The sequence below is a fragment of the Erysipelothrix amsterdamensis genome, assembly GCF_940143175.1.
In the GTDB taxonomy this organism is placed as follows: domain Bacteria; phylum Bacillota_I; class Bacilli_A; order Erysipelotrichales; family Erysipelotrichaceae; genus Erysipelothrix; species Erysipelothrix amsterdamensis.
The window spans coordinates 1,844,578-1,902,248 of record NZ_OW659496.1; the positions used below are offsets into that span (position 1 = coordinate 1,844,578).

Consider the following 57,671-nt stretch of genomic DNA (forward strand, 5'->3'; position numbering starts at 1 on the left):
AATTGGATCAATAACTGCAGTCCACATCATTTTTCCAAGTGGTTTGAGCGATTCCGCAGTCAATTCATCTGGATGCAGAACTTCTTTTACATTCAAAGTGTCAAAATAATCACGGGCGATTTCTTTTTTACGACTCACTGCTGTAACTGGGTATCCAAGCCGATCCAAAATTGCACATGCAACAGATCCAACACCACCGCTTGCCCCTAAAACCAATACGGGATCACGTTTCATTGGATTTGTTTGTTGCATCATACGATAAACAGAAAGTGCAGCAGTATATCCGGCTGTCCCAATAATTGCGGCAGTTTTTAAACTGAGTGATTCCGGAAGTAATGTCACTTCTGAAGCAGGAACTGAAGCATATTCCGCAAAACCACCCGTTTGATATTTCAAGATATCATGACTGGTTACAATAACTTCATCACCAATATGAAATTTATCCACATTCGATTCAACGATCGTACCAGTGAAATCAATACCGACAACGGTAGGATATTCTCCCACAACGCGTGTCTTGGGTCTCATCGCAAGTCCGTCTTTATAGTTAACACTGGCGTAAGAGACCTTGATTAAAACGTCATGATTTAGGTCATCCGTATTGAGTATTTTTACTTCTGGTATGACTTTATCCTGATCGGTATTTAAAACGAGCGCTTTATATTCCATAAGACCTCCTAGAGTGTTGTTATTGATATAATAGCATAAATAGTAGGATTTTCGAATTAAGCACAAAAAAAAGATGGGTAAACCCATCTTTTTGCTATCCTTTGTTGCTACGACGACCTTGATCGCTTGAACGTTTTGCGCCATCACGACGTCCACCACCATCACGGCGACCTCCGTCACGACGACCACCACCATCACGGCGACGATCGTTTCCACCGCCACGACGTGAGTCACGTCCTCCGCGTCCGTTACGTCCACCACGTGGTGTTGGTTGTGCAAATTCATCAACCATAGTAACGGTCACATCTTTACTATTAATTTTTGTGTCTGATAATTTATTAATAATATCTTGTGCAAATTCACGAGGAACTTCCACGGTACTTTCATTGTCATCAATTTTGATACGTCCGATATCTTTTCCGCGAATTCCACTTGCAGTTGCAATTGCACTTACAAGGTGAGCTGCAGCGATACCATCACGGTCTCCAACTGATAGTCCAATACGTGATATTTCACCTTTATTCTTAACATCTTTTTGTTTTGAAACTTTGATTGCTTCTAAGTTTGATTCACTAATCATCTTATTAATGAAAGCAACAATAATTTCTTCCTGTGTAAAGTTCTCATTACGAAGACCTTCATACGCGATATTAAAGAGTTTACCTTGTTCATGATCATTCCATTTACGGATTTCACGAGCAAGTTGATCTACCATTAAGTCGTTTAATTGCTCCTTAGTTGGTAGTGGTGTTTCAACAATAGTTGAATTTGATAAACGTTCGATTTGCTTAATTGCATAACGTTGTCTACGTGATACTAAAGTGATCGCAAGACCTTCTTTACCAGCACGACCTGTACGTCCAATACGGTGTACATAATATTCTAATTCTTGAGGTATATCGTAGTTAATAACTACATCCATACTGTCAACATCGATTCCACGTGCTGCAACATCCGTTGCAATTAACACAGAAACCATACCTTTTTTAAAGCGGCTCATTACCATTGAACGCATTTCTTGTTTCATGTCTCCATGTAACCCTAAAGCAGGGAAACCCGCTTTATTTAATTGCGTTGTAAGTTCATCAACCATCTTTTTGGTATTACAGAATATCATTGTTCCACTTGTTTTATGCAATTGTAATAATTGAATTGTTAAATCAACTTTATCTCTTGATTCAACAGTGTAATAGATTTGTTTAATACGAGAAACAGTTAGATTGTTACGAGATAGTGTGATTCTTTCTGGTTCAACCAAAAATTTCTCGCTTAATTTAACGATTTCCTTAGGCATTGTTGCTGAGAAGAATGCGAATTGGCGTTCTTCAGGAAGGAATGAAAAAATTTCTTCAATATCCTCAATAAATCCCATATTTAGCATTTCATCAGCTTCATCCAAGACAATATGACGGCAATCATCTAAACGGATTGTCTTACGTCGAATATGATCCATTAAACGACCCGGTGTTGCGACTACAATGTCTGCACCACGTTTAAGGTCTCTAATTTGTTTATCAATAGGGCTACCACCGTATACACATGCGATATTAACGCCTTGTTTATACTTCGAGAAACTTCTCATTTCTTCAGCCACTTGCATACATAACTCACGTGTAGGACATAGGATTAACGAATTTGTTCGTTTCTTATCTCCAGGTTGAGTCAAACTTAGCATTGGTAACCCAAACGCCGCAGTTTTACCTGTACCTGTTTGAGATTGAGCTAATAAGTCATGATTACCAAGCAATATTGGAATTGCCTGTGATTGTATATCAGTTGGCTCTTCATAACCTTTCTCGGTTACTGCTCTTACGATTTCTTCTTCTAATTCTAGTTCTTTAAATGTCATTAATTTTCCTACTTCTTTCAACACACCGTGATAGTATACCATTATCATCGACAAAAGTCATGGATTTACACCGATATCGTTTAATCATTTTTAAGATACCGTTTACATTGTATACGTGATTGTGAGTATACAACGATTATCATTAACATTAAATTTTCACTCGATTCACAATTGCATAAAAAAACCTCTTGATGCGAAATCATCAAGAGGTAGTTCTTAGAAATTGAGTTTAATCATTACCGGACAATGGTCACTTCCAAAAACCTGATCGAGAATATCTGCCGCTTCAATGGCATTTCTTAATCGCTCTGAGACAACGAAGTAATCAATTCTCCATCCTGTATTTCGACTCCGTGCATTGGCACGGTAACTCCACCAGGAATAACGGTTGATTGCGTTTGGATGTAATTCACGGAACGAATCAATAAATCCAGCTTCTAAGAGATTGGTGAATTGTTCACGTTCTTGATCACTAAAGCCTGGGTTTTTACGATTGGCTGAAGGATTTTTCAAGTCAATCTCTTTATGAGCGACGTTTAAGTCCCCACACAAGACAACAGGTTTTGTTTCATCCAACATTTTAAGATATTCCCTGAAATCATCTTCCCATTGCATACGGTAATCGATACGTTTTAATTCTGGTTGTGAGTTGGGTGTATAAACACAAACGAGAAAGAAGTCTTCATACTCACATGTTATGACACGACCTTCCGTATTATGTTCGTCTTCCTGAATTCCGTAGGTAACATTAAGTGGTTTTATGCGTGTATAAACAGCAGTGCCAGAATATCCTTTTTTCTCTGCATAGTTATAATATGCATAATAGCCTTCTGGATCATAATCTAATTGACCCGCTTGCATTTTGGTTTCTTGAAGACAAAGAACATCTGTGTCCATTGCTTCAAAAATTCCTTCAAAATCTTTTTTCATAACGGCACGTAAACCATTAACATTCCACGAAATTAGTTTCATCATATCCTCCAAAGTTCACTAAATGGTATAAATTCTATTTTATTACAATGTTCTTTTGCTTTTTGGCGATGTAATTTGATATCGCCTTTGTTTATTTTAAGTAAGGTGTCCTTATCCATCATATATTGAACATACAGCATTTTTTTAAGTAAATACCATGATGCGATTGTTTGATGAATTCGATCTGCTCGACCTTGTGGGTCATCGCGAAGACTTTGGTTGATATACGTAATGTTTTCTTGGCCTTTTGCGATGGCTGTTTCAATAAGCATTTCTTTATCACGATAATGTCTTCGATCTTGTTCGCGTTGAAGTGATGCAATCGTTGGTCGATCACTTGGTAATATCTTCAACAACTCCAAGATAATCTCTGTTTCTTCAATTGGTAATACTAATACATTATGACGGTAAGCCCCTAAGATTCCACCTTGTTCGGTTAAGCAGTAGTAAATTCCTTTTGCTTCAAGATAGTTACGATCAACAAGGATTAATGCGAATTCTCGTTCTTGTCCTTCACTATACAAAATTAAGGGCGCTTTAATATAACCTTTCGGAATTTTATGGACATCTTTATAGCGTATAATTTTATTCGCTACTAAATCTTTATTTATATGGATGCGGACATTTTCCATAACACGTATGGAATCATCCATTTCTAATACATTTTCAAGTAATTCTTTATATTGAGCCGAATCAAAGTTTAAATAATCCTCGAGAAAACCATTAAATGTACATTCATGGCCCCCCTGGCGTTTATCTTTGATCTCACTCATAGCATAAACTAACCCCATAGTTTCCCCCTTTGTTTACTTCTATATCATGACATATTTAAGGAATTTTTAAAAGACCCATACACTTCCACTCATTATCCCTTATAATTGATATTAAAGGGGGATTTTTATGCGCAAAATCATCGTTAGTAATCGAATCTTCCATGAAGATTTAAAGCATGTATTATTATCTGAACAAAATTACTATCTCGGAGTAGCTGTTCGTGATTTTAAGCTTGCTTTTTTTGAATCGGATACACACCGTCGCTCTATGGAAATTTCGGTGTTTAATCAACTCCAAACCTGTAATTGCCCTCGTCTTCAAGAAGTCTTGAAATATCCCAAGACGATGCATGTACTTATAGACTTATTACAAGAACTGTATTTATATGGTTTGAGTTTGGATGCTTGTCCTCGTGAAACACCCTTGCAAGAAGAAATCTTTCAATGTTTATCTCTTATTGATCCATATCTTGAGAAACCAGTCGTGCGAGAAGATGTGGCGTATGAAGCGGTTGCTTACGGATTATCCCATGCGGAGTACACGTTTTTAACGCGTCATAACATTCCTTTTATTGAAGCACAATCTCAAAAACCTGAGTCAATCGCTTTTAAAGTTGCTTTGAATCCTCGAAGTGAACTCGAAGCCGTTGTGCAGGATATCATTCGTAATGGGTACAAATCAGCAACCATTGCAGTTGCGAACAAATCGATGATGGAACCACTTATCGAATCGATTTTCGAGCGTTATGGTTATCCACTAAAATTACAGGATCGTCGATTTGATCTCATGAAATCTCAATATCGTGCTTTACTTGATTTCGCATTTGACCCAAATATTGATCAATTAATTAAAGCAATCGAGTCAGGAGCATTTGGTTTAAAACGTCGTGAAGATATCGTTACTTATCTCACCCATTTTGAATTTGAACTTAACGATGTCTTTGGCGTTTATGATTTATGTGAGGAAACTGAATCTTACCCTGATTTATTTGCACTACAAAGTCGGATTCAAGAGGACGTTGTTCGTCTCAAAGAATATCTCGGCGCGATAATGAATTTAGATTTTAAAGAAACCCTGATTGCTTGTTATAACGTTATCAAAAGTCATACGCATGGTGACTTAACGCCGCTTTGTTCTTTACTTGAAAAACATTTAGGAGAATACAAAGAGGAAACCTATCTATTAATGTTGGAGCATCTTGATTCACTTCAAGCACATCAACAAATTGTTTCCCCACTCCGTATCGTTGATTATTGTTCACTCCCACTCATACCACAAGATCATTTATATGTCGTCAATTTATCCGCTAAAAATTTCCCGTCTATTCGATCACGGACTGGGATTATTGATGAGGCATACTTGAGTTGTATTGAGGGTTATCCACGATTAGATGAACGTACGCAATTCACACTTAAAATGCAAAATCACGTTTTTGATCATAATTCCAAGATGACTCTATCGTATAGCTCCGCAACGTATGAAGGAAAAGGCCAAGAGGTTTCTTATCCTGTTGAGCAATTTGCACGGGAAAACAGCGCAGCCCTTGAATCTTGGATTTTAACTCAAAACACATATCGGAAATCCATCAAACACCGCCTAAGTCCATCGCTTGCGAAAGAACTCTACTTAGAAGATGGAAAACTTATCGGTTCCATATCCGCATTTCAAATGTTTGTAAATGACCCCTATCAATTCTTTATGGAACGAGGTCTTAAAATTCGAGAACCTGAGATTCTTAAATTTGATCCACGCATTATTGGTACCGTTAATCATGCTGTAATGGAGTATTACCACGATAAGAAAAATATTGATCCATGGACTGATGTTCGTAAAGTATTTCCAATGACTCATCCGCGCTATCGTATGATCTACGATCGAAATCAAGATTTAATGAAACAAAATCTTGATTTTGTCGATGCTTCAATGGCCGATACATCATTCCAGGTTGTATCTAAAGAGCGGTGGTTCCGTGAAGAAACAATGTTTAACGGCATCGTGCTTCGCGGTATTATTGATCGTATTGATGAAAATGACCATTATGTACAAGTTATCGATTACAAAAGTTCTCAATTAGCAATGACCGCCGAAAACGTTAAAGCCGGTACACAGTTGCAATTACTTACGTATGCGATGATTGCGGAGAAAGCATTTCAAAAAAAATGTCTCGCTGTTTACTACTACGGATTTAAAAATCCAAACCTAACAACAACCGCTCTTGAGTATAAAGTCGCGAAAGGTGTTATTTCAAAAGACATCGATTTCGAGGCAGAATGGCTCAAAGCAAAACGCTATAAAGGTTGGTTGTTTGAACAGCCCTTAGACTCTTATGATAGTGCAACCTATTTTGGTGGTTTGCGCGAATCAAAAGATGGGGTAATTACCGCTTGGACAAAACCCTATGATATGAATAAAATAAAACCACTTCTTACCCAGATCTACCAAACCATCTATTCTGATGTTATGAATGGAGTTTTAGATCCCGAGGATTCAAGTATTGAAATTGACAAGGATTTAGATTTAAAGAAAGATGATGAGGAAATAAAACATGACGACATTTAATCCCCAGCAACAACAGGCCATTGAAGCGTTAAATCAGAATGTAATTGTATCCGCATCTGCTGGTGCGGGTAAAACTACAGTTTTAATTGCGCGTTTAATGAAACGAATTATTCAGGATAATGTCCGCATTGATGAAGTGTGTGCTATGACCTTTACCGAGGCGGCCGCATCCGAGATGAAAACACGTTTGCTTGCATCACTTAACGACGAATATCGAAAACATGAATCCGATTTTATCGCAGAACAAATATCCTTGGTTGAAACAGCACAAATTTCCACAATCCACTCGTTCTGTCTTACTATTATCAAAAACTACGGTTATATTATTGGGGTAAATCCTTCGCGTGCTGATAATATCCTTGATGATGCTCAAACAAAGTTACTCCAACGTCAAGCCATGCGAAAAACTCTTGATCAATGGTTACAAAACGATTATGAGAATCTTAAATATCTACTCGATGTTTTCTCAACAAATCCTCTTGATTACAAATCCTTAGAAAATGCAATTTATGATAATGCAAACTGGTTAATCAGTAAAAAAGATCCGGAAAGAGCGGTTCAATCTGTTAAAGCACTATATCGTGCTACCGATTTCAAAGACTTCCCACAAGAATTCAAGCAAATCTTTTTTGATTTCTATCTTCGTCAAGTACGTGAGATTATTAAAGATGTTCAAGGAATTATTGCGATCTCAGATGAATCGTATGACCCTAACGATAAAAAAGGTAAGAAGTATTTCGAGCAAAGTTCAATGTTGCTACAAGTTACGGAAGGACTACGCACACTGGAATCACTCATCCACCAACAAGATATCTCATTTTATGACCAAATACCGACGGTATGTAATTTCAAAGTAATTGCGGATACAAAAAACGATGTATATACCGAACAGCGAAAACGAATCGAGAAAACAGTCAATCGAATTTTTGAGAATTACATGCCATTGGATGAACACTTCCGATTACTCAACAATCAAATAGAAACTGTTTCGCTTTTAATTAAAATGACACAAGATTATATAGAAGCCTTTTCTTCGTTAAAAGAAGAAGAAAACTGTTTGGACTTCAATGATTTTGAATCCATGGCACTTCGTATCCTAAACGAAAATGACGGAGAAATTTCAGAACTTGTAAAACATAAATACAAAGAAATCATGGTTGATGAATTTCAAGATACCAATGAATATCAAGATGAAATTATTACTAAAATATCGACTGGAAACAATATTTTTCGAGTTGGTGACATTAAACAATCAATCTATCGATTCCGTGGCGCAAAACCCAATATGATGCAAAATTTAATGCTTGATGATACAACACAAAATTTATACTTAAGCTTTAACTATCGCTCGAAAAAAGATATTGTTGAGTACAATAACTACGTATTTGATAAACTGATGAACCTCACATTCGGGATTACCTATGATGAACATGATCATGTAAATGTTGGGATTCCTGCTCAAAGTGAAGATACACATCCTGTAGAAATTCATATTATTGAAAAACATGATAATCGATTTAAGAAAACATCTGATCAACTTCGTGCTCAACATATTGCTCAGGAGATTATTAATTATCATAGCCAAGGCTATCGCTTTAAAGATATGGTAATTTTAGTTCGATCACATGCAAGTAAAGGGTATCTCAAAGAGGCTTTTGAAGAATATAACATTCCTCATTATATTGACGATCAAAGCGGCTTTTACAAGTCCGAAATCATCGCATCCGTTGTCGCTTTACTTAACTACGCAACAACATTCCATGATTTTTATCTTGTACCAGTACTCACATCACCATTCTATAATTATTCTGACGATCAAATTGCAGCCCTCAAACTAATGGATGCTTCAAGTATTCGAAAAGCACTGGAAATTGAAAATCCAGAGCTCTATCAATCACTTGATGCCATGGTTTTATCGTGGCGTTCGAAAGATCTCATTTCAATTATTCAAGAAATTATTCAACTTAATGATGTCTACAATAACACGCTTTCGCTTCAAGATAAAACAAACTTAGACTTTCTGCTTGAAAAAGCTATCCAATACCAAGCAGCTTCAGTTCCAACCTTACAAGGGTTTGTACGATTTGTTGCGGAGTTTAAAGACGATACAAGCAGTGAAGCATCACCCTTAAATAAAGATGCTGATATCGTAACTGCCATGACCATCCATCAATCTAAAGGATTACAATTTCCAATTGTGTTCTTGTGGGGTATGGGACGGCATGGAGTGCGTGACCATAGTGATATTTTACTTAATGACGATACCTTTGGTATTGGTTTGAATCATGTTGAATTACCGATGCGCTTTGTTTCTCGAAATCTCATTCGAACGGTTATGGAAATTAAACAAGACAACGAAGAAATTGAAGAAAACCTTCGACTTCTCTACGTAGCGCTTACGCGACCACAAAAGCACCTTATTCTTGTTGATGTAGTAAAAGAATATCAACCAACATCTTTAGATTATCAATTACTTCGCAACCATAAGCGAAAAGTTGATTTACTTCTTGCTGCGAGCCCACATAATACCGTTTTACGAGTTATCGACGGTATGGAACTTACGGAGAACAGTCTCAAACCAATCGAACAAGAGGAGATATCCACAATTTTCACGGAGAAATTGCCTCTGACTTTAGATCAAGAAGTTCCAATCCTTACTAAAAATCGCGATTTAAATTTCGATAAGTCATTTGAATTTGCCACAGGTTTTGGTTCCACCTTACATGAGGCGGTAGAAAAGCTCCCTCATAGACATTGGAATGAAGCAGACCTTGAAAATTTTGAACCAAAATTTAAACGTAGACTTCAAGCCTATAACCAGCATTCTTTTACTCAAGAACTCTATCGTTATCCACATATCCAACAAGAAGTTCCTTATTTAATTGATGGCGATGCAGGGGTAATTGATTTTTACGTATACAACGAAACCGAACTGATACTTGTAGACTTTAAAAGTGATAATGCACCTCTAGAAATTATTGTGGAACGTTATGAAGATCAGATCAAAGCATATAAAAAAGCCCTCGGTATCATATACCCAGAGCTTTTAATTAAAACATATATCTATAGTTTCCACTTAAATCATTACATACCTTGTTTGGATTCATAAATTAAATCCATCATATGTTTGATATTACCTTGACCCGCAAAACGCGTGTCATCCGAGAAATCCTCTGTTATGGGCATCCATAATAGGGGATTTTTTTCTGGAACGAGAACGACTTCTTGGTTAAGGTAACCGTAAAATACTTGCAACTCGATACCGTCTTCAAAATATTGCGTAAAAAACAATGGTTTGATTTCAATATCATTTACGGTTATACCACTTTCCTCGAAAAGTTCTCGATAGGCACCCTCTATATCGGATTCTCCTGGATTCTTTTTGCCTCCGACAAAGTTGTAGAGTCCTTTATAAGGATTCTTTTGTCGATGACACATCAAAACGTTTTCGGCTTTTGTGTCGAAAACGATAATGAGATTAACTTTAAGAAATGTTTGACTAGTCATTGAATAAATCAAAGAGTGTACTTACAGGAGTATGTAATTGAATCGCTTCAATTGCTTTCGCAAGCATATATCCAACAGAAATCTCTTTAATTTTTGGCTCTTGACGTGCTTCTTCTTTTAGAGAAATTGTATTTGTAATCAATAACTCTTTGATATCTGAATTTGAAATACGTTCAATAGCAGGTCCTGAAAGAATACCATGTGTACATGCACAATAAACTTCTTTAGCACCTTTTTCATATAACATATTGATTCCACCCATGAGTGATCCAGCTGTATCAACCATATCATCAATAACAACTGCAATTTTCCCGTCAACATCACCAATTAAGTTCATTGCTTCCGCAACGTTTGGTTTTGTACGACGTTTATCGATAATTGCGATTGTTGAGTTTGGAATTGTGTCTGAAAGACGACGCGCACGAGTTGCTCCACCGTGGTCTGGTGATACAACTACAACTTCATCTTGGAAGTCTTTATTTCTATAGTATTGACCAATCATTGCAACTGCAGTGAGGTCATCTGTAGGAATATCAAAAAATCCTTGAATCTGTGGTGCGTGCAAGTCTATTGTCACAACGCGGTCTGCTCCGGCTGTTTGTAATAGATTTGCCATCAATTTTGAAGTAATTGGTTGACGTGCACGAGCCTTACGATCTTGGCGTGCATATCCATAATATGGCATTACAATTGTAATTTCTTCTGCAGATGCACGCTTACATGCGTCAATTGCAATAAGAACTTCCATATATGTTTCACTTACTGGTGAACTTGTAGATTGGATAATGTAAACATGTTTTCCACGTACAGAAACAAGTGGTTCAATCAAGATTTCTCCGTCTGCAAAATGACGTACATCAATCTTGCCGCGTTCTAAATCTAAATGCTCACAAATCTCATCTGCTAGTTCTACGTTCGACGATAACGCAAAAATAACTGTATTGTCTTTCATTTCTTCTCTCATAGTCTTTTATTTACCCTCTTTATTCTTGTATTTCGCACCATATCCAGGTTTGTTTTCCTGACGAGGCCGTGCAATAGCCATCTCCCCATCAGCAACATCGCCATTAACGGTCGATCCTGCCGCCACCACTGCATTTTCCCCTATAGTAATTGGCGCGATTAGGTTTGCATTGCTTCCGACAAATGCTCCATCGCGTACTTCAGTCTTATATTTCTTCTTGCCATCATAATTTACGGTTACGACGCCACAGCCAATATTAACTTTATTTCCAATTATTGCGTCACCTAAATATGTCAAGTGTGCACAGTTTGAATGTTCTCCGAATTGAGTGTTCTTGAACTCAACATAATTCCCAACTCGGGCGTGAGAACCTACAACTGTATTCATTCTAAGGTGTGATGACGGTCCCAATGTTACGAAATCTTTAACTTCACTGTTAATAATGCGAGAAGCATCAATCGTGGAATTTTCACCAACAATTGCATCTTCTAACCAACAGTTCGGTAAGAGCGTAGTTCCAGTACCAATAGTTGTATTACCATAAATATAATTATTAGGGTAAATCGTTACATCTTCCGCAATCTTAACATCCGTACCAATGTACGTTGATTGTGGATCCATAATCGTTACACCATTCGCAAGATGCTTCGCATTTACGCGTGATTGTAACCATTTATTTGAGACATTAAGCTGCATACGATCATTCACACCTAAAAACTCTTGGTGATCTGATACACGTAAAGATTGAATTGAATGACCATTCTTTTTCAAAATCTCTACAAGACGAATGAGATTAATTTCTTCTGTAACTTCCTCATCACGAATCTCTGGTAAATATTTAAAAAGTAACTCATTGTTTACACAATAAATACCAAGACTGATTTCTGTAATTGACACTTCGGATTCTGTCAAATTACGGTAATCGATAATCCGATCAATGTGTCCTTGGTTATCACGTACAATACGACGATAAGTCCCAGGGTTTTGTAATTGCGCAGAGATAACCGTTAAATCATGCCCCTCATGCTGTTCATAGATATGATTTAGCGTCTCTGGCTGAATTAATGCACAATCTCCAAATACTAAAAGTGTAGAACCTTCTTTTCCATGAAGTTGCTGTGCTTGCAATACAGCATCTCCAGTTCCAATTTGTTCACTTTGGAATGCATATTCAACACGATCACCCAAGTAAGATTCTACTTGCTCATTTTGGTGTCCTGTAACAACTACAATTTTATCGGTATTAACCGCTTCAAGATGATCAACTAAATGACCAATCATAGGCTTATGAAGTATTTCATGCATAACCTTGTTTCGATTTGATTTCATTCGGGTACCTTTACCCGCTGCTAAAACAATTGCATATTTCATTGTGACCGCCTCCGCAACCATTTTAACACATTTCAAACTGTTACATTCGGTAAAACCGTCATATTTCATAAAAGTAAATGTAAACTATGGGTGATATGTCCCTAATAGTGTGTTTTAAAATCAACTTTCAGAATTTATTCATAAAAAAAAGAGTTCTTTGTGAAAACAAGAACTCAGATTAATCATTAGATTTTAAAATCTTTCCATATTTAATAAACGGATAGTCTAAAACGAGCGCCTCATACGCTTCCATGACTTTTTCCTTTTGATTGGATAGACCATATATCGACGTACCGCTTCCACTCATACAAACGCCTTCAAGACCTTGTTTCTCAAGAATTCGCACTACCTTCTTAAGTCTTGTATTGCGTTTTATAACAGGGTGTTGGAAATCATTATGCGTATTTTCAACTAAAAGCTTGTAATCGTTTGTATGAATTGCCTCAAGACAACGATTAAACATCTTTAAATCTGTAAAGTCTTTAAATCGTTTTAAAAATGATTTCGTACTTACACCAAAACTTGGTTTGATAATAAGGTAATAAAGATCCATATCCAAATCTAAAGGTGTTAATACGTCACCAATCCCTTCCACAATCATCGGTTGGTTAAAAAGACAGTAAGGCGTATCCTCATCAATTTGACGTGCAATCTGAATCAATGCTTCATCCGTAAGATTTAACTGGTACATTTCATCGATCATTCGAATGACACAAGCTGCATCCGCACTCCCTCCACCAAGTCCAGCTTGAGCCGGGATGTTTTTCACGATACGAACTTTAAAATTATCTTCAAGATTGAATTGTCGTTTCATGATCATGAGTGCTTTAAAAACTGTATTTCTTTTATCATTCGGTAAATATGTTTTATCTGTTTCGATATGCATGGTGTCATGCTTCTCTAGATAAACCATATCAAAAAGATCAATAGGGACGATAATATTCTTAAAATGAAGCATATTATCAACCCTTTTTTCTGCGTGCAAATAGAGTGTTATCTTTGCATACGCTTTTTTACGCATATAAAGCTCCATATAGGCGGATATAATCATCAAAGGTTAAATAATCCGCACGAATGTTTGTTTCAAGCCCTAAAGACTCTAAAACAGTCGCATAGTCAACATCTTTATCGATTGTCTTCAAATTATTCACTAATGTCTTGCGTCTAAACTGGAAACACTTCTTAACAAATTCAAAAAATGTTTTCTCATCATAAGGCATTGTTTGGTGTTTCGGTGTCAGTTTAATAACAATACTCTCAACACCTGGTCTCGGATGAAACGATTCCTTCGAAACTTTTAGAACAGTCTTCACATCAAAATAATATTGCATTTGAATCGAAAGCGAACTGTAGTCCTTTGTTTGTGGATGCGCTCCAAGACGATCTGCAATCTCTTTTTGAACCATAATCGTCATCGCAACGATATCCAACTCCATCAGTCTAAAAAGAATTGGAGTCGTAATGTAATACGGTAAATTCGCACAAACCGTGATTGGTTCTGTATACATGCTTAAATCCGCTTTTAAAAAGTCTTGATGAATAACATTCACATTATCATATTCTTCAAGTGTTTCATTTAATATTTCAACCATATGAGGATCAATTTCATAGGCAATAACTTTATCGTACGTTTCCGCCAGCTGTTGCGTTAGAGCACCTAACCCTGGACCAATTTCCAAAACTGTTCCTCCTGCACCACTTTGTGATGCAATATTGCGGACAACCGAAGGATCAATAATAAAGTTTTGTCCAAAGTGTTTCTTTGCGCGTCGTTCATAGCGACGTAATAATTCCATACTCACGGAATAGTTAGCGATTGTTTTCATAATTACTCTCTTTCAAAACCATTAGGCAGTCTGCTTTTGTAATGTTAAGCATATTTAGATATTTCAGGCATGATTTCGCATTTGATTTAGGAAAACGGAACGCCTCCGATAACAAATCACGACGCAATGCACTATCACTTGCGCCACTGAGTCCCAAAGATTGGAATTCATGAAGCGTTAAGGATTCATTGTTTAAAGCAAAAGTAGAGCAGGTACTTAGAACCTCGACAATATCATCACAGTCTGCATGTTCAATACCTACTTTTTGTTTCTTTTTTGTTTGTAAGACATGAAGCGATGCATGTTTGCACGATCCGACCGTCTCAATAATACGACGTCGAATCATTTCACCGGGTCCATCAGGATCAGTAAAAACAATGATGCCACGTTCTTCATTCATTCTTTTACATAATGCTAAGAATTCTGCAGACATGTGGGTGCCACTGGACATAATAACATCGGCATCAACACATTTAAGGATTTTCTCCTTATCATGCTTTCCTTCTACGACAATTACTTCTTGTATCTTTAGTTTGTTCATGTGTCAATTATATCATGTTTTAAAAACAAAAAAAACCGAGTATACTCGGTCTTTGTTGATAGGACCTTTGGCTACTTAAGACCCTACCATCAGCTTTAACAGCCGTTACCCACGCTTATAATTTCAACATGAGCATTTTGCACTGAACCTTGGGTTACACCCATATTGGTTTCCGTACCAACAAATAAGTCAATTTTTGACCCTTGAATGGCACCACCACGGTCTAATACAATTGCGCGGAACGGTACATTGTACTCAATTCCTTTACCACTTACTGTGTGGTTTGATATCTCAACAATCGAGCACATTGGAATCGAGCTTGATGTTGCAATGATGTAATATCCGTTATATGTAATTCCTGGCAACCAAGAACCGTCTCCTTGTTGAACTGCTGTAGTACTTACACGAACTCCGGCAGCAGTACCGCCTTCACCCGCACTGTTCATATTACAGCCGTCACAATCAACTCCGTATCGTGTAATACGGCTTGCTTCGTAATAAGCACCTGCTTGAGCTTTTTGTCCACCTTCGTAAAGAGTGGGCGTTGTTGGCTCGATGACAGCTGCTTCAGGAATTTCTACACGTGATAACAATTCGTCTTTTATGTTATATGTTTCTTTGTATTTTGTTGTTTTTGTACCACGTACACCATCTTGTGTCTTGGCATAGATCCAACTGGCTCCACCCGAGACAACCTCAGAAGCTTCGCGTTCTTCAACACCAGGCTCTTCTAAATCTTCAATTTTTTCGCTAATTTTAAACCTATAGGGTTCATCGCTATTTTCAGCGATGTCATTAAGTACTGGATAGGTAATATCCACATTGGCGTCCGCATTCACGGCACATCCACTAATGATTGTTACCATGACCACCATGTAGATAATCACTAAGTATTTCTTCATTAAAATGTCTCCTTTCAAAAAAGACCTGTGAAGAATAGCATAAGAATATTTGTTTGGCAAATAATTTTGCTTTTCGCTTGTTTGTGAAGACGTTGTGAAATTAAAAAACTCACTTAGATAGTGAGTTTTTGCGATATCAATTCAATTGTGGGAAATTATGTGATTATCCAAATATTTCTTGCATCTTGGTATTTTTCTTCAATGGCTTAATCAAGAAAATACCTGATACAAATGTTGCGATAAATTCACCTAAAAATACCCATCCCATAGCTGGTAAGTAAGGAACATTGAGAACATAACCTAACATTGCTCCCACGATGATTCCATTCACAAGTGCTGGCCACACAAGCGCTAAATGATCATCTTTTGTAATACTCATTAGTAAGCATGTAATTGCTGTTGCTAAAGTTCCAAAAATTACATCAAGAATCCCTGCATCACTTACAAAATTCGCTAATAGACATCCAATAATTAATCCATATGCGTGTTTGCGGTTAAATAAAACAAGAATCAACATAACTTCTGAAATACGAACTTGCATAAAGCTATATGAAATAGGTTTTAGAAGAACCGTAACTGCAATATATACTGCCGCAATTAATGCCTCTAAGGCTAAATCTTTTGTTTTCATATTATTACCTCTCTTAATATCGTTTGTATTATATCATAAGTCTTTCAAATTAATTTTAAAATTTCTAGTTTCCATTTTTTTTGAACTCATATTTTTATGTCTAAATAATCGCTGAATTTACGATTTTTCTATCCTTATATATAGAGTGGTTCTTTTCATATAAGAATCTTGCTTTTTTTCAATCGAAAATACACAGGATCATTTTGGGTTTTCTTCTTTATTATTATAATGAAATCCATTTTTCAGCCATAACTTTTTTTTATTATTAAATAGAAATAAATACCCTATAAATTTTTTGTTCAAATATTATTTAAATATTTTTTTGATGAACTTAAATTTGGTCTGATGATAAGGTGGGTACATTATCGATAGCGGAAATGAATTTGATTTCATCATTGATTTACAATTTGAAAAGACTTCAAAACTTGAAAAACCATGATATGTTCCAATTCCAGAATTTCCAATCCCACCAAAAGGAAGTGCGTCATTTACAAGATGCAATATTGTATCATTAATGCATCCGCCACCAAATTGAATACGATTAAGAATTGCTTCTTGTTCTTCATAGGACTCTGTGAACATATATAAGGATAGAGGTTTTGGATTATTTTCAATTATTGTATAGGCCTCTTCCAATGTATCAAATGCAATTATCGGTAAGATCGGTCCAAATATTTCAGATTCCATAACCTTACCCTTATCACACTCTAAAGAGAGTAACGTCGGTTCGATATATGTTCCATTACTCCTGCCTCCAAAGACAATATCATCTTTATGTGCCTCCAGGATCTGTTTGAGGCGGTCTGCGTGCTTTATATTCACGATACGGCCATAGTCTTCATTGTTTTTGATATCATCGCCATACATGGCTCTTATTTCCTTGATAAGTGCTTGAGTCAATGCCTCTTCATGCTTTCGTGAAACTAAAACATAGTCTGGTGCCACACAGGTCTGCCCATTATTAAGAAATTTCCCCCAAGCAATACGTTTTGCACTTAGTGAAATATTTGCATTTTCGGTTACTACACATGGACTTTTTCCACCGAGTTCAAGAACTACTGGTGTTAGATTTTCTGCGGCATATTTCATAACAATTTTCCCTACTTGTGTGCTTCCGGTGAAGAAAATGAAATCAAAAGGTTGTTTGAGAAGTTCTTGATTTACGGATACATCCCCCTCTACGACCACAATGTAATCTTCGATGAAAAAATCAGAAATCAATTCATGAATAACACTTGAGATAGCAGGTGTTAGCTCTGATGTCTTGATAACAGCCGTATTACCTGCTGCGATAGCCCCTACAAGTGGAACAAGGACAAGTTGTAAAGGATAATTAAAAGGACCGATGATCAATGTATTTCCCAAAGGTTCATAAAGTTTAAAGCTCTTTCTTCCTGCGAGAACAAAAGGTGTTTTGACTTTTTGTTGTTTCATCCATTGTCTAAGATTTTTTTTCGCATCACGAATCGATCGATATACAACTGCAATTTCTGTTGTGTATACCTCCATTTCAGGTTTAGACAGGTCTTGTTTAAACGCTGCGTAGATCTTTGTTTCATAAGCTTTCAGCCCTTTTTCGAGTTTATCTAATGCTTCTTTTCTGAATGCTATTGGTTTTGTAATCTGTGAATTAAAATATATTTTTTGCTTATCTAATCGGTTCATTAAATCACACTCCTTATGTATATCATATGTCACGCAATGTGAAATGTTAAATGAATTGGTTGACAAATATTACATTTTGGAAGATAATGATGAAAAGCAATGAAAAGGAAAGTAAGTTCGTGAAAAGTTTTACAGAGAGTCTGTGTTGGTGAGAGCAGATGGATGGACACATACTGAAAATGGCCTTGGAGCTGTGTAGTTGAATTCGGAAGATTTAGGCTACGCCGGGAGCGCCCGTTAAAGCGATAGAGTTTGATAGAACTTGAAGAGGTTAATATCCGTGAGGTATTAATAAATTAAGGTGGTAACATGAGCACGCTCATCCTTTGGGATGGGCGTTTTTTATTTGTCAGGAGGAAAGTTTATGAAAAATAGTATTGAATCAGCTGTCTTGAAGCGTATTGATCATTATAAAGAACTCGCGCTTGATCTTCATGCACATCCAGAGATATGTAATGAAGAGGTCTATGCCTGCAGTCTTTTAAGTTCTCTTTGTACTGAAGAGGGGTTTTCGGTCACTGTTGGTGTGGCAGGTCATTCGACAGGCTTTGATGCTCGCTATACGACAAAAAAAACGGGTCCTGTAATTGTATTTCTTGCGGAATATGATGCCCTTCCCGGCATCGGGCATGCCTGTGGTCATAATCTCTTTGGTATTACATCCATACTCGCCGCGACTGCACTCAAGTCGATAATCGATGATATCGGTGGTGAAATCCGTATTTATGGGACACCTGGAGAAGAAGGTGGAACAAACGGAAGTGCCAAAGCGAGCTTTGTCCGAGACCATTATTTTGATGATGTGGATGCAGCGTTATGTGTCCACCCCGGTTACTTACACAGTCTCACTGTGGAAACCCTGGCAAACGACCCTGTCGATGTATCCTTCTTCGGAAAACCCAGTCATGCAGCGGCTGCACCTGAATTAGGAATCAATGCACTTGAAGCACTCATCCAAGTATTTAATGCAAGTAATGCCTTACGACAACATCTTCCTCAAGATGTCATGATTCATGGAATTATTACCGATGGCGGTGTAGCACCAAATATCGTACCCGAATTTGCGAAGGGACGTTTCTACTTAAGAGCAAATACCCGTGCTACCCTCTCAGATGTCTACAATCGATTTGAAAATATTGTAAAGGGCGCTGCATTATCCACAGGATGCCACTATGAATTTGGATTATTCCAAAACGCTGTCGATGATACCGTTATTACTCCCTCCTTTGACAAACTCTACCTTAAGCATCTTCAAGAATATGGTTTTGATGTTATTGAACGAGATGGTTCTACATTTGGCTCTAGTGATGTTGGAAATGTAAGCTATGTTGTACCAACAATCCAACCAACCATAAGCATATCGGACACTTTTATCGCAGGTCATAGTCCAGAATTTAAAGCAGCAGCATGTAGCACCCAAGGGCTCAACTCCATTCACCTTGGTGCACAACTGCTTGCGTTGACCGCACTTGATTTAATGATTGACCCTGAACTCCTCCAAACAATCAAAGACGAACACCAAGAAAGGATCGCGAAACAAAATGATCAAACTCCAAAATATAAATAAAACTTTTTATACAAATGATAAAGCCGTTCACGCACTTAAAAATGTTTCACTTGATATCCAAAAAGGTGAAGTATTCGGTGTAATTGGATTTAGTGGTGCCGGAAAAAGTACCCTTGTGCGTTGTATCAATTTGCTTGAAGTTCCAACATCAGGAAATGTTATTGTAAATGGAACACAACTAAATCCAGATCTATCTAAAGTAAGTTTCCAAAACCGACATCATCAGTCTCAACAATTACGAAAACAACGAAAAAAAATCGGCATGATTTTCCAACAGTTTAATCTTATGAAATCACGAACCGTCTTCCAAAATATCGCATTCCCACTTAAAGATCAAAAACTTTCGAAAGAAGTCTTAACTAAAAAAGTTACGGACCTCTTAGAGCTTGTCGGCCTTCAGGACAAAGCAAATGCTTACCCCAGTCAATTATCGGGCGGCCAAAAGCAACGCGTAGGAATTGCCCGTGCTCTCGCCAATGACCCAGATATCCTTCTGTGTGATGAAGCAACAAGTGCTCTTGATCCACAAACTACAAAAACAATCTTAAAACTGTTAAAAAAAGTAAATACAGACTTAGGTATAACGATTGTGATTATTACCCATGAAATGGATGTGGTAAAAGACATCTGTGATCGCGTTGCGGTTATGGAGGATGGTGAAGTTAAAGAAGTGAATTCTGTTAAAGAAATATTCGCAAATCCAACTGCACAAATCACGAAAGACTTTGTGGATACAACTACAAATACGCTTGAAACCATCGATCTCTTTAAAACGAATCCAGATATTTTAGATTTAAAAGATGATCAAAGTCTCGTAAGAATTGATTTTATTGGTTCAAATACGCGCGAATCTGTTATTTCTGAGATATCACAACAATATAACGTTAGTGCAAGCATCATTCATGCGAATGTTGAGATTGTTCAAAGCGAAATCGTGGGTACAATGCTCATCATTCTATCAGGATCACGTAAATGTGAAGCATTGGATAATTTACGTCAACGTAATATTAATGTGGAGGTAATTGAAAATGGTAAATAGCCTAATACCCAATCTAATACAATATTGGCCAGAATTTATAGAAAGCATCCAACAGACACTTTATATGCTTACCAAAGCAGGGATTTATTCCATAATTGCAGGTCTATTCTTTGGTGTTATTCTCGTATTAACACGGGAGGATGGACTCAAACCGAATTCTGTAATCTATCACGTACTTGATACTTGTGTAAATATTTTTAGATCCATACCTTTCGTGATTTTACTTACGGCACTCATTCCAATTACGAAAATGGTTTCAAGTACGGCTATTGGTGTCGAAGGCACCATCTTCCCACTTGTAGTAGGATGTACACCTTTCTTCGTACGACAAGTCGATTTAAGTTTATCTGAAATAGATCGTGGACTCATCGAAGCCGCACAATCTATGGGTCTTTCTACCTTCCAAATTGTCATCAGAGTCTATCTACGCGAAAGCATCCCCTCTCTTGTCCGTTCCACCACAATCACACTGATTAGTCTTCTTGGTCTTACGACACTTGGAGGCGTAGTAGGTGGCGGTGGATTGGGCGACTACGTTATTCGTTATGGTCATAACAAATATAATACCGATATATCAATTGTAGCAGTCCTCGTAATTCTAGTTTTTGTATCAATCATACAAAGCCTTGGTAATTTTATTATTAAGAAAACAACACATTAAGGAGAACATTATGAAAAAAACACTTATATTATTTATAACATTATTAACATTAGTCGGTTGCGGCTCAAAGTCTAAAGAAAACGTTGTACGCGTCGGTCTCCATGGTGGTGACCAAACAAAAAGCTGGAACTATGTTGTGGAGCAAGCAGCTCAAGAAGGTATAAACGTCGAACTGGTTTATTTCTCAGACTATCCACAACCTAATGCAGCTTTAAACTCAAAAGAAATTGATATGAATGCGTTCCAACATCATATTTACTTAGATGATGAGAGTCAACAAAATGGTTACGAACTCACTGCAGTTGCAGATACATTCTATTCACCACTGGGACTTTATTCACGATCAATTAAAGACTTATCTGAATTGAAAGATGGTGACAAGATTGCGATTCCAAGCGATCGAACAAATGGGGCTCGTGCATTACAATTACTTCAAACTCACGGTCTTTTGAAATTAAATGATGCGAAGCTTCCAGATAAGAAAGATATCGTTGAAAACCCACATAACTTTGATATTTTTGAACTCGAGGCATCCAACCTTCCCGGTGCACTTGCAGAGGTACCACTTGCAGCGATTAACTCCGGGATTGCTGTCGATGCTGGCTTTACCCCAAGTCAAGATGCAATTAAACTAGAAACGTTAACGGAAGAAAATTCCGACTATGTAAATCTCATTGCAATTCGAACTGAAGATAAAGATCGTAAAGATCTAAAACGAATTGTGGAACTGTATCAAACAGATGCAGTGAAAGCATTAATTATTGAAGAAACAAGCGGTGCTTCAGTCCCTGTGTTTTAAACTAAAAAAGAATCCCTTGGGATTCTTTTTTAACGTTTGAAGAGCGTCTTATAATTTTGGTGGATTTGGGATTTAACTTGTTGTGGAGTTAAATCTTTCAATTCACCAATTTTCTCGCCCGTATACCGTACAAAAGCAGGTTCGTTTCGTTTACCCCGTTTGGGTACTGGCGCTAGATACGGAGAATCTGTTTCCGTTAAAATACGGTCAATAGGTGCGATGTTTAATACATCCCGGACGTTTTGACCATTTTTAAACGTAAGAATGCCTCCTACACCAATATAAAAGCCTAATTCAAAAAGACGTTTCGCATTCTCTACCGTATCACTATAACAATGTACAATTCCTGATGCTCTTGCAGGATGGGACTCAAGAATTTGAAGAACATCTTCCATAGCATTCAGTTCTCCATTACGAACATGAATTGCGACCGGTTTACCGAATTCATTCGCAATCTCAAGTTGTCGCTTAAAGACGGCCTTTTGTTCTTCACGATTAGAATCATCCCAATAATAATCAAGACCAATCTCACCAACACAAACAACTTGAGGATGTTCAAGATATGCCATCATCTTTTCAAGATCACCTTCATGTGCATCTTTCACATCACAAGGGTGAATACCAATTGCTAGATCAAACATATCTGTGTCTGATTTAGTCTTTTCCAGTGCATCTTCTATTTCTTTTAACGATCCACAAATAATGCATATCTTATCAATGCCTTCACTTTTCGCATTGGACACCAATTCATCAAAAGATTCAACTAAACCTTCTGATGCAATGTGTGCATGCGAGTCAATCCAACCATATTCCATTTTCTTACTCCTTATTGACGATACGAAAGGCTCCCATAGGAGCCAAAATTTATTTTCCCAGACAGAAACGCGCAAAGATTTCATCCAGCACATTAATATCTTTTTTCGGTTTAATAATTGAAGCGAGTTCTACATAAGACTCATTTAAATCAATAGTTACCAAATCGAGTTCCATTCCAAATTCCAATGCTTCAAGTGCACGTTGCATTGCGAGGTAACTTTTTTGTACCTGTGCAATATGACGTTCATTGGATAAAGTAGGTTTTGTTAATGCTTTGGTATGTTCAACATAACGCTTATTGATTTCATCCACAAGTTCATGCACATCACCTTCTAAAGCACTTACGTATAAACCATCCGGTTCTCGATTAACGAGATCTTTTTTATTGTAAACAATAATGCGTTCTTTATGTTTTGTTGCTTCTAATAAATCAATATCTTCTTGATCACGAGCTCGTGATGCATCGAAAACCACAATTACAAGTTCTGCAGATTCGAGTGCTTTTCGACTTTTTTCAATCCCGATTTGTTCAATTCGGTCTCCGGTATCACGCAAACCTGCTGTATCAATTAAGTGAAGGGCTACATTCTCTAATCGAATCCATCCTTCGACTAAATCTCGTGTCGTTCCTGCAATCTCCGTTACGATTGCTTTATCTTCTTCAAGGAGAACATTAAGAATACTTGATTTCCCAACGTTAGGTTTACCCAGTATAACAGTCTTAACGCCTTCTTTCATGATTCGACCACTCTGTGATTCTTTAAGAATTTTACCTAGATCTTCTAAAAACCGCTTCGCTTCGGGTAAAATCACAGCTTCTGTTAGCACTTCAACATCATCATATTCGGGATAATCAATATTAACCTCGATATTTGCGATCATCTGAATTAGACGTTCGAGAAAGGGTTCAATTAATTTACGAACATTCCCTTGAACACCAGAAATTGCAAGTTCTTGCGCAAATTCATTTGGAGCTTGAATCAATTCCATCACCGATTCTGCTTGAGACAGGTCAATGCGTCCATTAAGGAATGCACGCTGTGTGTACTCTCCCGGTTCAGCCATACGTGCTCCAACTGATAAACATAAACTTAAAACTTTCTTTGTCACCAATACACCACCGTGACAACTAATTTCAACTACATCTTCACGGGTGTAAGTTCGAGGCGCTCTAAAAACACTGACGAGAACCTCGTCAACAACTTGTTTGTTCACGGGGTCAATAATATGACCGTAATGAACTGTATGTGAATCCACATGCTCTAAATCGCGTGAAAATATTTGATTCACGATATCGATGGCATCCACACCACTAATTCTTAAAACATTGATGGCACTTTCTTGTAGCGCCGTTATAATTGCTACTATTGTATCTGTTATCATACGCATATTATAGGTAAAAAAAAGAGAATGCGCAATGAATTCTCTTTTTAATCGTTAATTATAGATTCAAGTGTTTCTCGAACTTGCTCAACAGCATTCTCTTGAATCTCTATGATCTCCACACCATTCGCATACGCAATTTCGCGTAAATCTGTTGCGACCGCAGTAAATCGTGATGCTCCAATAACAAGTAAAATGTCCCCCTCTTTTAATGAATCTACTTTTTCATAGGCGCGTCGATAACTTGGAGCAGGATCTCCATATAATACCGGCTTATTGAAAAGTTGATCCGCATAAGCGAGCTCATTCTCATTTGGCATTGATCCGTGTAAAGCAATGGGGGAACTGCCTGCTTTTTCATGTAAACCATCGATATTCATCGTGATAATTGGAATGTTATATTCCGAAAGGGCCCGATGAGCGTCATTCGGTTCTGCCTTTTGAATGATGTAATACAATTCTGCTATTGTTTCTCGATATGCTTCGGGATGTTGTGTCGCAAAACTTCGATGCAATCGATCCCGAACTTCAGGTTGTTCCATAAATGTACTTATTCCCGATGCCTTACTAATTCCGGCACCTGTAAACGCTAAAATCATAAAACCACTCCTTTATGCCATTGTATCACGATATACGTGCTATAAGGGCATCGATATCACCAAGTAATGACTTCTTAAAACCCTCAATATCTGCATCAAGCGCAACTTTTACGTTGGGGGATTTGCCTTCACGATAAGCGTCTACATTAAGAATCGTGCGCCCTTTTTGCTCTTGATCTGTGAGGACGTCCAGATTAACGTGAGGTCCTGTGATTAAGTTAGGATTAAGTGCCGCAAAAACCGCAAGTGGATCATGTAATGCGCAGCCATCCCACAACGGATACGCATCTTTATATGCGTCGAGGTAATAAAGGACAATTTGATAAAGCTCGGGCGCTGATGACTGCCAGTGGGCTACATCCTCTTTGGTAATGATTGCCCGAGTCGTAACATCCAAGCCAATCATTGTAATCGGTGTTGAACTTCCGAGAACGATCTTACTGCTTAAATCATCTTGAGCAATGTTTGCTTCTGCAAACTTACTTACATTACCTGGAACACTAAATGCACCTCCCATTAAGACAAGATTACCGATTCCAGCCATAGCCTTAGGATTTCTCTCAATTGCTTTAGCGAGGTTTGTAAGAGGACCTGATGCGATAATCACAAGGTCTTTACCATACTTTTCCGCAGACTCAATAAGAAAATCAACTGCATGTTTTGTAGCTTTCATGTTAGGAGATTGGGTTAAAACAGCATTTCCAATTCCATTTTTACCATGAAATCTAATCCCACCAGCAAGACGTTCATAAGTATTGTCCCTACGAGCATGCGTGCATCCTTGATACACAGGAATATGATTTTGATTAAAGTAATGGAGAAGGTCTAGTGTATTCTGTGTTGCTCCTTCCACATCAATATTTCCATAAACCGTGGTAATTCCAATTAAACTCTATTCTTTTTGCGCACACATATATACAATTGAAAACGTATCATCAATACCTGTATCCACATCTAAAATATACTTCATAAAATCCCCTCTATTCTATTTTAAGGAATATAGCAATCAAGTTGATTCGTTTTAACCAGCTCATGAATTCCTTCAATGGTCGGTGAACGATCAATCCATCGTCTATACCCTTTTACTTCTTTATTATCATACATAATTTCTGTCGCTCCTGAAATCAAATACTCAGGTTTATATTCTATATTCTTTGTTTCAGGATTTTCTTCCTCAATATTTACGACATAAATTCTTGCTTGGACACTTTGATTTCCACCAACACACATATCTAAAGGGTTCAGACGAAATGATCGAATTGTATCTGTTTTTACGAGATTTTGGTAGAATTCTTCTGCATTCTCATTAAGTGTATCACCAAACGTTTCTACTAAGATCGATACATCTCGAACTAAGGTATCATCTTTGACTTCTTGGACTTGAGTTTGTGATTTTTGATAAACTAAAAGCCCAATTACCATTAACATTAGTACGACTGCAATTTTTATTAAATGTTGATTCCTTTTATTGGATTTTTTTAGTTCTGTTTGTCGCTCTTGTGTCATAATTTCACCTCTAACGTTACAATATCATTATCGTTTTAGCGATATGAGAAATTACTATGAAAGATAGAAAAAGGACGCTTTGGCGTCCTTACTCAATAATATCAAGCAACTCTAAAATACGATTTAAATCTTCGTCGTCATCAAACGAAATCACCACTTTATTATTCGCGATATTAACGCGTGTTTGTAAGCGTCGTTCGAATAATGATTGTGCATAATCATAATCTTTATTACGTAACTTCGGTTCAACAGGTTTCACATCTTCTTTATTGATGAGACGTTCTGCTTCCCGTACCGATAACTTCTTACTTAAAATTTCTTCCGCAATGCGTTCAATTTCTTTTGGATCTTCGATTGTGACAAGTGGGCGCACATGACCCATTGTGAGTTTATTATCACTGACCATTTCTTGTACAGATTTTGGAAGTCTTAATAAACGTAATAAGTTTGTAATATGACTACGGGATTTACTTACTCGTTTCGCAACTTCTTCTTGAGTTAAACCTAAACGATCAATTAATGAACTATATCCCATCGCCTCTTCAATTACATTTAAATCTTCACGTTGAACGTTCTCGATAATCGCAATTTCCATCATCTGTGAATCATCAAAATCCACAACGATCGCTGCGATTTCTTCGATATTTGCGCGTTTGGTAGCACGTAAACGACGCTCTCCAGCTACAAGTTCGTATCCCTTATTCGTTTCACGAACTAAAATCGGTGTAAACAAACCATGTGTTGAAATTGATTGTGATAATTCTTCTAATTTATCCTCGTCAAAATGTCGACGCGGTTGGTATGGATTTGTGCGAATATCTTTGACTTTAAGGCTTGTTTTAACACCCGTAAATTCATCATTATTGCCTTGTTGAATATCCTCAAGTACTGAAGATACATCATCACCAAAAATTGCACCCAGTCCACGACCTAAACGATTACTATCTTTCTCTGCCATTCGAGTCACTCCGTTTCTTATTATATGATAAGACTTCTTTCGCTAGAGATGCGTATGCTTTAGCGCCTTCCGATTTTAAATCATATTCGAAGATTGAGTTTCCACGAGAAGGAGCTTCTGACAACTTAACATTTCTAGGGATATTACTCTTATAGACACGTTCTTTAAAATATTTACGAACTTCTTGTTGAACCTCAACACTCAAACGAGTACGAACATCAAACATCGTAAGTAAAACGCCTTCTATTTTTAAATCTGGATTAAACAGCTTTTGTACAAGCCGGATTGTGGATAACAATTGTGTTAACCCTTCAAGTGCATAATACTCACATTGAACCGGTATTATGACTGAATCCGCAGCCGTCAGTGCATTTGTATTTAACAAACCTAATGATGGTGGACAATCTATAATAATATAATCATAGTCATCCTTTGCTTTAATTAATTTATTCTTTAAAAGACGCTCACGACCAATCTTAAACTCAACCATCTCGAGATCTGCTCCAGCAAGATCAATTGTTGCGGGAATTAAATCCATTGGGGGAGTATTCAAAGACATTTTAATGTCGCTTACTTCTTTTTCAGAAAGAATTAAATCATAGGTACTGTCTTTAATCGCCATTCTATTTGCACCTACACCTTGAGATGCATTTCCTTGGGGGTCAAGGTCTACTAATAGAACTTTTTGGCCTAAGTAGGCTAACCCAGCAGATAAATTAATACTCGTCGTTGTTTTCCCAACGCCACCTTTTTGATTAGCTACAGCAATTATTTTCCCCATTGACTCACATCCTTTGTTATATTCTTAAGTTATTTAGGGAAGCGTATCGTAATGATAACCTCATCATTCGTTTCTTCCATTTCATGTTTTACCGTAATTCCTGTTTTTTCAATCATTCCGATCGATTGCTTGATTGTATTAATACCAATCTTAATGTGTTGAGAAATACCACGTGTTACTGTTTTTTTCTTTCGTGGTTTGTTAATGAGGGTCTCTGTCTCTTTAACATTCAACTTTTTATTAAGGATTTCGTCTAAAACTTCTTCAGTTTTTTCTTTTTCAACACTTAATAGAGCACGAGCATGACGCTCAGTAATTCTACGCTCTCCTAAGGCTTCGAGTACGGGTTCAGGCAATTCAAGTAAACGGATTTTATTCGCAATCGCTGATTGTGATTTCCCTACTTTGGTTGCGAGTTCCTTTTGAGTTATTTTTTGAATTCGTAAAATATCGCGATATGCTTTCGCTTCTTCTAACACACTTAAATCTTCTCGCTGTATATTTTCGATAAGCGCTAATGTTGCACTTTTATCATCGTCAATATTACTGATAATGCACGGAACTTCTGTAAAACCGAACATTCGCATTGCTCGATAACGACGTTCTCCGGCAATAATTTCATATTCATCTGTCTCGTTGACTTCACGAACAACAATCGGTTGAAGAAGGCCATTTTCACTAATCGATTGACCCAATTCCAACAAACTCTCATCGTTAAAAGTTAGCCGTGGTTGATTACGGTTAGGTTTAATTTTTTCAATAGCTATTTCTCTACGATCAATCATGATTCCTCCCAGACAGTGGTGTCTTCTTAATTTTAGCATAACTTCTTGGATACTTCTTCGAAGCGGACTTCACTTTTTTAATCTCTAAATTATAGCGGTCGCCCATGATATCATCACAAAATTTATGAGTTTGAATTAATTCTCCTCCCAGGATTTTGATAGCCTTTAGGGAATCTTCATATTCCTCGATTCCTTTTGTTCCTTTCATTGCTAAAAATACGCCACCAACTTTGACAAAAGGCAAACATAATTCACTGAGTATATCAAGATAAGCAACGGCACGTGCTGTTGCGACATCAAAAGACTCACGAAGTTCTCCGATAACATCTTCTGCACGACCATTTAAAACGATTGTATTTTTTAAGCCGCACTCTTGTACAACACGTTCTAAGAAGTTTGTTCGCTTTGTTGTTGGCTCGATACACGTTACTGTGACATCGGGACGCGCAATTGCAAGAACGATTCCTGGAAATCCAGCACCACTCCCAATGTCTGCAATGCTACTGTTTTCTTTTATTAATGGCGAGATAAGCAATGAATCATAAAAATGCTTTAAAAATATCCCCTCATCATCATCGATTCCCGTTAAATTTAAGACTTTATTCACTTCTTGAATAAGATTCTTGTACGTTAAAAATTGTTGTTTCATTTCTTCTGAAACAACAATCCCCAACGCTTCAATTTTACTAATAAATTCTAAAAAATTCATGAAGCCTCCAATTGCAATGCATCTTTTATTAACACATTTTTATCATCTTTGATTCTTAAGATTAGAATCGAAACTACGTTGTAATTATAGCGTATTTCACAGATTTCCACAACAAAACCTAGAGACAAATATTTGGGCAAAAAAGCATAAAAGACAGTCAATACTGTCTTTTATGTACTATTTAACAATTCTATTTTTATACCTTTTCGATAATAATACACAAACACCCGTCAATATGAGGAATTCACTCCAAATATTACTGTGTTTTTGTTTCCCTGTTTTGGGAAGAACGCTATCTTTGTTATTCTCTATTCCCCGGGTAATCAATTTTTCATCAAAGTTTTGTATATCTGTTCCAACTTGGTTTTGTTTTTGCTTTTGAGTTCTGTCTTTTTTAAGTGATTTAGTATCTGATGGTGTTGTTCTCATAACCGTTAAAGCATCTCTTTCTTTAGTCTCTTTGAAACTGCTTATGTCATTATGATTCTTATTTTCCATCTCCACTCCGTCAATTAAGTATGACGCTGCTATTTCATAAACATCCATTTGGTGTTCAATGGTTGAACGTTCTTTATAAAGATCATTCATTATCTTTACAGATTCTTGTTCATGATGGATTCGATTTTCTATGTCTTGTAGTAAAATTCGTTCTAAGTTAATGCGCTTTTGAGTCTCAATAAAATCTAAGACTTTATATGCTTCGTCCATTTTGCTTAAATCTATTATTTCTTCCGGTATCTCTGTACCCACTAGAAGAGGCATCGTGTCAAATGATGGATGATCCTGTATCGCGTGCCCGTTCACATCTAACATGAAATAAACCTGCTGATTATCATTAAACAATCCCTTTTTTTCTAATTTTTGACTTGATTGATTAATATTTTCAATGGTGATTGGATTTTCGTTCAATTCAATTTGCTCACCTTCGAGATGATTTTCGAGACTGATTGGTTTTAACTGCTCCTCATATTCTTTGATGCTCAATTCATATGCAATACGGTTTTTACGATCTTGTTCCAAAATCTGTTCTAAGTTTTTTTGCTTAATGAATTCTTTCTCCATAATTGCTTCCATACCGTGGTAAAACTCGTGATTGGGTATCTCATCAATACTGTATCCTTCTAGAAATATAGGATCTGGAAGCAGTACGTTTTTTGGTTCCTCAGCGATGGTCTCATTTACACTAAATCCTTCAACAGAGAGTATTTCTTCAAGATTTGGCTTCAATTCTTGTTTTGAATATTCTTGAATTACAAACCCGTCTACACTCAATAATTCATTTGGATCGACCTTTCCACCATTAATGTTTGGAATCAAAATTTCTAATGAAATATCAATATCCTCTTCTTTTTTGGGTTTATATGCCTTCTGAATTTCAATATGTAATGGCTGAATTGCACGATCAATATATATTTTCGAATCGTTTGCTGCAATCACAAACTCATCACCAACAGAAAACGATGGCTTTTTTGAAAGATTTAGCTTGAATAAAAGGTGCGACTGATTAAAAGCTACCGATTTTTTAATATGTGTTGCTTGATTATCTTCTAAAAGATGAATATCAATTGTATCTGTCGATTTAACGTTTGGATAAGTGAGAATATTAGGTCCCCATTCAATTTGATATTTTTTATTAATAAATCGTTCTACATTTATTTTAGATATATTCTTAAGCTTGTCCTCATTAATGTTTAACTCAACACTTGGGTCACTCAGTGTATAGCGTTTAATTTTAAATGACGTATCTAAATCATCGTGATGAACATTTTTAAACATTACCTTCTCATCCTTAACAGTACCTACAAGCTCTTTTTGTTTTTCATTTATAAGGACAATTTCGCCCGTAACACTTTTCAAGTTTAAGCCTATTAATGGAATTTCTTTCGTAATATTTTGACGAAGTCGGAATTCAAACTCATAATCATTAATAACTTTTTTTTCGATTTGAATTCGATCATCTCCATCCGTAATGATATCAAAAGTAAATGGTTTTTGGTCATCGTCATACTTTGTTGTGATAAATGAATAATGCTGTCTCGAGATACGTAAATGATGTGTTGTTTGAAGACTCTTTGACCGCTCCCCATTTTTCGTTAAGATAAACTGTAACGACTTTACATCATTGATGGGACCATCATGTACTACCGAAAATTTAATTGTTTGATTTTTTATTCGATAAATATTAATTGTATTCTGGTGCTGGATTACTCGATATTCCGAAGCGTCCGGTGTTTCACCATGAATTTTAAATCCATACACTTTGTGATAAACATTGGAGTCTTCCAAATTAAAATCCATAGAATCTTGTAATGCTAAATTATCAATTGTTATAGATTTTGTGTCCTTGGTAAGATTTGATATTTTACCAATTTCAATCGAAAAATTATTCTTAAACTCCTCTTGCATGACCAAGGATACCGGTTCGTCACCACTCTCCATTCCGAGCCATTGTATTGTGTAAGTTTTAGACCCGCTAACACAGGATTCCTTACGATTACAAATTCCGCGCATACTTGCACCAACATCCCGGTTCAAGTCTTGGAATTCATAATTCACATCTGCGGAAACATTATCTATTTGATAAGCACTGAAAAGTAAAATAAACATTACAAAGATACAGATTTTTCGTATCATTTTATCCCCTCCACACTAATTAGCGTGTTAAATTTTTACATACAGTAGCCTAAATTGTAAAGAGGTCTTAGAATTTACAACTAAATGTGGTAGATGGGCTCACAACAAAATGACCCAAAGAAATTTTTGCTCTTTAATTTATCAAAAAAAGGAGCCGAAGCTCCCTAATCAATTGATTAATTATCTATTTCGTTATTGTTTCATTTATTGTCGTAAATTTTTCTTACGTAATCTAATATTCAAGGGTGTCACCTCAACAAGATCATCCTCAGTAATATAGTCAAGAGCATACTCTAAGGTGAGTGTAATCGGATCCTCAAGTTTCAAAGCTTCTTCTTTACCACCACGTCCATTACCTCGGTAGCTATTTAATCGTTTGTTTCGAATTACATTTACCCACATATCATTTTCTTTGTTCGTAACCCCAACTATCATTCCTGGATAGACTTCCGTTTGAGCACCAATAAAAAATCTGCCACGATCTTGAATATGAAACATAGGGAATGCCATTGAATTACCCGAAGCGTTAGATATGAGTGACCCACGTTTGGGCATATTCAGGGTTCCTTGCTGAACATCATACTTATAATGTTCACGCATCATAATCGCGTTACCATGCGTCAAATTAATGAGGTCTGTTCTAAACCCTAATATGTGGCGTGCTGGGATATACCAATATTGTCGAATATTGTTCTTGCTTTGTTCGACATCATATAAATTTCCATGACGAAGGCTCATTTGCTCAATAATCTTACCGCTATACTTTTCAGGTGTTTCAATAATTACGAGATCGATTGGTTCATACATTATTCCGTTGCATTCTTTAAGAATTACGTGCGGTTTTCCAATTGAGAGTTCGTAACCTTCTCGTCGCATCGTTTCAATCAAAACAGAAAGATGCAACTCACCTCGTCCTGATACAGTGAAGTAATCAGATGATAGACCGGACTCGACCTTCATACCCACGTTAACCTCCAACTCTCGATCAAGTCGCTCTTTAATATTTCGACTTGTAATATACTTACCTTCTTTTCCTTGTAATGGAGAGGAATTCACATAAAAGTTCATGGACATCGTGGGTTGCTCTACCATAATCGCTTCCATAGGAATCGGAGCATCTAGTGAACAGATTGTATCCCCTACGGTGATACTCGATATTCCTGCTATTACTACGATATCTCCACTATGAGCTCGCGTAACTTCTTTATGTGTTACACCCTTGTAAACAAACATCTTTTTAATTCGCGAGTGAGAATGTTTCCCAAAGTTATTAATAACAGATATACCCTGTCCTTGTTCCAATACCCCTTGATGAATACGTCCAATTCCCAAACGTCCTAGATATGCGTCGTAATCAAGAGTTGAAACTTGCATCTGTAATGGCTGGGTATCTTTGTCTGTATAGACATCCGTATGTTCGAGAATTGTATCAAATAGCACATCCATCGATGCATCACGTACATCTTGATGACGACTTACCTTAAAATCCCGTGTTACACCATATAGTATTGGAAAAAACAGTTGTGATTCATCTGCATCAAGATCCAAGAATAAATCATAAATTTCTTCGAGAACTTCATCTGGACGACGCTCAGACTTATCCATTTTATTAATTAAGACTATTGGCTTTAGATTCTGTTCAAGTGCTTTGCGAAGGACGAACCGTGTTTGAGGCATTGGTCCTTCCACAGAGTCTACTAACAAAATTACAGTATCAACCGTTTTGATTATACGTTCTACTTCTCCAGCAAAATCTGCATGACCTGGTGTATCTACAATATTAATTTTCGTATCTTTATAGAAGACCGAACAGTTTTTAGAGTAGATCGTAATCCCACGTTCTTTCTCGAGATCATTACGATCCATCACACGATCGACTGCCTTTTGCTCAAGTTTAAAAGCACCTGACGTGGATAAAATCCCATCAACAAGCGTACTCTTACCAGCATCGACATGGGCGATGATGGCAATATTTATTATTTTTTTCATTATTATTTTTTCGCTTCCTATTTATCTATTAATTTCAGTACAGGAAGGTACACTTAAAACAACTATATTTTATGTTCTGTTTTATACCTTCAATACACTCTATTTACTTCGATAATATAGGTATTGGAGGTGTCATGACTAAAATTTGTTCGTTTGTTGACATGATATAACCTCGCTTTGGCACATTATATCATAATTAATAATTAAAAAGCAGTATGTGCTACCTTACCAATGATGTTGCATTTTTTTATATCAGTACGAATCGTGAATAGAAAGGAAATCACTAATAAAATTACGACATGTATAAATAGATCTCTCTGTAGATGTGCACAAATATGAAAAATATTTTATCAGTGGCAAAACTTTGATTTTAAGTATAAATAATCTGGAAAACACTGGTTTTATTTTATCGAAAAGAAATGGAGAAGTAGCCCATACATATTAGATTAACGAACTATTTCATTACAGCCATTTTAGTTATCTATTAGCAGTTTAAAGAGATCTTAGAATTTACAACTAAATGTGGTTTTAGATGATTATCAAAAAAAACCAACCCTACTGGGTTGGCTTTGAATAATTATTAGCAGTTTTCCGTGCTTTTTCCGCAACTCTCACGACACTTAATGTTTGTTCTAAGTACAGATCACGAAGTGCAAAATCTTGAGTACGAATTGCACGCTCAAATACTTCTACTTGATATGCTAATCTTGGTAAATCTTGAATGTTGATTAATTCTTTTGAATCTTTCGTAACAATACTTACCGACTCAATACTGCTGACGCTTTCTGGGATATAAATATAACCTTTATCACCCTGAATTTGGCCAAAGTTTTGAGAAAAACTATCTTTAGCACCGACACACTCCACTGTCATCGTAGGATACTTCATTATTAAAATTCCAGATGTATCGATACCATTTGGATGTTTGTTCGCATAATACTTTACTTCATCCGGCATACCGAAAATTCCAACAACAAAGTGAATATTATAAATGTTGATATCGGCTAAAGCACCCCCTGAAAAATGAGGATTAAATACATTTGGTGTTTCGCCTGCTAACAGTGCATCATAGCGGCTTGAATATTGACTAAAATTACACTGAACTAGTTTTATATTACCAATAACCTCTAAATTTGATTTTATAAATTGATAATGCGGTAAATGAATATTGCAAATTGCCTCAAAGAGGAATAAATTATGGTCCTGAGCATAACGGATTAATTGTTGTGCTCGTTCCTCCGTTTCAACAAAAGGTTTTTCTACAATCACATGCTTTCCGGCCTTAAGCGCAGCATAAGCCTGCTCATAGTGAAGACTGTTTGGGGAAGCGATATAGATCGTATCCACCAACGAATCCGAAAATAAAGCATCAAGACTTGTATGTGTCTGTTTGATACCAAAACGCTTTGCTAAAGCATCTGCTCTACCTTGCGTTCGTGAATAAACAGCTTTAAACGAAACACCTGATAAATCTTGTGTTGATTTAATAAATTCTTCGACAATAACCCCTGTTCCAATTGTTCCAATATTCATAATTTCCACCCTATCCTTTGTGTTTGAGTACCATAGCAAGAATTGCAATATCTGCTGGATTAACACCTGAAATACGCGATGCTTGACCCATTGTGATCGGTCTTACAGCAGTCAGTTTTTGACGCCCCTCAATTGATAAGTTTTCAATAGAATCATAGTTAATATCTTCAGGTAATTTAATATTCTCCATTGATCGAAGTTTTTCTGCTTCTTTCATGGCTTTCTTAATATAACCTTCATACTTGATTTCTACTTGGATTTGGAATGCTAAGTCTTTACGAACTTCCATGTCCATCAGATCCAATACCTCTAACAACTCTATACCCGGTCTTTTTACCGCATCATAGATAGTTAGATCATGTGCTTGGAATGGTGAATCTTTTTCAGCAAAATAAGCTTCAAATTCTGGATTATGTGGCAATTTGATTGTTTTACTTGCTTCAATAAATTCATCAATGATTTGAATATCTAACTCTATTTTCTCATAATCTTCATCACTTAACAATCCAATCTCGTTACCAAAGTGTGATAAACGACGATATGCATTGTCATGACGCAGCAAGAGTCGATATTCAGCACGTGACGTTAAAAGACGGTAAGGCTCTAAAGTCCCCTTAGTAACAAGGTCATCGAGCATTACGCCGATATAAGCTTCATCACGTTTAAGAATAAGTGGCTCTTTACCTTGGTTTTTGAGCGCTGCATTAATTCCTGCCATAAGTCCTTGTCCGGCAGCTTCTTCATAACCTGAAGTTCCGTTAATCTGACCTGCTGTAAATAAGTTTTCAACAGTCATGATTTCAAGTGATGGTTTTAATTGAATCGGATCAATTGCATCATATTCGATAGCATAACCATAGCGTTGAACACGACAGTTTTCCAATCCAGGAACAGTACGAATCATCGCATCTTGAACATCTTCGGGTAATGATGAAGAAAGTCCTTGCACATAAGTCGTATCTAACTCCGCAGATTCGGGTTCTAAAAAGATTTGATGACGATTTTTATCTGCGAATCGAACAATTTTATCTTCAATCGATGGACAATAACGTGCACCAACTCCCTCAACAACGCCTGAATACATACTCGATTTATCGAGATTAGCTTCAATTAAATCATGTGTTGTAGGATTTGTATAAGTTAAGTAACAAGGGTATTGTTCCTTAATTACATCATCCTTCTTGGTACTGTTAGAGAAATAATACGGTTCATCGTCACCGGGTTGAATCGTCGTTTTACTAAAATCAATACTATCTGTGTAAACACGTGCAGGTGTTCCTGTTTTAAGACGGAATGTCTTTAACCCCAATGCACGTAAAGATTCAGAAAGATTATTCGTTGTTGGATCTCCATCCGGTCCACTAACAGTAACTGTTGAAGAAAGTAAAATCTTTGAACTCATGTAAGTTCCACTGGTAATAATAACGGTCTTAGCAGCTACAAATTCATCACCTTTACAACGAACACCGGTAACAACACCATTTTCAGCTACAACACCTTCCACCATTTTCTGAACGATTTCGATTCCTGGTTCAGCAAGCACAGCATCACGCATCGCACGCGAATAAGCTAATTTATCAGACTGAACACGCAAGCATTGAACACCGGGTCCCTTACTTGAATTTAATATTCGAAATTGTAAAGCGGTCTTATCCGCAATCTTCCCCATGACGCCGCCAAGCGCTTCAATTTCTCGAACAACAATACCCTTTGCAGGTCCACCAATTGATGGATTGCAAGGCATTGATGCAATTTTATCTACATTTAACGTAAAGAGTGCTGTTCTTTGCCCCATTCTGGCTGAAGCAACTGCTGCTTCAACACCGGCATGACCGCCTCCTACTACTATAACATCATACATATAAAAGCCTCCGTTGGTATTTTATCACAATTATACAACATTCGAGTTGATAATGATTTAAGTTCACTTATTTATTCAAACTTGACACATACGCCATGATGTAATACTGTATTAATGTAAGTGGTACAGATGGGAGGTATCTATGTTTACAATTAATACACGAAACGCAACACCAATATTTGAACAGATTATTCAACAAGTTGGAAAGTTTATAGCTATGGGGATACTCCAACCACATGAACAACTTCCAACCGTTCGTTCCCTTGCCAAAGATCTCGGTGTAAATCCAAATACCGTTTCTAAGGCTTATCATGAATGCGAGATGAATGGTCTTATCTATTCAATTCCCGGAAAGGGATCTTTTGTAAGCGAGCATGAGAAAGGTGTCAGTAACCTTGTCAGCGATGCCTATCAAGAACTCACTGCAATCTATCATAAATTACTTGAATTAGGAGAAACACAAGATACAATACTCAATATATTGAAGGAGTCACATAATGATACGATTCACTAATGTTAATAAAAAATTTGATAACAAAATAGTACTTGAGGACATCAACATTACATTTAATGATGGTTCGATTATCGGGCTTGTAGGTAAAAACGGTTCGGGTAAATCGACCCTTTTACGCCTTATAAGTGGGGTACTCCATGCAGATGCAGGTGTCGTTTTAATTAATGACCAACTGGTCTATGATAACCCCGAAACTAAAAAAGACTTGTTCTTTGTTGGGGATGATCCATTCTTCTTTAGTCAATCAACGATTAAAGATATGCAACAATTCTATAAAGTTTTCTATAAGTCCTTTGATGACAATTATTACCGCGATCTTCTTAGCTTATTTGGTTTAGACGAAAATCGTAAAATAAACGCATTATCAAAAGGAATGAAGCGTCAAGTATCACTTTTACTCGCTCTCGCATCAAAACCAAAGATTTTGTTACTTGATGAAGCGTTTGATGGGCTTGATCCGATTATGAGATTTCGAATTAAACAATTGCTTGGAGAAATGATTATCGATCATAATTCAACCATTATTATTTCATCTCATAACTTAAGAGAACTTGAAGATATTTGCGATACTGTTGCTATTATTGATGAAAATAATATTATGATGAATCAATCAACGAATGACTTTGGTTCAATTTATCACCGTTACCAAATTGCATTTGATTTGGAGAAGAAAATAACAGACTTTGATTTTATGAATCCTCTGAATGTAACGGGATCGGCACGAATTTTTTCGATAATTCTCAAGGGCGATCGTGAAAAAATTGAAATGGATCTCAATTCAATGAATCCATTACTCATCGAACATAACGATGTAACGCTCGAAGAGATATTTATTTATGAAATGGAGAATAAAAATCATGAAAACATTGATTAACTCAAGAATTAATTTTGATTACTTAAAGTTTAACTTTAAGAAATACAAAGGTTTACTCTTATTCTATACAATTCTTCTAATGACTTCGTTTCCAATACCAACTTTAATTCGTTGGATTCAAACTCCTGACCGACATAGTTATGAAAATTATTCTACTGGTTCGGTGTATGTACCCATAATCATCACAATATTTTTGTCGATCGTGACACCAATGATTCTCTTTAACTACTTAAGTAGCAAGAAATCCGTTGACGTATTTCATTCATTACCCATTAAGCGCAGTGACTTATTTCTAACAAACTATGTTGCTTCTCTTCTCATTATTTTTATTCCGTTCACCATCGCCTATTTCTCAGGCTACGGACTCAATAATCTATTATTCAATGAGTCCTTAAAGTGGTATCACATTGAAACTTACTTCCAGTTGCTCGCAATCTTCTTCGCAACGACAACACCTGTGATGTTTGTTTTAATGAATACAGGAACACTTTCCGACGCATTGATTTATACCGTAATTATCTTTGTAGCACCTTTTTTAGCGTTCGGTGCATTGGAACTCTTTGCATCCACATTTGTAATTGGTTACACATCTATGAGAATGGACTCTTTGGCCTTTTTATCACCGCCTACTTCCATATTATTCGGATTAAAATCGATGAATTCTCCCTATGATATGGGTCTTTATGCTTCCTATTGGTTGATCCTTGGACTCATACTCTTGTCGGTATCTCTTGTAATTCACGATGGTCGTAAATCCGAGAAAAGTGAGACACCATTTGTTAATAATTGGTTCTTCCCATTAATCATTTATTTATTTACAGGTATCGTATTAGTTTTCTTGCTTCCAATCTTTGCGATGGGAAATCGAACACTTACTGTAGGTTCGGTAATTATGCCTATTTTAATTGCGCTACTGCTCTTTACGCTATTAAACATTATCAAAAATCGCTCACTGAAAAATATGACAGGAATTCTAAAAAACTATACAATCTTTGCGCTTGTGTTAATGGTATTCTGTACAATCTTATATGTAACCAATGGGCTCGGATATACATACTACATTCCAAAGATTGATAAAATTGAGTCCGTCACCATTACATCTCAAGGTGAGGTTTATGGAAACGATAATGAAAACGTCCTCACCAATGGCGGAAACTATCTTTTTCAAAAAGACCTACATATTACGCGTGAACATCCAGAATTACTCCAACTTACAAATACGTTCCATTATTCAATCATTAGCCAATTGAAAGAAAATGAACCTTTAGTAAGCTCAAATCTTGACGATACTTCGGAATATACTCCCATATACATCGAGTACAAACTCAAAAATGGAAGTAAAATAAAACGTCGTTTCAATATTAAGGATGAGTTATTAAAACCACTTTATCCTGCTGTTGTAAACCCTGATACTTTGAAAGATACAAACATTCTCTTCAATGAAGAAAAGCAAATTAATCAAATTTATATCTTCAATAATACCTTGACGGAAGGTTACCGATTTACAGGTTCACGTAGCGAACTCATTGAAACATATAAAGAAGACCTTAAAAATACTGAACTTCAACCTAATGGCGATACACTTAACTTTGTCGTTGCTTATAAGGTAAAAGACCGTGAATATGTGAATGATTACCTTATAAACATTGATAATCGTCATCCAAAAACAACAGAGTACATCAAGAACAACTTAAAACCAATCGATGACATCAATACCGAAGCAGTGATCTATCGTGACGATGAGGGAGATTCTTTATTCTCCAAAGGAATCAGTGCTTCTTCATCAATCTATGTCAGTGACAGAGTAATGAATATTGATTCGGATTTTGTTACTTCAAGCGAATTAGAGTTACTTAAAGACAAAGTTTCTTCATTTGTACTTTCAGACAAACCTCATGATGTTTATCGGGTTAATGTTGAAGTTATAGATCTTAATGTTTATTTTGAATACTACCTCTCTGTTAGAAAAGATTCATAGAGAAATATATAAAAGAAAGACACGTATACTGAACTGCTCCCTGTCAAGTAGACAGGTGAAATAAATAAAATATCCAAGATGATTTATCACTTTATGATGAATCATCTTTTTTATGCTACAAGTGACTGCATTTGTTTTTCTCTAATGTTTGACCAGTAAGCTTCAATCTTCTTGTTAGTTGGAATCGCGTAGACTACAGGTGTCTCTGTTCCTAGCGCTTCAGTTCGAACCATCATTGGTGTTTTGTTTTTGAAGCGTTTCTGAAGTCTCTTGTTGTTATAAAAATCAATATACACTTCAATTGCTTTCTTCAATTCGCTTCTTGTACTGAATTCATTAGGGTAGTACATTTCTGATTTGATTGTTCCCCAAAATCCTTCCATAGGACCATTATCAATACAATGTCCCACTCTAGACATACTTTGCATCACTCCTTGATCTTCTAGCTGTTTCCTAAATGCCCTACTTGTGTATTGGAATCCGCGGTCACTGTGAAATAAAGGTTTTGCCTCTGGATATCTCGCGATAGCTTTATGATAAGTATCAAACACAAGTTGATTATTGTTCCGATCACTTATTTGATACGCCACAACACTTAAATCATAAAGATCAATAATCGCACTGAGATATAGTTTCTTACTTGAACCTTTAATCTTAAATTCTGTGACGTCTGTCAGCCATTTTTCATTCGGTTTTGCGGCAAAGAAATTTCGATTTAAAATATTTTCAGCTGTGATTTCAGGAGTGCTTCGTGAATATTTTTTAGACTTTTGACGAATCACTGATTTCACCCCTAGCATCTTCATGAGTCTATGAATCCTCTTCGAGTTATATTGAACGCTATTCAACTCATTGATCCAATCCGTCATGCGTCGATAGCCTAAGATATGTCCAAATAGTTCATCATAATCAAGAATGAGATTGCAAAGCTCATGATTTTCAATTTCATTGCTTGTTTCAACACGATGCGTCCATTTATAATAACTACTTCTTGCGATTTTAAGTACCTTACACATCCACTGAATACTCCAGCCATGTTTATGATGTAGTTCCTGCACTGCGAGATACTTTACTTCTTGTTTTGCTTTGGAGAATATCGCCCCCTTTCGATTTCCTTCACTTTTTTTAATAGAATGTTCTCGCGTTCTTTCAGTTCGAGTTGTCTTTCAAGTAGTTTTACTTTACGTTCTAAACGTTCTTCATTACTAAGTTGATCTTCTTGTTTTCGCTTGCCACGTTTATCAAGAAGACCATCATCTCCCAATTCGTTATACTTTTTCACCCACTGATAAACCTGAGCATAAGAAAGTTCATAGCGCTCAGCAGTCCCCTTATAATCGTAGTCATGTTCAATACAATATGCGACAATTTCCTGACGCTCCTCAATTGTTGTTTTTCTACCTTTTGTCATATAGACTTCTCCTTTAGGATCGTAATCCTTTATAGTTTCAAGTCTATTATACTTTTTTATCCATCCGCGCAAAACCTCATGGGAACTTATACCATATTTAATACTAATATCTTTAAGAGAACCTGCGCCTTCAAGATAATCCCTAATTGCGGATTCCTTGAGCTCTTTCGAATAACTTTTGTTTCGATCTTTATCTGAAAAAACTTCAATACCATAAGTTTGATACTTTTTCACCCAACTACGTAATGTACTAGAATCAATAGATAATTCTTCAGCTATTTCTGGTGCACCTTTTATGCCATTCAAATATTCATTAATTGCTTGTTCTTTTATTTCGGCTGGATATTTATTCTTTCTCCCCATAGAAAAAGCTCCTCCTTTTTTGTAGTGCCCGATTTTATTTATTTCGGGTGTCTACTTTAAGGGGAGCTTATCATCATACATACGTGTCTTTTTTATTTTTTAGGTAATTCCTCTACGTTATTTAAGATAATGCGATTTAACGAATCATCGAAATCAACATCAAGTATGTATCCCATTCCATTGGGTGCATGAATTTCTCTAAAGTCTAAGAAGGGCCTGTTTTCTAAGAATATTAACAATGTTTTAATAACACCTGAATGACAAACAATTGTAGAAGATTCCACACTGTTTGCTTTCATATCTTTGAGAATGCACTCCAACTTAGATATAATGCGATAGCTAAATTCTGTCAACGTTTCTCCATGAGCAATGCGTTTATTGATAAGGAATCCATCAAAATAGTTTTCCGATACATCATCCCCATGTACATCTTCATAATCACCAAAGTATATTTCTCGTAATTCTTTACTTGATTCATAGATTGGTGTTTCTTTTCCGTAAAGAATTTCAAACGTATCAATGGTACGTGTTAAATCAGATGTGTAATAACGCTCTGTTTTTGGATATGCGTACTCCAATTTATATTGTTTTAAGTCTTCGATTCCTTGTTTTGACAAATGAACATCAGACCAACCTGAATACGTTCCTTCTTCATTAGAAGTCGTATAACCATGTCTTACTAATACAATTTTCATAAAGCACCCTCTTTTCTATACAATACCTATCTTATCGTAATAACGTTCCGTTTGCTACATCACCACCGGTTACAAGTCTTACTTTATCGCCTTCTTCGGCTGTAAGAATCATACCATTTGACATAACACCGCGTAGTTTAACGGGTTTGAGGTTTGCTACAAGAACAACTTTATGATTGAGGAGTTCTTCTTCAGTAAAGAATTCTACAAGACTGCTTACGACAGTTACTTCTTTACTGCCTAAATCAACTTGTAATACATAGAGCTTATCTGCTTTAGGGTGTTTATCAACTTTAGTGATTGTACCCGTACGAAGTTCAACATCTTGGAATTGATCAAAAGTTATTTCTTTTGTTTCTTCTTCAACAATGCTTGTTTCTATCACAGGTTCTACCTCCTTTTCTAATAACTCAAGTGTTTCTTTCACATCTAAACGATTAAAGATGATGTCTGTTTTTGAAACAACTGGTTTATTAAGTTCAAAGAGACCAAATGTCTGCGCACTTTCAAACGATGTATGTTCTGTTTGTAATTGTGCAAGAATACGCTGTGATGTTTCTGGAACAAATGATTCCAGAGCGATACCACCAATACGAATCAATTCCGTTAGATTATAAAGTACTGTTTGAAGGCGATCTTGTTTCGTTTCGTCCTTCGCAAGAACCCAAGGTTGAGTATCATCAATATATTTATTCCCTTTTCTAAATAAGGAAACAATCTCAGAAATTGCATCCGCTACATGAAGCGTATCCATCTTCGCTTCAACATTTGGAATTAAGTTTTTACATGCAGCAATCAACTCATCATCCATATCGTCATGTACGTTGTTAACCGTTAACACACCATCAAAGTATTTATTTGTCATTGAGATTGTACGGTTAACAAGGTTTCCAATAATATTCGCAAGATCTGTATTAATGCGTTCAATCATTAATTCATATGTGAGATGGCCATCACGTTCAAATGGCATTTCATGAAGCATGATGTATCGAACAGGATCGACACCCAAGACAGATGTAAGATCATCAACATAAACTGCATTCCCCTTGGATTTACTCATCTTACTGTCTCCAGTAAGTAACCATGGGTGTCCGAATATTTGTTTTGGTAACTCAACATCAAGGGCCATTAATAGAATTGGCCAGTAAATTGTGTGGAAACGCAAAATGTCTTTACCAATTAAATGAACATCTGCAGGCCAAAACTCATCAAAGAGTGGACCGTTCTTCCCATCAACATCATATCCTAAACCAGTAATATAGTTAATCAAAGCATCAATCCAAACATACACAACATGTTCAGGATCAAAGTCTACCGGGATTCCCCACTTGAAACTTGTTCGTGAAACCGCAAGATCATAGAGATCTTCTTTAAGGAAGTTTTGAAGCATCTCATTCTTACGTGATTCAGGTTGAATAAATGAAGGATTATCCTTGATATATTGGACTAGACGCTCTTGATAGTTACTCATTTTAAAGAAGTAACATGATTCTTGTTGACGTACAACTTTCGCACCACACTCGGGACATGTTTCGTCTTCTACCTGTGAATCAGAATAGAATGACTCACATGACTTACAGTACCATCCTTCATAATTTCCTTTGTATAAATCACCTTGATCAAAAAGTTTCTTGAAAACCTTTTGAACTTGTTCTTTATGATAGTCATCAGTTGTACGAATAAAATAATCGTACTGTACATTCATAAGATCAAATAGACCACGAATCACACCTGAAATATTATCGACATAATCTTTCGGTAACATATTGTGTTCTTTCGCATTATCTTCTATTTTTTGACCATGCTCATCCGTTCCTGTTTGGAAACGAACATTATAACCTTGAGCACGTTTAAAACGTGCAATACTATCTGCTAGCACAATCTCATAAATGTTTCCAATATGAGGTTTTGCTGATGTATAAGCAATAGCGGTTGTTATATAGTAATTTTTATTGTTTTTCATTTGATTTCCTCCGCCAGAATTTCCCCTTAATTATAGCCTATTTATGTGCGCTCTACAATAAGACAAAACCTCGTACTTTTAACGATACGAGGTTTCTATTTATCAAATTAATTTCTCTTTTTCAATAATAAAAGGATACCCATTCCTATCGTTAAACTTCCAGAAATGCTTAAAACACGATTCCCAACGCCTGTTTGTGGGAGTACATCAGGTTTCGTTGCCTTATCAATGTTTACTTTTTTAGCTTCAGTAACTTTTTCTATAGGAGTTTGAGGATCTGGTTTATCTTTTTGAATGCTTGATACATCACCTTGATATTTATTGAAAATTTCCAATCCATCTTCACTATATTGAACCACATAACCTTTTGGAGGATCAATTTCATGAACACGGTATTCATAAGCATTTCCTTGATTATCTGTTTCATCAAGATTTGACCACGTATAGGTTGTTTGTCCGTTTTCTAATGAGATGGGATCACCAATTGGTTCATTATTTCTTAGAAGTTGGAGACGAACCGTTGGAACACTTTCAGGTGCATTGATCCAATGCTTCGTAACTGTTACATCTCGTTTCGGTGATGTATAAGTATTTCGGAATGTCCATGCATCAATTGTTTCAGAAACGAAATGATCCGGTACTGACGTTTCTTCAAGTTTATACGTAATTTCATTACCTTTTAAATCTTTTGAATCCACAAGCCATGTATAGCTTGTTTCATTATTACCAAGTTTCACAACATCATAAATATTTCCATCTCGGTAAAGTGTAAATTCTGCTGCTGCGTGTGTCATAGCGCCACCTACCCACTTCTTGTTGAGAATAATTTCATGAACAGGAGGATGGTAGGTATTGATTACAATTAAGCGGTCTGAACCATAGCGCATTGTATAATCGTCAGTAAGATTTGTTTGCTTCACGAAATACTCGATATCTTTACCTTCTTTTGTTTGCGCCGGTACATCCCACGATACACTTGAAACACCTGTTTCTAAGGTCTTTGGATCTCCAACTGGTGTTTCAATACCATCAATCATTTGATAGAGATTAAATGTTACGGTAGGCTTTTGATCTGGACCATGTTCCCAATATAGATAAGCATTGATTGTTCTCATCTCGGGCTCGAAATGATTTGTAATCTTAGAACCTGACGGATCAATTTCTTGTACGTAACCTTTAGGTTCACGAACCTCTCGTACGCGATAGTCATTTTTATTCCCGTTAATGTCAAATTCATCTAGATCAGACCATGTGTAACTTGTTTCTCCGTGATGAAGTATTACTGGACTCCCTACATTTTCACCATTTTTCAAGAGTTGTACTTTAATATCTGGTTTAATTTCAGGACCACCATTCCATACTTTATTCATCGTAAATGTTGTCTTAGGGGATTGATAGCGATTTACAATTGTGAAGGCATCCTTACGCTCTACGGCATAGTGGTGCTCATTGAACATGAGTTCTTGATTACCTTCTTCAATCCAATATGTATAAAGATTTCCGTCCTTGTCCGTTTTTTCTAAATCGGAAAATAGAACTTTAGTTTGTCCACTACTTAATACTTTAGAATCGACACGTTCCGGTGTGGATGTGCTTTGACGATAAAGAATCATCTCCACATCAGGTTTTTCCGATGGACCGCCAATCCACTCTTTGGTTGCGATGATTGGATCAGTAATTCGTGGTTGGCGGTATTCGTTTTTAATAACAAGTGGTTTATCCGAAGGAATGTTGATATAATCTTGTGCACCTTGAGTTTCAATTGCCTTATAGCTTATCGGTAGTCCATTGCGGTCATAAATTGGTTGATTTTTAAATGTAATTTGGGTGGTTCCGGATTCCATCACGTGACGTGCTACCTCATGACCATCAGCAAGCAATGCAATTTCTATCGTTGGTTTTGTAGCAGGACCACCAATCCACTCTTTTGTAACAGAAATATCACGAGTTGGACTGATGTAGGTATTCGTGATTGTTGACGCTTCAACATGCATCTCATAATTCTCGGGAACATTCATTTCTTCTACATGGTAATTGAATGCATTTCCTTGCTCATCCGTCTCTGGAAGTTCATTCCAGGTGTATGACGTTTGACCCGATTCAAGTTCAATGTATTTATAAGGCTGATTGTTTTGATAGAGCTGAATCATTATAGTTGGTTTAATGAGTGGACCGCCATCCCAGACTTTTGTAACTGTATAGCTTCTTTGAGGTATAACGTATGTATTCGTAATCTTATTCCCTACTACAGAAGATTCAAAATGATCCGGAATATCCATTTCATAAGGGGAATATTCGTATTCATTCCCTTCCTTATCAAAACGAGGAAGATCAGTAAACTCGAGTTTCAAATGTCCCTTTTCTAGAACTTTAGGAGTATTAAGTGGTATTCCATTTTGTTTCAAATCAATACGTACATCACTTTGACGCATCGTTCCACCAACCCAAACTTTTTCTACCAAGTAAGATGTTTTATTCTCCACATCATTCACAAAATACAGGACATGCTCACGACTGGAATAAGTAACTTCAAAGGTTTGGTGGGGATTTCTTGATGTATAACCTTCTCGTTCTTTCTCACGGATTTGATATTTACCGATGGGTAGGTGATTAAGCGTACGTGATTCTCCTGATTTTAATAGAATTTCATCAATTTTATAGTCTTCATTATATACCTCAAAGATGAATGTATCATCAGGATAAACGGTTTTTGATCCCTGTTTTACGAGCTTATCAATTGTGATGGTCCCTAATGGTTTTTGATACAGCTTAACAACAACTTCATAGGATTCAGGATCTTTGTGGATGTTTAAACCCGAGACAGGTTTAAGCACACCATTTTCATGCTCGTAGTATTCGTACACAACATCATAATCATCTAAATTATGCGTTTCCCCTTCAACTTTCAGTGCATCAATCATGACATCATATGTCCCATGGTCGGTAAAAGACCAGGAAGTCGAGACTTTATTTAATGCACTTTCATTACGTAGTTTATGTTCCATATCTTTTGATTTAAATAAAACATCCATTTGATATTTTGTATTTAAATCTCGAGATTTATCAGCTTTATAAACCTCAGTTTTAAGTCGTACCGGTGTGGGCTTAGCTTGTGGTACCTTGATTGTTTTCTTAACGCTTTGATTATTAACATCATTATATGTAATCATCGTTGTTTTATTAAGTTCGTAGAAATCCTTCTCGCTGATGGAAGACGTTGGCTTGGTTGATACTTCATATTTATACCCAAAATGTTGGATATCCCCTTCCTCATCGAGTAAACCTTGACTTCGAATGTTGAAGCGTTGATGAGTTCCATCAAACATTGCTTTTAATTCTTCTGTTAAGCTTGATTCATCAACGACAAAGGCATCCGTCATTGGATCTTCAATACGAATGTCTTTCGCTGCAGAATAAATATTGTTCGAAATTTTCTTGAATATGTCATCCAAATTATCGCGACTTGATGAAGCATCAAAATAATTGTCATTACTGATACGTTTTAGGATTTCTGTTCCCTTAGCGTCAGTATCAAATCCGATTGCGTATAAATGAATTTGCTCTTGATGGATTTGATTGGATTCGGTAATGGCTGCGTCGGCTGAGGACATATAGACAAAATAACTTTGATTGCCTTGGTTTCTAAGTTCTCCAAGCTCATCTAAATAATATTCATTCCCCGTTCCATAAACCATTGCATTATAATCAAATACATTCGTATTCGGTAGTGACTTAAATCGGTATCCAGGTATCGCATGGTTATTTGAACTGGATATAGCGATATCAAAAGGTCGTTGTTGACCATTGTAACGTTTTTGGACAATAACGTTGTTATCGTAACGAAGTAAATCGTGATTTATATTTGTTTTAAGTGGATAACGGTAAGTCGGTTGTCCATCTGAAAGTAATACAATTGTTTGATTGGGTGCGGTACTTTGATTTAATAACGATTTTGCTTCATATAAAGCCCCTTGTGTAAACGTGCCTCCCTCTGCTTTAAGACTTTTAATTTCGTTGATTAATAAATTCGCCTCTTGTTTCGTATGAAATGAGTTTGAAGATACTTTGGTTCCATAAGATACCAGTGCAACGCGTGCTGAGGCATCTCTTTCGAAAATTTCATTCACAAAATGAACTGCCTCAGCTTTTGCTTTAGAAATACGGTCAATTCCTTGTGGGTTTTTCTGTGGGTCCATACTTCCAGATGTATCGAGTACTAAAACAATATCAGACGGTTCTCGTTTTAAACGTCCATACACATCTATCGATATTTCCCAACGATTAATACTGTTTGGGATCGGTTTCGCAGTTTTAAACACTCGTACCTCTCCTTCATCCATATTATCTATTTGTATTGAGTCTGTAATGGTTTTTTCACTTGTAGAAGGATGTCCTTCTGCAGATACAAATGATGTACTTATAGACAATAATACCATTGTGATTAACAGAAATGTTAATCCGCTTTTAATGATTCTCGTTTTCATTTTCTTTCCTCCTTACAAGTATCATTTAAAGTGATTTCTAATCACAAAGTGATATTATTGGTTTTCACATATTTAGTCAATTATTTTTATCATAAAATGTCCACTTTTTTTACCATCACATTCATAAATACCGAAATAGGGCTTGTAATTCACCAAATTAATACTAGAATAGTCTGATTTTATATGGAAATTTCACACTCACTGAATAGATATTGCAAATTAAAGATATAAATGCTATATTCATTGAGGTGAAGGAGTAATTATGTCGAATATATTAGGTCAAAGACTGAAAGCTCGTCGTAAAGAACTACGTATTTCTCAACAGGAACTTGCTGTTGCTGTGGGTTATACATCACGTTCTACAATCGCTAAAATTGAAGCGGGTGTGATCGATCTTCCTCAGTCAAAAATTTATGATATCGCCGAGGCTTTAGAAACAACTCCAACGTACTTATTAGGTTTAGAAGAAGAACTTGAAGCTTTAACCGCAACAGCAATCGTTGAACATCTTCAATCTGTTACAGTTGATCAACTTGTTGAATGTTTTTCTCAATTAGATTTATATAGTTATGAAAAAGTAAATGAAGCAGTAGGTAAAGTAGCGTTAGGTTACAAATAAAAACCGTTCACCTTATGATGAACGGCAACACAAAAAAGGAGCTCAGGCTCCTTTTTTTTCTTACTACTATTTTTGACTTGATTTCGCCAAACAGTCCTTACAAATACCCTCGAATGTGATGTCGTGATCTAACACAAGACATCCTAGTTCTTCTTCGACGAGTTGATGTAATTCCTTTCGGTAATCTAATTCCACATCTTCAATGCGATTGCATTCTCTGCATCTAAAATGATAATGATCGTGTAGATTTTTATCATAGATAAATCCAAGTTCTGGATGTCTAACACGGTTTATTAATTTTTCATTATAGAGTACATTTAAATTTCTATAGACCGTAGCAATTCCAATTGATACATCACCTTCTTTAAGTTTTGTATGAATTTGATCTGCCGTCATATGACCTTCAGATGCTTGGATTAAATCTAAAATCTCTTGTCTTTGTTTAGTAAGTTTGATACTCATTATCATCACCATCTTAATTATAGCATAAAATATACTTTTTCAAGAATATTTGCTTTAATCTAACGATCTCCATTAAAAATACTGTTCTTAACAATCACGTAATCAACCTTACGAATCGCTTCTAAATCACGACCTCCGGCATATGAAATTGATGATTGAAGATCCTGTTGCATTTCTCTTAGAGTATCTTCGATTTTACCTTTATGCTCTATTAGGATACGCTTTCCTTCAACGTTTTTGTGTTCACCTTTTTGAAACTGTGATGCACTTCCAAAGTATTCTTTGAATGCAACACCATCAATATCGATTGTTTCTCCAGGTGACTCTTCATGTCCAGCAAAGAGTGATCCAACCATACACATCGTAGCGCCAAAACGAATTGATTTAGCGATATCACCATGATCTCGGATTCCACCATCTGCAATTAAAGGTTTTCGGGCTGCTTTAGCACACCATGATAATGCGGATAATTGCCATCCACCAGTTCCAAACCCTGTTTTTAATTTTGTAATACATACCTTACCCGGTCCAATACCAACTTTTGTGGCATCAGCACCTGCATTTTCAAGTTCACGAACCGCTTCTGGGGTTCCAACATTTCCTGCAATCACAAATGTGGTTGGTAAGAATTCTTTAATATGCTTAATCATTCGGATAACTTGTTCTGAATGACCATGAGCAATATCGATTGTGATATAGTCGGGAATTACATTTTCCGCTGCCAATCGACGTACAAAATCATACTCTGAATCTTTAACACCAACACTAATTGATGCATAAAGACCGCGTTGATTCATATCTTGAATAAAGCCATAACGACGTTCCTCGTTAAAACGATGCATAACATAAAAGTAATTATGTTCTGCTAACCAAATAGCGAGCGGTTCATCGATTATTGTTTGCATGTTTGCAGGAACAACAGGCATCTCAAAGGTTCGATTTCCCAATTTAACGCTTGTATCGCATTCCGAGCGACTTTTCACAATACATTTATTTGGAATTAATTGAATATCTTCGTAATCAAATATTTTCATTACGGCCTCCTATTTATTCTCGTGATAGTAAGAATAGAGTTCATTTTTTGAAACACCATTCTCTTTGGCCACAGAAGAAATTGAACGCGAAACAGAATTTCCTGCATTGATCTGTTCCTTGATGCGAATGATTAAATCATCAAAACTAACTTCTGATACTTCAGTATTTGCTTCAATAACAATTACAAACTCACCTTTTATCGTTTCAACAGACTCCATAACCTCGGTAACCGTACCACGTATAAACTCCTCGTGCATTTTTGTAATCTCACGCACAAGACAAATCTTTCGATTACCTAACACATCATACACGATTTCAAGTGTCTTTTCTAATTTATGAACTGATAAATAATAGATTGTTGTCATTGGTAAATCTTTGTTTTGTATTAATTGCTTTTTAAGTTGTCCTTCTTTATGTTCCATAAAGCCCATAAATGCGAATGGTTGAACGATTAGCCCTGATGCGACTAAAGCATTGAGAAATGCACTACTCCCTGAAATTGGCACAACATTATACCCTGCTGCAATCACATCTCGCACTAAGGTCTGTCCTGGATCAGAGATAAGTGGATATCCTGCATCACTTACCAAACCAATATTCATCCCTGACTCTAACAAATCAATAATCCCTTTTGTAGATTCTTGTTCATTATGCATATGATGACTGATCATTTTTGTATTAATTTCGAAGTGTGAACAGAGTTTGCGAGCGTTACGCGTATCCTCTGCAGCAATAATATCTACAGTCTTTAATATCTCAATCGCTCTTGGTGTCATTTCATTTAAATTCCCAATCGGAGTTGCGACAAGGAAAAGTGTTGGTTTTTCATTTTTAAAGCTTTGTTGTTTTATCATTAGATTCTCCTAAAATAGATAAACCTTTAATCGAGATTAAAGGTTCTTGTAGTATTTCGTTAATTCATATCCAAATTGATCAATAACCAAATTAATATTGACGCCAGGTCTTATACGATCTTTTAAACTTAAAACAATTTGAAGTAAATGAATCCGATCTACATTTGTTATGTTATTTGTACGAACGTGTATCGTTTGTTCTTGTTGTCCTTGTGATGAAAAAGATAATTCCAAGAGTTCGAATAACAATAACAAGCGTTCTCGATCCAATCTCTTTTTCTTAATTCCTTCTACTTGTAGCGTCAGTATCGCGGATAAATAGTCACGTTGATTCAAACATTCAAGAACATCAAAGAAGATTGAACTAGCTTCTTTATACACTTCACTATTACTTTGAAGCTCAAGTTCTTCCAAATTATGATTCATCCTCGATAATAAATAAGCATCTACATCATCAATTCCTTGTTCACTTGCCTTATCAAATAAGACTTTATGATTCATCGATTCGAGTTGAACCGTTAGACATCTAGAGCGTATAGTCTCGAGAACTCGGTTTTCACTGCGTGTTGTTAAGATTGCGACAATATCACCCTCTGGTTCTTCTAAAAATTTTAGAAGACTATTCATTGCTTCAACTGTAGCATTATCAACATCTTCGATTATGTAGACTTGATGACCCGCAGTTTCAATAGAAGATTGACTAAAATACTCTTTCAAACTGATTATCTCAGATTTTTTAATACTTTGTTCTTTTCCACTTAGTAATCTGAAATCCGCATGGTTTTCAGATTCAACTCGCTGACATGTACTGCAAGATCCGCAGGCACCGATGTCCTGTTCGCCACACATCATACTCATAGCCATATATTTAGCGTAATCAAGCGTCCCATAATCACCAACAATCAAATACGCGTGAGAAACACGATTTTTAGATTGTTGGCGGTGAAATAGATTTAGAGCTTTGGTTTGATTTTGGATGTTATTCATGACTTAACTGCATCTCGATAATCTTAATCACATCCGCAGCAACATCTTCAATGGATTGGGCTGCATCTACAATCTTAATCCGATTAGGAAAACGACGAATCACTTCTTGGTACCCTTGGTACACTTTTTCATGAAAGATATCCCCTTCAAGCTCCAATCGATCTTTATATCCACGAACACCAATACGCTTCAAACCTTCTTCAGGTTTTAAATCCAAGAAGATTGTTAAGTCTGGCAAAAATCCATCGATAGCAAACATATTTATATCCCAAACATCATCAATACCAATACCACGTGCATAGCCTTGATAAGCAAGAGAACTATCTATAAATCGATCACAAATCACAAGCTCTCCTCTACTGAGTGCAGGTTTTATTTTCTCAATTAAATGTTGTCGACGACTCGCAGCATAAAGTAATGCCTCTGTGCGATCATCCATTTCTTCATGTTCTGGATCAAGAATCAGCTCTCTAATTTTTTCAGAAATACGAATTCCGCCTGGTTCTCGAGTACAGAGAACTGGTTGATTCTTCTTCTCAAAATACTCCGAAACAATCTTGGTAATTGTCGTTTTACCGCTTCCATCTGGACCTTCAAATGATACAAATAATGTCATGTTGCCACCTCTTCTTTGAATATTATAGCATGGTATCGCACGCTCTATTCTAAAAGTTGTGTGTTTGAGTAATTTGGATTATTATGTAAGGGAAGAAGAAATTATTAGAGGAAACAATTATGATTGAACAAATTAAAAAAGGATTTGAAAAAGCATCAAATGACAATGTATATATGCTTGTTTTAGGAATTGTAGTACTATTAGTTGTTATTAACTATTTTCTTAATACTACTTTTCTCACAATCCTTACATTAGTCATGTTCTGTATTGCTTTTGGAGTTCTGGTTAAACACATTATAAAGAAGGAAGATTAGATGGTAAGAGACGGCTTAAAACTGAATGAAGTACTGAAGTATCAAGGAAAGATTGTCGATGTTTATAACGTTGAATTTGAAACACAGACCGGAATGTTTGAAGCTGAGATTTTAAAGCATGATGGTGGCGTGTGTATTGCCGCAACCCATGATGATAAAGCATTCTACTGTGTAGATCAATATCGATATGGTGTTGAACACATTATGCGAGAATTCCCTGCTGGAAAAATTGATCAAGAAGAACTCCCAATTGACGCCGCATTACGGGAATTACGTGAAGAAATTGGGTTTATCGCAAAAACATTGGTTCCACTTGGATATATTCATCCATCTCCCGCATATCTAGATGAAGTCTTGTATCTTTATTATGCAACTGATTTAGATTACGTTGGTCAAGACCTTGATGAAAATGAAGTTCTAAATGTTTATACTCGAGATATTAAAGACATCATTGATGATATCGAAGCAAATCAAATCACAGACGCGAAGACGATTTCTCTTGCTTACAAAGTAAACCATTATCTCTCTCAAAAATAAAAGGCTAGACCGTTCATTTGGTTAGCCTTTTTTAATGCTTATTCACCCATTGCTCACATAAAATGTTAATATATTAGAGACGAGAAAGGCGGTACTTATATGTGTACAGGAATACAAGTAATATCAAAGCAAAATAATACTTATTGGGGAAGAACCCAAGAATTTGATACATTTTTACCCGTTTGTGGAGTGATTGTCCCTCGTGGAACAGCCATTAATAATATGCTCTCTCCGATTGTTGCGAAAAATGCTGCAGCAGGAATCAGCCTTAACGATTCGACCCAAGATATTTTATTAATGGATGGTATGAATGAACATGGACTCGCAGGTGGTAGTTTTTATTTTGGAAATGAGTATGCTGATTACGCTCCAAGTAGTGCGATAGAGTTAATGGGTAAGCAAGCCTTACGAGGTGAAGAATTTGTTACCTGGGCACTTCTAAACTGCGATTCAATCGTTGATTTACACCGTAAAGCTATTAAAGAAGTCGCAATATCAAGTGAGCCAAATATTCATGGAAACGTAATTCCACAACATTATGTCTTTGTAGACCGTACCGGTGCCAGCATCGTACTCGAACCTTCCTCAGCTGGTTCGTTTGATATTTATCCGAATGAAATTGGAACGTTTACCAATCAACCCGAATTTCCTTGGCATGTTCAAAACCTCCAAAATTATGTTTCAATGAATAGCCACATTTATCCATCGCGGAAATTTGGAAAGTTTGAAACTTTAAGCTCAGGAATGGGAAATGGTTTATTTGGTTTACCTGGTGATTTTACACCGCAATCACGATTTGTCCGAGCTACTGTATTTAATAGTCTTTCGAATCAACCTCATGATGATCAAGCTCTGGATAAAGTTTTCCGTATTCTAAATACCGTCGATATCCCTTATGGTCTTATTGTAGATGAAAAAGAACAAGTACAGTACACACAATACACTTCAGCATACGATTTAGAAAATCGAACGATTAATATTTCAACCTATGAGAATCGACAAATCCAACAATTTTATTTTGATCCCTTGCTGATTAATAATCATGAAATTGTTCGTTACGAAGTGAAGCGTAAACAGATGATAGAGACCATGAATCAATTATAATTAGACATAAAAAAAGAGTAGCGATTTTCGTTACTCTTTTTCGTATTATTCTGTTTTAGGTAAGATAAATACTTGTTCTTCTGACTTTGACAAGAGGTGTTTCCCTCGAGCATAGTTTTGAACATAAGTAGGATCTTGAAGTTTTGCTTTTTCAAGAGCAAGTTCACCTTGTTTTGTTTCAAGTACTTTTAAATTTGAGCGTTCGCTTTTAAGTTGTTGGTTCAATTGGAATGTTGATACTAATTCTTTTGCAGATTTAGATAACATTAGGCATGAAACGGATACTATCAAAATACCAAGAATGATTGATGCAAATTTAATTGTTGGATTCTTAGCTATTCGCGTTTTCGTAACTGTTTGTCCCATCTTTCCACTTCTCTTTCTTTTTTTGTTAGTTTATTTATCTACACTCATTATACTGACATTCTCAAAAAATGCAAGAGTTGTCAGTTTTTTTGAACGTTCCGATCGATGCGTTGATCTGAAATAAGCTCATACATTGGTGGATTACTTCTTAATATTTTATCACTTAAAAATGTGACTTCAATTTTTATATGACGGTGTTCAAATCGAATTTCAATTTCGTCTTCTAGCGAAACCTCAGATGAAGGTTTTGCTTTTTTTCCATTAATAAAGACACGATCATCATCTGCAAGTTCTTTGGCTACAGTACGGCGTTTAATGATTCGTGATACTTTTAAATATTTATCAAGTCTCATAATTGTTGCTCCTTTAAATTTTCAAGTATGTAAATCAGATCCTCAGCCCACTCTGTATACATTGGCATGGTAATAATAATGGTTTGATTTAAATACTTTATCTTGATTTCACTCGACTTTTCAGAGATTAATTCGAATAAATGTACACCATCGACTTGGCTACTATACTCCTCTGTAAAGACTAATTCTACTTTATTAACACGTTCCTTAAAGGACTTAATACGCTTATCGTTTAAGAACAACTCAAGACGTGTTTTTTCTAATAACATCTTAACAGAGTTCGGTAATTTAC

General features: G+C 36.3%; 52 protein-coding genes and 1 other annotated feature (2 of these 53 only partly in view). Of the genes, 13 read left to right on the forward strand and 39 right to left on the reverse strand.

What is annotated here, in order from left to right; all coding sequences use genetic code 11:
• The 4 genes from NMG63_RS08880 to NMG63_RS08895 all read right to left on the reverse strand — a co-directional run.
• Positions 1-669, reverse strand: partial view of a YhdH/YhfP family quinone oxidoreductase gene (locus tag NMG63_RS08880; protein ID WP_123170907.1) — the 5' portion only. Its footprint begins 312 nt before the window's first position; the window shows 669 of its 981 coding nt (coding positions 1-669); its start codon is at positions 667-669; its stop codon lies off the left edge, out of view.
• Between the two features lie 94 nt (positions 670-763).
• Positions 764-2,518 (reverse strand): DEAD/DEAH box helicase, encoded by a 1,755-nt coding sequence (locus tag NMG63_RS08885; RefSeq protein WP_013853463.1) that lies wholly within the window; start codon positions 2,516-2,518, stop codon positions 764-766.
• Positions 2,519-2,734: 216 nt separating this feature from the next.
• Entirely contained in the window at positions 2,735-3,490 is a 756-nt protein-coding gene (locus tag NMG63_RS08890; RefSeq protein ID WP_254007444.1) for an exodeoxyribonuclease III, read from the reverse strand.
• Complete coding sequence (locus NMG63_RS08895) at positions 3,490-4,281, reverse strand: hypothetical protein (RefSeq protein ID WP_254007017.1); 792 nt, start codon at positions 4,279-4,281, stop codon at positions 3,490-3,492. The genes NMG63_RS08890 and NMG63_RS08895 overlap by 1 nt, the downstream gene beginning before the upstream one ends.
• A gap of 109 nt (positions 4,282-4,390) precedes the next feature.
• Here NMG63_RS08895 and NMG63_RS08900 point away from each other — a divergent pair, with 109 nt between their 5' ends.
• Together NMG63_RS08900 and NMG63_RS08905 are read left to right on the forward strand one after the other, a co-directional pair.
• Positions 4,391-6,823 carry a PD-(D/E)XK nuclease family protein gene (locus NMG63_RS08900; RefSeq protein ID WP_254007018.1) on the forward strand — a complete coding sequence of 811 codons (2,433 nt, stop codon included), beginning with the start codon at positions 4,391-4,393 and terminating at the stop codon, positions 6,821-6,823.
• A complete protein-coding gene (locus tag NMG63_RS08905; RefSeq protein ID WP_254007019.1) occupies positions 6,810-9,932 on the forward strand; it encodes a UvrD-helicase domain-containing protein in 3,123 nt (1,040 codons plus the stop codon). The genes NMG63_RS08900 and NMG63_RS08905 overlap by 14 nt, the downstream gene beginning before the upstream one ends.
• On the opposite strand, the gene NMG63_RS08910 is transcribed toward NMG63_RS08905, so the two are convergent.
• The 9 genes from NMG63_RS08910 to NMG63_RS08950 all read right to left on the reverse strand — a co-directional run bounded on the left by NMG63_RS08910 (position 9,908) and on the right by NMG63_RS08950 (position 18,230).
• Positions 9,908-10,330, reverse strand: a complete 423-nt coding sequence (locus NMG63_RS08910; RefSeq protein ID WP_003774264.1) for an NUDIX hydrolase — start codon at positions 10,328-10,330, stop codon at positions 9,908-9,910. The genes NMG63_RS08905 and NMG63_RS08910 overlap by 25 nt on opposite strands.
• A complete protein-coding gene (locus NMG63_RS08915; RefSeq protein ID WP_003774263.1) occupies positions 10,323-11,294 on the reverse strand; it encodes a ribose-phosphate diphosphokinase in 972 nt (323 codons plus the stop codon). The genes NMG63_RS08910 and NMG63_RS08915 overlap by 8 nt, the downstream gene beginning before the upstream one ends.
• Before the next feature lie 6 nt (positions 11,295-11,300).
• Positions 11,301-12,665 (reverse strand): bifunctional UDP-N-acetylglucosamine diphosphorylase/glucosamine-1-phosphate N-acetyltransferase GlmU, encoded by a 1,365-nt coding sequence (gene glmU / locus NMG63_RS08920; protein ID WP_123170901.1) that lies wholly within the window; start codon positions 12,663-12,665, stop codon positions 11,301-11,303.
• 178 nt (positions 12,666-12,843) lie between these two features.
• Entirely contained in the window at positions 12,844-13,686 is an 843-nt protein-coding gene (gene ispE, locus NMG63_RS08925; RefSeq protein WP_254007020.1) for a 4-(cytidine 5'-diphospho)-2-C-methyl-D-erythritol kinase, read from the reverse strand.
• Positions 13,679-14,491 carry a 16S rRNA (adenine(1518)-N(6)/adenine(1519)-N(6))-dimethyltransferase RsmA gene (gene rsmA, locus NMG63_RS08930; protein WP_254007021.1) on the reverse strand — a complete coding sequence of 271 codons (813 nt, stop codon included), beginning with the start codon at positions 14,489-14,491 and terminating at the stop codon, positions 13,679-13,681. The genes ispE and rsmA overlap by 8 nt, the downstream gene beginning before the upstream one ends.
• Positions 14,475-15,032 carry a ribonuclease M5 gene (rnmV, locus tag NMG63_RS08935; protein ID WP_254007022.1) on the reverse strand — a complete coding sequence of 186 codons (558 nt, stop codon included), beginning with the start codon at positions 15,030-15,032 and terminating at the stop codon, positions 14,475-14,477. Before rnmV ends, rsmA begins: the two co-directional genes overlap by 17 nt.
• Positions 15,033-15,127: 95 nt before the next feature.
• Positions 15,128-15,934 carry a 3D domain-containing protein gene (locus NMG63_RS08940; protein ID WP_003774258.1) on the reverse strand — a complete coding sequence of 269 codons (807 nt, stop codon included), beginning with the start codon at positions 15,932-15,934 and terminating at the stop codon, positions 15,128-15,130.
• 163 nt (positions 15,935-16,097) lie between these two features.
• Positions 16,098-16,565, reverse strand: coding sequence for a QueT transporter family protein (locus tag NMG63_RS08945; RefSeq protein ID WP_254007023.1), 468 nt, complete (start codon positions 16,563-16,565; stop codon positions 16,098-16,100).
• Positions 16,566-16,871: 306 nt separating this feature from the next.
• Positions 16,872-18,230 carry an aldehyde dehydrogenase family protein gene (locus tag NMG63_RS08950; protein WP_254007024.1) on the reverse strand — a complete coding sequence of 453 codons (1,359 nt, stop codon included), beginning with the start codon at positions 18,228-18,230 and terminating at the stop codon, positions 16,872-16,874.
• Between the two features lie 90 nt (positions 18,231-18,320).
• Positions 18,321-18,560 (forward strand) — a binding site (T-box leader).
• Positions 18,561-18,594: 34 nt separating this feature from the next.
• Between NMG63_RS08950 and NMG63_RS08955 the strand changes: the two genes are divergently transcribed.
• From NMG63_RS08955 to NMG63_RS08970, 4 genes are read left to right on the forward strand one after another with little or no spacing between them, the layout of a single operon-like run.
• Positions 18,595-19,797 carry a M20 family metallopeptidase gene (locus tag NMG63_RS08955; RefSeq protein WP_034886652.1) on the forward strand — a complete coding sequence of 401 codons (1,203 nt, stop codon included), beginning with the start codon at positions 18,595-18,597 and terminating at the stop codon, positions 19,795-19,797.
• Positions 19,772-20,836, forward strand: a complete 1,065-nt coding sequence (locus tag NMG63_RS08960; RefSeq protein ID WP_254007025.1) for a methionine ABC transporter ATP-binding protein — start codon at positions 19,772-19,774, stop codon at positions 20,834-20,836. The genes NMG63_RS08955 and NMG63_RS08960 overlap by 26 nt, the downstream gene beginning before the upstream one ends.
• Positions 20,826-21,497 (forward strand): methionine ABC transporter permease, encoded by a 672-nt coding sequence (locus NMG63_RS08965; RefSeq protein WP_254007026.1) that lies wholly within the window; start codon positions 20,826-20,828, stop codon positions 21,495-21,497. Before NMG63_RS08960 ends, NMG63_RS08965 begins: the two co-directional genes overlap by 11 nt.
• A gap of 10 nt (positions 21,498-21,507) precedes the next feature.
• Positions 21,508-22,296, forward strand: coding sequence for a MetQ/NlpA family ABC transporter substrate-binding protein (locus NMG63_RS08970; RefSeq protein WP_250659043.1), 789 nt, complete (start codon positions 21,508-21,510; stop codon positions 22,294-22,296).
• A 29-nt stretch (positions 22,297-22,325) separates the two neighbouring features.
• Here NMG63_RS08970 and NMG63_RS08975 read toward each other — a convergent pair whose 3' ends face one another.
• The 13 genes from NMG63_RS08975 to mnmG form a co-directional block, all read right to left on the reverse strand.
• Complete coding sequence (locus NMG63_RS08975; protein WP_238000472.1) at positions 22,326-23,111, reverse strand: TatD family hydrolase; 786 nt, start codon at positions 23,109-23,111, stop codon at positions 22,326-22,328.
• Positions 23,112-23,160: 49 nt separating this feature from the next.
• Positions 23,161-24,501, reverse strand: a complete 1,341-nt coding sequence (gene mnmE, locus NMG63_RS08980) for a tRNA uridine-5-carboxymethylaminomethyl(34) synthesis GTPase MnmE (protein WP_238000473.1) — start codon at positions 24,499-24,501, stop codon at positions 23,161-23,163.
• Between the two features lie 41 nt (positions 24,502-24,542).
• Complete coding sequence (locus NMG63_RS08985) at positions 24,543-25,094, reverse strand: SIR2 family NAD-dependent protein deacylase (protein WP_238000474.1); 552 nt, start codon at positions 25,092-25,094, stop codon at positions 24,543-24,545.
• Positions 25,095-25,119: 25 nt separating this feature from the next.
• Positions 25,120-25,980 (reverse strand): nucleoside hydrolase, encoded by an 861-nt coding sequence (locus tag NMG63_RS08990; protein ID WP_367399277.1) that lies wholly within the window; start codon positions 25,978-25,980, stop codon positions 25,120-25,122.
• 104 nt (positions 25,981-26,084) lie between these two features.
• On the reverse strand, positions 26,085-26,600 hold the full coding sequence (locus NMG63_RS08995) for a hypothetical protein (protein ID WP_013853479.1): 516 nt from the start codon (positions 26,598-26,600) through the stop codon (positions 26,085-26,087).
• Between the two features lie 88 nt (positions 26,601-26,688).
• Entirely contained in the window at positions 26,689-27,558 is an 870-nt protein-coding gene (locus tag NMG63_RS09000; RefSeq protein ID WP_013853480.1) for a ParB/RepB/Spo0J family partition protein, read from the reverse strand.
• Positions 27,542-28,339 (reverse strand): ParA family protein, encoded by a 798-nt coding sequence (locus NMG63_RS09005; protein ID WP_003774236.1) that lies wholly within the window; start codon positions 28,337-28,339, stop codon positions 27,542-27,544. Before NMG63_RS09005 ends, NMG63_RS09000 begins: the two co-directional genes overlap by 17 nt.
• Positions 28,340-28,368: 29 nt before the next feature.
• On the reverse strand, positions 28,369-29,124 hold the full coding sequence (gene noc, locus NMG63_RS09010) for a nucleoid occlusion protein (RefSeq protein WP_013853481.1): 756 nt from the start codon (positions 29,122-29,124) through the stop codon (positions 28,369-28,371).
• On the reverse strand, positions 29,117-29,833 hold the full coding sequence (gene rsmG / locus NMG63_RS09015; RefSeq protein WP_003774233.1) for a 16S rRNA (guanine(527)-N(7))-methyltransferase RsmG: 717 nt from the start codon (positions 29,831-29,833) through the stop codon (positions 29,117-29,119). Before rsmG ends, noc begins: the two co-directional genes overlap by 8 nt.
• Before the next feature lie 177 nt (positions 29,834-30,010).
• Positions 30,011-32,467 (reverse strand): hypothetical protein, encoded by a 2,457-nt coding sequence (locus NMG63_RS09020; RefSeq protein WP_254007028.1) that lies wholly within the window; start codon positions 32,465-32,467, stop codon positions 30,011-30,013.
• 204 nt (positions 32,468-32,671) lie between these two features.
• A complete protein-coding gene (gene typA / locus NMG63_RS09025) occupies positions 32,672-34,456 on the reverse strand; it encodes a translational GTPase TypA (protein WP_254007029.1) in 1,785 nt (594 codons plus the stop codon).
• A 555-nt stretch (positions 34,457-35,011) separates the two neighbouring features.
• A complete protein-coding gene (locus tag NMG63_RS09030; RefSeq protein WP_254007030.1) occupies positions 35,012-35,989 on the reverse strand; it encodes a Gfo/Idh/MocA family protein in 978 nt (325 codons plus the stop codon).
• A gap of 10 nt (positions 35,990-35,999) precedes the next feature.
• A complete protein-coding gene (mnmG, locus tag NMG63_RS09035) occupies positions 36,000-37,850 on the reverse strand; it encodes a tRNA uridine-5-carboxymethylaminomethyl(34) synthesis enzyme MnmG (RefSeq protein WP_254007031.1) in 1,851 nt (616 codons plus the stop codon).
• Between the two features lie 142 nt (positions 37,851-37,992).
• On the opposite strand from mnmG, the gene NMG63_RS09040 reads away from it, so the two are divergent.
• The 3 genes from NMG63_RS09040 to NMG63_RS09050 are packed head-to-tail and all read left to right on the forward strand — an operon-like array spanning position 37,993 to position 41,216.
• Entirely contained in the window at positions 37,993-38,364 is a 372-nt protein-coding gene (locus NMG63_RS09040) for a GntR family transcriptional regulator (RefSeq protein ID WP_254007032.1), read from the forward strand.
• Positions 38,348-39,238 carry an ABC transporter ATP-binding protein gene (locus tag NMG63_RS09045; protein ID WP_254007033.1) on the forward strand — a complete coding sequence of 297 codons (891 nt, stop codon included), beginning with the start codon at positions 38,348-38,350 and terminating at the stop codon, positions 39,236-39,238. The genes NMG63_RS09040 and NMG63_RS09045 overlap by 17 nt, the downstream gene beginning before the upstream one ends.
• Positions 39,222-41,216 (forward strand): ABC transporter permease, encoded by a 1,995-nt coding sequence (locus NMG63_RS09050; protein WP_254007034.1) that lies wholly within the window; start codon positions 39,222-39,224, stop codon positions 41,214-41,216. Before NMG63_RS09045 ends, NMG63_RS09050 begins: the two co-directional genes overlap by 17 nt.
• 110 nt (positions 41,217-41,326) lie before the next feature.
• Here NMG63_RS09050 and NMG63_RS09055 read toward each other — a convergent pair whose 3' ends face one another.
• From NMG63_RS09055 to NMG63_RS09075, 5 genes are all read right to left on the reverse strand, one after another.
• Positions 41,327-42,346, reverse strand: coding sequence for an IS3 family transposase (locus NMG63_RS09055; protein ID WP_367399273.1), 1,020 nt, complete (start codon positions 42,344-42,346; stop codon positions 41,327-41,329).
• Positions 42,286-42,990: a helix-turn-helix domain-containing protein gene (locus tag NMG63_RS09060; protein WP_254006375.1), complete on the reverse strand. Its 705-nt coding sequence runs from the start codon at positions 42,988-42,990 to the stop codon at positions 42,286-42,288. Before NMG63_RS09060 ends, NMG63_RS09055 begins: the two co-directional genes overlap by 61 nt.
• Before the next feature lie 92 nt (positions 42,991-43,082).
• Positions 43,083-43,685 carry a histidine phosphatase family protein gene (locus NMG63_RS09065; protein ID WP_254007035.1) on the reverse strand — a complete coding sequence of 201 codons (603 nt, stop codon included), beginning with the start codon at positions 43,683-43,685 and terminating at the stop codon, positions 43,083-43,085.
• Between the two features lie 31 nt (positions 43,686-43,716).
• Positions 43,717-45,648 (reverse strand): methionine--tRNA ligase, encoded by a 1,932-nt coding sequence (gene metG / locus NMG63_RS09070; protein WP_254007036.1) that lies wholly within the window; start codon positions 45,646-45,648, stop codon positions 43,717-43,719.
• Between the two features lie 107 nt (positions 45,649-45,755).
• A complete protein-coding gene (locus NMG63_RS09075) occupies positions 45,756-50,132 on the reverse strand; it encodes a Cna B-type domain-containing protein (protein WP_254007037.1) in 4,377 nt (1,458 codons plus the stop codon).
• A gap of 262 nt (positions 50,133-50,394) precedes the next feature.
• Between NMG63_RS09075 and NMG63_RS09080 the strand changes: the two genes are divergently transcribed.
• Positions 50,395-50,751 (forward strand): helix-turn-helix transcriptional regulator, encoded by a 357-nt coding sequence (locus NMG63_RS09080; protein WP_161636876.1) that lies wholly within the window; start codon positions 50,395-50,397, stop codon positions 50,749-50,751.
• 66 nt (positions 50,752-50,817) lie between these two features.
• Here the strand turns inward: NMG63_RS09080 and NMG63_RS09085 are convergent, their stop codons facing one another.
• From NMG63_RS09085 to tmk, 5 genes are read right to left on the reverse strand one after another with little or no spacing between them, the layout of a single operon-like run.
• Positions 50,818-51,213: a Fur family transcriptional regulator gene (locus NMG63_RS09085; RefSeq protein WP_254007038.1), complete on the reverse strand. Its 396-nt coding sequence runs from the start codon at positions 51,211-51,213 to the stop codon at positions 50,818-50,820.
• A gap of 59 nt (positions 51,214-51,272) precedes the next feature.
• On the reverse strand, positions 51,273-52,247 hold the full coding sequence (gene guaC, locus NMG63_RS09090) for a GMP reductase (RefSeq protein ID WP_254007039.1): 975 nt from the start codon (positions 52,245-52,247) through the stop codon (positions 51,273-51,275).
• Between the two features lie 9 nt (positions 52,248-52,256).
• A complete protein-coding gene (gene rsmI / locus NMG63_RS09095; RefSeq protein WP_254007040.1) occupies positions 52,257-53,102 on the reverse strand; it encodes a 16S rRNA (cytidine(1402)-2'-O)-methyltransferase in 846 nt (281 codons plus the stop codon).
• A gap of 36 nt (positions 53,103-53,138) precedes the next feature.
• Positions 53,139-54,089 (reverse strand): DNA polymerase III subunit, encoded by a 951-nt coding sequence (locus tag NMG63_RS09100; RefSeq protein ID WP_254007041.1) that lies wholly within the window; start codon positions 54,087-54,089, stop codon positions 53,139-53,141.
• Positions 54,082-54,705 carry a dTMP kinase gene (tmk, locus tag NMG63_RS09105; protein ID WP_254007042.1) on the reverse strand — a complete coding sequence of 208 codons (624 nt, stop codon included), beginning with the start codon at positions 54,703-54,705 and terminating at the stop codon, positions 54,082-54,084. Before tmk ends, NMG63_RS09100 begins: the two co-directional genes overlap by 8 nt.
• 119 nt (positions 54,706-54,824) lie before the next feature.
• Here tmk and NMG63_RS09110 point away from each other — a divergent pair, with 119 nt between their 5' ends.
• The 3 genes from NMG63_RS09110 to NMG63_RS09120 all read left to right on the forward strand — a co-directional run bounded on the left by NMG63_RS09110 (position 54,825) and on the right by NMG63_RS09120 (position 56,660).
• Entirely contained in the window at positions 54,825-55,019 is a 195-nt protein-coding gene (locus NMG63_RS09110; RefSeq protein WP_254007043.1) for a hypothetical protein, read from the forward strand.
• On the forward strand, positions 55,020-55,556 hold the full coding sequence (locus NMG63_RS09115) for an NUDIX hydrolase (protein ID WP_254007044.1): 537 nt from the start codon (positions 55,020-55,022) through the stop codon (positions 55,554-55,556).
• A 99-nt stretch (positions 55,557-55,655) separates the two neighbouring features.
• A complete protein-coding gene (locus tag NMG63_RS09120) occupies positions 55,656-56,660 on the forward strand; it encodes a linear amide C-N hydrolase (protein ID WP_254007045.1) in 1,005 nt (334 codons plus the stop codon).
• 45 nt (positions 56,661-56,705) lie between these two features.
• On the opposite strand, the gene NMG63_RS09125 is transcribed toward NMG63_RS09120, so the two are convergent.
• The 3 genes from NMG63_RS09125 to mfd form a co-directional block, all read right to left on the reverse strand.
• The gene (locus NMG63_RS09125; protein ID WP_003774191.1) at positions 56,706-57,026 is read right to left on the reverse strand and encodes an FtsB family cell division protein; all 321 of its coding nucleotides are present in this window, start codon (positions 57,024-57,026) and stop codon (positions 56,706-56,708) included.
• An 80-nt stretch (positions 57,027-57,106) separates the two neighbouring features.
• Positions 57,107-57,379 carry an RNA-binding S4 domain-containing protein gene (locus tag NMG63_RS09130; RefSeq protein WP_254007046.1) on the reverse strand — a complete coding sequence of 91 codons (273 nt, stop codon included), beginning with the start codon at positions 57,377-57,379 and terminating at the stop codon, positions 57,107-57,109.
• Positions 57,376-57,671: the 3' portion of a transcription-repair coupling factor gene (gene mfd, locus NMG63_RS09135; protein WP_254007047.1), read on the reverse strand. The gene runs 3,121 nt beyond the window's last position; only the last 296 of its 3,417 coding nucleotides appear in the window; its start codon lies beyond the right edge, outside the window; its stop codon occupies positions 57,376-57,378. Before mfd ends, NMG63_RS09130 begins: the two co-directional genes overlap by 4 nt.

What these genes read in the sequence shown, in the direction of transcription:
- NMG63_RS08885 (WP_013853463.1), bottom strand. Translation starts at nt 2,518, where the DNA reads ATGACATTTAAAGAACTAGAATTAGAAGAAGAAATCGTAAGAGCAGTA.
- NMG63_RS08890 (WP_254007444.1), bottom strand. Translation starts at nt 3,490, where the DNA reads ATGAAACTAATTTCGTGGAATGTTAATGGTTTACGTGCCGTTATGAAA.
- NMG63_RS08895 (WP_254007017.1), bottom strand. Translation starts at nt 4,281, where the DNA reads ATGGGGTTAGTTTATGCTATGAGTGAGATCAAAGATAAACGCCAGGGG.
- NMG63_RS08900 (WP_254007018.1), top strand. Translation starts at nt 4,391, where the DNA reads ATGCGCAAAATCATCGTTAGTAATCGAATCTTCCATGAAGATTTAAAG.
- NMG63_RS08905 (WP_254007019.1), top strand. Translation starts at nt 6,810, where the DNA reads ATGACGACATTTAATCCCCAGCAACAACAGGCCATTGAAGCGTTAAAT.
- NMG63_RS08910 (WP_003774264.1), bottom strand. Translation starts at nt 10,330, where the DNA reads ATGACTAGTCAAACATTTCTTAAAGTTAATCTCATTATCGTTTTCGAC.
- NMG63_RS08915 (WP_003774263.1), bottom strand. Translation starts at nt 11,294, where the DNA reads ATGAGAGAAGAAATGAAAGACAATACAGTTATTTTTGCGTTATCGTCG.
- glmU (WP_123170901.1), bottom strand. Translation starts at nt 12,665, where the DNA reads ATGAAATATGCAATTGTTTTAGCAGCGGGTAAAGGTACCCGAATGAAA.
- ispE (WP_254007020.1), bottom strand. Translation starts at nt 13,686, where the DNA reads ATGCGTAAAAAAGCGTATGCAAAGATAACACTCTATTTGCACGCAGAA.
- rsmA (WP_254007021.1), bottom strand. Translation starts at nt 14,491, where the DNA reads ATGAAAACAATCGCTAACTATTCCGTGAGTATGGAATTATTACGTCGC.
- rnmV (WP_254007022.1), bottom strand. Translation starts at nt 15,032, where the DNA reads ATGAACAAACTAAAGATACAAGAAGTAATTGTCGTAGAAGGAAAGCAT.
- NMG63_RS08940 (WP_003774258.1), bottom strand. Translation starts at nt 15,934, where the DNA reads ATGAAGAAATACTTAGTGATTATCTACATGGTGGTCATGGTAACAATC.
- NMG63_RS08945 (WP_254007023.1), bottom strand. Translation starts at nt 16,565, where the DNA reads ATGAAAACAAAAGATTTAGCCTTAGAGGCATTAATTGCGGCAGTATAT.
- NMG63_RS08950 (WP_254007024.1), bottom strand. Translation starts at nt 18,230, where the DNA reads ATGAACCGATTAGATAAGCAAAAAATATATTTTAATTCACAGATTACA.
- NMG63_RS08955 (WP_034886652.1), top strand. Translation starts at nt 18,595, where the DNA reads ATGAAAAATAGTATTGAATCAGCTGTCTTGAAGCGTATTGATCATTAT.
- NMG63_RS08960 (WP_254007025.1), top strand. Translation starts at nt 19,772, where the DNA reads ATGATCAAACTCCAAAATATAAATAAAACTTTTTATACAAATGATAAA.
- NMG63_RS08965 (WP_254007026.1), top strand. Translation starts at nt 20,826, where the DNA reads ATGGTAAATAGCCTAATACCCAATCTAATACAATATTGGCCAGAATTT.
- NMG63_RS08970 (WP_250659043.1), top strand. Translation starts at nt 21,508, where the DNA reads ATGAAAAAAACACTTATATTATTTATAACATTATTAACATTAGTCGGT.
- NMG63_RS08975 (WP_238000472.1), bottom strand. Translation starts at nt 23,111, where the DNA reads ATGGAATATGGTTGGATTGACTCGCATGCACACATTGCATCAGAAGGT.
- mnmE (WP_238000473.1), bottom strand. Translation starts at nt 24,501, where the DNA reads ATGCGTATGATAACAGATACAATAGTAGCAATTATAACGGCGCTACAA.
- NMG63_RS08985 (WP_238000474.1), bottom strand. Translation starts at nt 25,094, where the DNA reads ATGATTTTAGCGTTTACAGGTGCCGGAATTAGTAAGGCATCGGGAATA.
- NMG63_RS08995 (WP_013853479.1), bottom strand. Translation starts at nt 26,600, where the DNA reads ATGACACAAGAGCGACAAACAGAACTAAAAAAATCCAATAAAAGGAAT.
- NMG63_RS09000 (WP_013853480.1), bottom strand. Translation starts at nt 27,558, where the DNA reads ATGGCAGAGAAAGATAGTAATCGTTTAGGTCGTGGACTGGGTGCAATT.
- NMG63_RS09005 (WP_003774236.1), bottom strand. Translation starts at nt 28,339, where the DNA reads ATGGGGAAAATAATTGCTGTAGCTAATCAAAAAGGTGGCGTTGGGAAA.
- noc (WP_013853481.1), bottom strand. Translation starts at nt 29,124, where the DNA reads ATGATTGATCGTAGAGAAATAGCTATTGAAAAAATTAAACCTAACCGT.
- rsmG (WP_003774233.1), bottom strand. Translation starts at nt 29,833, where the DNA reads ATGAATTTTTTAGAATTTATTAGTAAAATTGAAGCGTTGGGGATTGTT.
- NMG63_RS09020 (WP_254007028.1), bottom strand. Translation starts at nt 32,467, where the DNA reads ATGATACGAAAAATCTGTATCTTTGTAATGTTTATTTTACTTTTCAGT.
- typA (WP_254007029.1), bottom strand. Translation starts at nt 34,456, where the DNA reads ATGAAAAAAATAATAAATATTGCCATCATCGCCCATGTCGATGCTGGT.
- NMG63_RS09030 (WP_254007030.1), bottom strand. Translation starts at nt 35,989, where the DNA reads ATGAATATTGGAACAATTGGAACAGGGGTTATTGTCGAAGAATTTATT.
- mnmG (WP_254007031.1), bottom strand. Translation starts at nt 37,850, where the DNA reads ATGTATGATGTTATAGTAGTAGGAGGCGGTCATGCCGGTGTTGAAGCA.
- NMG63_RS09040 (WP_254007032.1), top strand. Translation starts at nt 37,993, where the DNA reads ATGTTTACAATTAATACACGAAACGCAACACCAATATTTGAACAGATT.
- NMG63_RS09045 (WP_254007033.1), top strand. Translation starts at nt 38,348, where the DNA reads ATGATACGATTCACTAATGTTAATAAAAAATTTGATAACAAAATAGTA.
- NMG63_RS09050 (WP_254007034.1), top strand. Translation starts at nt 39,222, where the DNA reads ATGAAAACATTGATTAACTCAAGAATTAATTTTGATTACTTAAAGTTT.
- NMG63_RS09060 (WP_254006375.1), bottom strand. Translation starts at nt 42,990, where the DNA reads ATGGGGAGAAAGAATAAATATCCAGCCGAAATAAAAGAACAAGCAATT.
- NMG63_RS09065 (WP_254007035.1), bottom strand. Translation starts at nt 43,685, where the DNA reads ATGAAAATTGTATTAGTAAGACATGGTTATACGACTTCTAATGAAGAA.
- metG (WP_254007036.1), bottom strand. Translation starts at nt 45,648, where the DNA reads ATGAAAAACAATAAAAATTACTATATAACAACCGCTATTGCTTATACA.
- NMG63_RS09075 (WP_254007037.1), bottom strand. Translation starts at nt 50,132, where the DNA reads ATGAAAACGAGAATCATTAAAAGCGGATTAACATTTCTGTTAATCACA.
- NMG63_RS09080 (WP_161636876.1), top strand. Translation starts at nt 50,395, where the DNA reads ATGTCGAATATATTAGGTCAAAGACTGAAAGCTCGTCGTAAAGAACTA.
- NMG63_RS09085 (WP_254007038.1), bottom strand. Translation starts at nt 51,213, where the DNA reads ATGAGTATCAAACTTACTAAACAAAGACAAGAGATTTTAGATTTAATC.
- guaC (WP_254007039.1), bottom strand. Translation starts at nt 52,247, where the DNA reads ATGAAAATATTTGATTACGAAGATATTCAATTAATTCCAAATAAATGT.
- rsmI (WP_254007040.1), bottom strand. Translation starts at nt 53,102, where the DNA reads ATGATAAAACAACAAAGCTTTAAAAATGAAAAACCAACACTTTTCCTT.
- NMG63_RS09100 (WP_254007041.1), bottom strand. Translation starts at nt 54,089, where the DNA reads ATGAATAACATCCAAAATCAAACCAAAGCTCTAAATCTATTTCACCGC.
- tmk (WP_254007042.1), bottom strand. Translation starts at nt 54,705, where the DNA reads ATGACATTATTTGTATCATTTGAAGGTCCAGATGGAAGCGGTAAAACG.
- NMG63_RS09110 (WP_254007043.1), top strand. Translation starts at nt 54,825, where the DNA reads ATGATTGAACAAATTAAAAAAGGATTTGAAAAAGCATCAAATGACAAT.
- NMG63_RS09115 (WP_254007044.1), top strand. Translation starts at nt 55,020, where the DNA reads ATGGTAAGAGACGGCTTAAAACTGAATGAAGTACTGAAGTATCAAGGA.
- NMG63_RS09120 (WP_254007045.1), top strand. Translation starts at nt 55,656, where the DNA reads ATGTGTACAGGAATACAAGTAATATCAAAGCAAAATAATACTTATTGG.
- NMG63_RS09125 (WP_003774191.1), bottom strand. Translation starts at nt 57,026, where the DNA reads ATGGGACAAACAGTTACGAAAACGCGAATAGCTAAGAATCCAACAATT.
- NMG63_RS09130 (WP_254007046.1), bottom strand. Translation starts at nt 57,379, where the DNA reads ATGAGACTTGATAAATATTTAAAAGTATCACGAATCATTAAACGCCGT.